The sequence below is a fragment of the Nostoc sp. DedQUE08 genome (genome assembly GCF_034530895.1).
Lineage (GTDB): Bacteria > Cyanobacteriota > Cyanobacteriia > Cyanobacteriales > Nostocaceae > Nostoc.
This window is the reverse complement of record NZ_JAVRCD010000016.1, coordinates 95,228-143,560: the sequence shown is the minus strand read 5'-3', so window position 1 is coordinate 143,560 and position 48,333 is coordinate 95,228. Positions and strand designations below refer to the sequence as shown.

The window sequence follows — 48,333 nt, the reverse complement described above, 5'->3', positions numbered from 1 at the left end:
CCAGATTCCAGAGGCGATCGCTAATTTAACCAATCTGACGCAGCTTGACCTCAGTTACAACCAAATAACCCAGATTCCAGAGGCGATTGCTAATTTAACCAATCTGAGGGAGCTTGATCTCAGTGACAACCAAATAACCCAGATTCTAGAGGCGATTGCTAATTTAACCAATCTGAGGGAGCTTGATCTCAGTGACAACCAAATAACCCAGATTCTAGAGGCGATTGCTAATTTAACCAATCTGAGGGAGCTTATCCTCCATAACAACCAAATAACCCAGATTCCAGAGGCGATCGCGAATTTAATCAATCTGACAAACCTTGACCTCCGTTCCAACCAAATAACCCGGATTCCAGAGGCGATCCCTAAATTAACCAATCTGACAAACCTTGACCTCGATGGCAACCAAATAACCCGGATTCCAGAGGCGATCGCGAATTTAACCAATCTGACAAACCTTGACCTCCGTTCCAACCAAATAACCCAGATTCCAGAGGCGATCGCGAATTTAACCAATCTGAGGAAGCTTATCCTACATAACAACCAAATAACCCAGATTCCAGAGGCGATCGCGAATTTAATCAATCTGACAAACCTTGACCTTGATGGCAACCAAATAACCCAGATTCCAGAGGCGATCGCGAATTTAATCAATCTGACAAACCTTGACCTCCGTTCCAACCAAATAACCCAGATTCCAGAAGCGATCGCTAAATTAACCAATCTGAGGGAGCTTATCCTCAATTCCAACCAAATAACCCAGATTCCAGAAGCGATCGCTAAATTAACCAATCTGACGCAGCTTGACCTCAGTTACAACCAAATAACCCAGATTCCAGAAGCGATCGCGAATTTAACCAATCTGACGCAGCTTGACCTCAGTTACAACCAAATAACCCAGATTCCAGAAGCGATCGCGAATTTAACCAATCTGACGCAGCTTATCCTCAATTCCAACCAAATAACCCAGATTCCAGAGGCGATCGAAAGTTTGTCGAAATTGGAAATACTAGATTTAGGAAGAAATCCGCTTCCTATTTCACCAGAGATTTTAGGATCTTATTATGGTGTTAATTCAATTAAAAACATTTTCAATTACTTGCGATTACTCCGTAGCGGTGAAGTGCGTCCACTCAACGAAGCCAAACTCTTACTCATCGGACAAGGCAGTGTTGGCAAAACATCCCTCATTAAGCGACTAATCCGCAATGAATATGATAAAAATCAACCCCGAACCGACGGACTCAATGTAGAAACTTGGAACGTGCAGGTCAATAGCAAAGACATCCGCCTCAATGTTTGGGACTTTGGCGGACAGGAAATTTATCATGCCACCCATCAGTTTTTTCTGACTAAGCGCAGCCTCTATCTCCTCGTTTGTAATTGTCGCACCAGCGAAGAAGAAAACCGCATCGAATATTGGCTGAAACTAATCGAAAGCTTCGGCGGAGAGTCCCCCGTGATTATCGTTGGCAACAAAAAAGACGAACAACCCCTCGACATCAACCGCAAAGCATTACGCGAAAAATATCCTAACATCCAAGCGATTATCGAAACCTCTTGCCAAGACAATATCGGCATTGATGAACTTCGCACCGCAATTTTGCAGCAAATCGCCAACCTCAAAGAAGTCTACGACCTTTTACCCCTGACATGGTTTGAGGTTAAACAACAACTCGAATCCATGACTGAAGACTTCATCAGCTACAACCGCTACATCGGCATCTGCCACCAAAAAGAGATTCCCGAAGAACAAAACCAAGAGCAACTCATCGACTTGCTGCATCGACTCGGCTTAGTTCTCAACTTCCGCGATCATCCCATCCTCAAAGATACCAACGTCCTCAAACCCAACTGGGTGACAGAAGGCATTTACACGCTCTTGAGCGATGAAAACCTCAAAACTAAAACCAAAGGCATTTTCACCCCCGCCGATCTCACCTGCATCCTCAATCCAGAGCGATATCCCACCAAGCGTCACGGCTATCTAATCGGGCTGATGAAGGAATTTGAGCTTTGCTTTGCACTAGAATGTCAGCCACCACAATTTCTGATTCCGGGACTTTTGCCTAAAGACCAACCAGACGAAACAGAACTCCACGGCGAAACCCTGGAATTTCAATACCATTACAAAGTTCTCCCCGAAAGCATCATTTCCCGCTTCATGGTCATCACCCACGAAAAAATCTATAAGCAAATCTATTGGCGCAGTGGTGTAATGCTGCAATATCAAGAAAACAACGAAATCTACAACATTGCTCGGATCAAAGCCGATCCCGAAGACAAAAAAATCTTCATCACCATTAGCGGACATAAAGAAACACGCCGCTTATTTCTTGGCATTCTCCGCGATGTCTTCCAAAAAATCCACAAAAGTCTTCCCAATCTCGAAATCACCGAATGGGTTCCCGTCCCCAACCATCCCAACCACCCGCCTCTCGACTACCAAGAACTCCTCGGACTTGAATCAATGGGTGTTCTTGAATATCCAATCGGTAAACTCAAAATAAACATCAATATCCGTCAACTACTAGATGGCTATGAATCACGAGAATCGCGTCAGAAAATACAAAAAGGCGATCCAGAAAGCGATCGCTCTCCAATTGTCAACATTTACAATAGCAATCACCAAGGAGATTTTAAACCCATGACAGAAAACACAAACAACCTTCAAGGCGCAAACATCGCCAACTTTGCCAACCAAGTTAAAGACAACGCCACTCAGCAAGCCTCTAACTTCAACCAAACAAGCGGCGCAAACATCAGCGAAATTCTGCAACTGATCGGCAACCTGCGCCAAACTGCCGCCCAATTCCCAGCAGATATCCGCGACGACATCATCATTGATATTGATGATGTAGAAGCAGAAATTCAAAAGCCAGAAAAAGAACGCAATGTACCCAAACTCAAAAAGCGTTTAGTCGCTTTACTAACTGCTGCTACTCTAGTCGCTGGCGCGATCGCAAGTATGACAGATTTTACAAACAATGTTATGGAAATAGGGAACAAATTAAATATCGAACTACCGCTTCCCTCTGGTAAATAGACTTTTCTAACTCCAGAGGCGATGCAACCTATTCTAGATTAATAATGATGGCATACAGCATTTTGCATTTAAATAAAGTACATCCTTTACCCCACCCTAACCCTCCCCTTGTAAAGGGGCTACGGTGTACACACAAGTCACCAGTTTTATCCCAATACGCTTGGGATAAGCCAGAAACCTCTCATGTAGAGACGCGATTTATCGCGTCTAAAAAACTGACACGTTAGAGAGACGCGATAAATCGCCGTCTCTACAAAGAATGGACTCGTCAATTATGCCAATACAGACTACTATTTCCGACTTGTGTGTACACCGGGAACCAGATTTTTCTTGTTTCCCCCCTTTACAAGGGGGGATTAAGGGGGGTAATAATGTAATTAAAATTACAGCCAACTATTTTTCAAACAACCTCTTAGCAATGGGTTGACTATGAGGCTTATATTAGTTGAGGATGAAGCAGATTTAGGTGCAGCAATCAAACAAGTCCTGAGCCATGAGGCATATATAGTTGACTGGTTTCTAGATGGTAATCAGGCATGGCAATATCTAGAAACTGGCTGGACTGAGTATACACTGGCGATTTTTGATTGGATGCTGCCTGGAGTATCGGGGATAGAGTTGTGTAAATGGTTGCGCGATCGCCAATTAACTCTACCGATATTAATGCTAACAGCTAAAGACCGGATGGAAGAAAAGATTATTGGTCTAGATAGCGGTGCGGATGATTATTTAGTTAAACCGTTTGATATGGCAGAACTGTTGGCAAGATTGCGAGCATTACAACGGCGAGCCTCTTACGTTGGAGCAACGCTGACACCTCAAGTCCAACCCCGACGCTTACAAGTAGGTTGTCTGACGCTCAATTACAGCACTCATCAAGTTATTCGTGAGTATGTTCACGGAGAAAAGCAAGTGTTTTCACTAACTACCAAGGAATTTCAATTATTGGAATATTTTATCAGGCATCCTAACCAAATTATCAGCCGCGACCAAATTATCAATCAACTTTGGGAAATTGGTGCAGAACCAGTTAGCAATGTCGTAGCAGCACAAATTCGCTTATTGAGACGCAAATTAGGAGAAGAAGACAGCGAATCTTTAATTGAAACTATTTATGGTGTGGGCTATCGCCTAAATATTAAACCTCTTGAGGGTTTTACCCCACCCTAACCCTCCCCTTGTAAAGGGGAGGGAACAAGATTTCTTATTTCCCCCCTTTATAAGGGGGGACTAAGGGGGGTAAATCCAGGGTTTGTGTGTACACCGTAGCCAATATATCGGGGGATCTATTCATGCTGCTGATTTTTGCTAACTTGACAGCAATACTTTCAGCAAGGGTTTAAAAATATGGAACGCAATCCCATTTTCCATCAAACTCGGTTGCGGCTTGCGGCTTGGTATACCCTTGTCATGGGAGGTATTTTAGGGCTATCTAGTTTGGGAGTTTATAGTGTGGTTGCCCATACCTACTATGAAACCATCGACCAGGGATTGCAATCAGTTGCAAACGCACTCCGAAAAAGTATTGAACCGGCTTGGCAACAACCCGGACAATTACAACGCCTTACTAAAGAATTTTCTTTAGAATTATGTGTGGCTCAGACTAATTGTTTGCCTAAAACAACATCCATTAAAAAATCAATCACAGAAGCAGCGAATCCAGTTAATTACTATATCCGTTTATTGGATCGCTCAGGAAAACTTTTTGCTAGTGGAGGCATGGAATTTGACAAGTTACCGATTGCCTCAACATTACATAATTGGCAGATATTAACAGATTACTCTGGCACTCGATACCGCGAAATCACTTTACCTTTGTATACTCAAAACCAGGTTTCGGGTTATCTACAAGTAGCGCGTAGTATCACTGATTTAGACCAACATCTTACTTATTTAAGATTAACTTTGGTATTGGGATTGCCAATTTCTATGATTTTCGTTGGTTTGTCTAGTTGGTGGTTGGCAGGAAGGGCAATGCAACCTGTATATCTTTCTTACCAACAAATGCAACAATTTACTGCTGATGCTGCGCATGAGTTTCGCACACCTTTAGCAGCAATGTATTCTACTATTGAAGCTGCTATCAAGTTACAGCAAGAACCAAAAGCCAATGGTGGAATTTTAGATGTACTCAAACGCCAAAATCGGCGCTTATCACAATTAGTTGGAGATTTGCTGTTACTAACGAGGATAGATCGAAAACAAGTAACAGGAGAATATCAGCCTTGCTGTTTGAATGATATCATTAACGATTTAATTGAGGAATTAGCATTTTTGGCCGTAGAGACTCAGGTCAATCTCTCTAAGCAGGTGCAAGTCTCAGAAAAATTATATGTGATGGGAAATGAAGATCAGCTTTATCGTTTAATTTCTAACTTAATTGTCAATGCAATTCAAGCAACATCTAGCGGTGGAAAAGTCACGGTTTTTTGGGAAAAAAGCGAGCTTTACGCCATTATTAAAGTTCAAGATACAGGAATTGGTATTGCCCCAGAACATCAACAGCGAATTTTCGATCGCTTCTACCGAGTAGATCGCGATGCTTACGGCGGACTGCGCCTACGCTCTCGCACCTCTGGCGGTTCGGGATTGGGATTAGCCATCGCGATCGCGATCGCCCAAGCACACAAAGGTAATATTCACGTTCAAAGTCAACCTGGGCTAGGTAGTACATTTACCGTTCGGCTTCCTCTTTCACCGTGATTTATGGAAATAAATGTTGCTATTTGCAAATCTGCGATCGGCAAGGTGCGATCGCCCAAGTTTTTCCGAACTAATCCTCGGTTGGCATATCTTTTAGGACTTATGCATTAATCTCAATTTCTCGCTACTTTGAGTTTTTGCACACATGGAGGAGAGCGCACATTTATCTGTTAAAAAATCCTAAAAGTGCTTTGATGGTTCTTCCACAGGATGATTAAGATATAGGTATTTGACCTGACGGGTATCGATACTCATGGTGCAAGACCAGATTTTGCTGAATGATTGGCATGTAATAGCGCGATCGCAAGACCTCCAACCTGGAACAGTTCTGCACAAGCGCTTATTAGGCGAAAATCTAGTGCTTTGGCATAATGGCGACAAAGTTTTAGCTTGGCAAGACCTTTGCCCTCATCGTGGCGCTCGTCTTTCTCTAGGATATGTCAACAAAGAGACTCTTGTTTGTCCTTACCACGGTTTAGCCTTTAATAGCGAGGGAAAATGTGTACTAGTTCCGGCTAATCCCGAACAATCGCCCCCCGCTCAAGCTTGTGTTAAAACTTACCAAATTCAAGAGCGTTACGATCTGCTCTGGGTTTGTTTAGGGACACCAAAACAAGACATAGCTCCGTTTTCTGAGTGGTACGATCCGGTCTATCAAAAGATTTTCTGTGGCCCTTACTACTATCACTCTAGCCCTTTGCGGGTACTGGAAAATTTCATCGATCCGGCACACTTCCCAATTTTGCATTCGGGATTATTTGCTCACGCCAGTCATCCTGAGTTGACGCACTATGAATTAGAGTCTCTTCCAGATGGGATTAGTTTCAAATGTGGTTTATGGGAACTAGATTTTAATTCCGGTAATCCTCTGTCAGCACCACTGATTTTCAACACTTACGATTACCGCATTTTCCGTCCGCTAGTGGCATACTTTAAACTTGGGCCTGGAGATCGTCGTTTAAATATCTTCTATACAATTACGCCAGTCGATGAAGATGAATGCGTGGCGCAATATTGGTTAATGGTAAATAGTGTCCGCGACTTAAAAGTGGAAGTGTATCTAGATATTCAAAATCAAGTTGCTAGTCAAGATATTGCCATTGTCGAGTCCCAGCAACCCCGACGCTTACCTTTGGATTTGCAAACAGAAGTACATTTACCGAGCGATCGCTATTCCATAGCATACCGAAAGTGGCTCAAACAACAGGGTGTTACTTTCGGCACTATTTAGAACTTGCGATGCTTGTCATTATCTATGATTAAGAAAAAATATTTAGATAATATTGGTTTAGAAGCTAACCCCCTGAAAAAGTTTAAAAAACGGTAGATTGTTAATTGCTCTACCGTTTTTTATGTATGTTGAATGCGGTACTCCAAAGTCAAGTTATATTTTTGCTAGCTTTCATTTCAAGGTTAATTTTAAATATTTATCGCTCCACAGATGTTAGTTTTAAAGGATACAATGGCTCAGATCCATTTAATTGCCAAATTCTAAATACCAAAACAGCAGCTACAGTTAACCACACACAAGAAAATGATAAAGTCACTCCTGCTATAGAATTAGTTTGCCAATAAATTGTCGTCACCACTACAGCAGATAACCAAGGGCCTAAAATAACTACAGGTACAGCAGCACCTAATCTCCGTTCGACAGTAAAAATCGTATTCCAAGTATCTCCTAAAGCCAGATGTACCACAAACAAAATTAAAGGCAATACTAAAAACTGGTGATTCATTTGCTGCCAAATCAATACAGAAGAAATTACCCGCAAAACAGCAATTATCATCCAAACTATGGGAAATGCTAAAGGTGGAGGCGACCATCTTGGTCTGATTACCTGATCATAGGTCTGACGAGAACGGGTATTATCTAAAAGAGAAAAAATTCGAGAACGGATACTTAATAGAGCAAAAAATAATCCAGCCAATAAAGTGCTAACCCAACTGGGAAAAGAAGAATTATCGATCAACATTACTAATTTTTCCATTCCCAACAACACGAGAATCATAACTAATATTTGTAGGATAGTCCCTAGTGTATAAACTAAAACTGCCTTGATATCTAGTTCTTGTGTAGTAGCTATTGATGTGTTTAGAGACTGTGGTTTATTCCCTGGTTTTACCCCCATCACTGTATTCACAAACTGTTCAACTATTCCACTATTCTTGGATTTATTCATAATGAAGAAATGGCGCGTAGTTGGTAATTAGTAGTAATAAGTCATTATATGATATTCTAATAGTTAAAAATAATTTGGTTAGGCTCTTTTAATATCAGAGTTTATAAGTTCCGAATCTAATGTACAGTTTTTCGTAAGTGGTGTTGAGGAAAAAACGTGGAATTTCAGAAGTTATTGTATATTTTTACTCTAGTAAATATTGCTACGTTTGCTCTGAGTGTACCTGTACTTGCTCAAATCACACAGGCTCCCTTTAATTCTTCACAGTCAAGTTGTCGTGCAACTAAAGTAAGTACTCCAGTTTTCAAAGAACCTTCAACATCATCCCATGCTATCAGAATATTGTCGCCAAAAACAAGGATTACTTTAGCATATATACCAGCTAGTGGAGATAGATTTGTCAGAATTAAAGCTCCGACTTCAGGGTTTATTCAAACTGCTGTGCTGAAATTTTGTCAGCCGAATAACAGCGCTCAAAATATATCGAGTAAACCTACTATTGGCAGTGTATGTCGGCAAATTGTACGACGGGAAACTATACGTCGCCAACCAAGTACAAGAGAACCTTTTATTACAACACTTTCGCCAAATACAGTTGTGTATGTGAACTTGGTTACAGGTAATATAGTTAAGTCATACAAATCTGAGAATTATATTTGGGTAGAAATCGACCTTTCTAGAAGTTTCCCTGGAGAATTATCTGGTAATGGTTGGATAGTCAATACTGACTTAGTGAATACTCCTGGATTAAGCAGTCTGGCTTATTGTAGTTAAGTATCTAGGCATAAATAAATTTAAAGTTTGCAGTCAGAACTTTAGTCCTGATAATCCTTGCTTTGAGCGATAAATCGCTCACTATAAACTAGGAGTTTATTTTATATTAGACTTCTTGGCATTTGTCGGGGAAAGGGTAAGGGGGAAAGGAATAACAAAAAACCTTTAATATGCAAACATGCACCTTTTACCCACGAAAGTGCAAAAGTTACTTTTGCCAAGAGACTCCATGAGTGAAACTCACAAGGAACAATAAAAATATCTCTTCCCCAGTTCCCAGTCCCCATTACCCCTTATCCCCAGAGGGGACCCCACCATCCTCAGTCCTACGGTGTACACACATCTGTAAAAATCCTACCCACCCAATATTTATGTTCAAGTGAAAGTCCCACACTGAGCAAATATCCCGCCCTGAACTAAAGTTCCGGGCTGATAGTTAAAGTCCTCTAAAAGAGGACTAAACTAAATTTCTTGTTTAGTCTTCTTTTAGAAGACTTTGGTTATGAGACTCGGAATTTATTCCGAGGCGAGATAGATACACTGCACCAACACTTATGTGTACACCGTAGCCATCCTCAGTCCCCAGTCCCTATTTCGGATCAGTTACAACACTAATTTTGATGGATCTAGAGCAAGGGATGCATTCATTGACTAAAAAGAGGGAAAGGGAACCCCACCTTCCCCTTTACCCCAAACCCTTGCGAAGCATCCTGACTTCAAGCCCATAACTAAAGTTATGGTGTTCCCTTTCCCCTTTAACCTTTAACCTTTAACCTTTTCCCTGCCCGAAGGGCATTGACTTCAAACGGGAGGATCTACAGTAAAACTCTAGACAATCAATTGTAAAGCAGAAATACATCGCGCATTTCGATGGATATCGATGTCATTCCCGAATTAATCTGTGTTGAAAAATTTTTTCGCAATTGTAATTATTTCCCCTAGTTCTCCCCTATTTATTTCTAAATTCAAATCAGAAAAGCAGAGAACACCGCCCCAAACAAGCGCGCAATCTCTGCCGTATAAATAAGTCAATAAAAATGGAGAACAAACCTATGCTACACCAAATTAAAGAATTGCTGCAAAACGTACAATTACAACAGCAAGTAAAAGCAGCAGCTAACCAAGCAGAAGCTATCAAAGTGATAGCGATCGCAAGTGCAGAAAAAGGTTATAACTTCACAGTTGAAACTATTTCTCAAATGTTGACAGAACTAACCTTTGTGGACTCCAACGAACTAAGTAAAGAAGAATTACTTAGTGTTAGTGGTGGAATGATGGCTGATAGTGCAGCCAAGCTATGTCATACAGCTAGCTGTGGTGGCGGACACGCAGGCTGCTGCTAAAAACGGTAGCTTCTGTTTCTCTTTGGCATTGTAACCACCACAGGTCAGGTTGTTTTTCTAAAAGAGCTTTTTAGATCCAACATCTCCAATATTTTAATTTGGATAACTTCCATACTTGATACTGAGGTTCAACGCAGAAAGAGATGCTGCATAACAGATTCCCTCTTTGCTTTTTTAATCAAGGGAAAGAGGGAATTTCATTAGATTTCTTGCAGAAATCAAAAAAAGAACCCTACCCCGTCTTTAACTTACGTCAAAGTCTTCCCTGCTTGCGTGCGAGGAGGGGCTGGGGGTGGAGTGTTAGGAAACTTTTGCAAGAGGTCTATTGTTTTCATATTTCTAATTAATAAATTTGAAACTAATTTTTTGTCTTTTTAACGATTAATACTTCCCACTATGAGAAATCCAGCTATGGTTCAACAAGTTGTTTGCTTATCCCCACAGAAAACATCAGACGAATTAAGGGCGATCGCTGCCAATGCTAGCTTTATCTGGGAACGTCTTGATGAAAGCAGATTTACAATTAATGGCGATCGAGTCAACGAACAAGAAATTAACCGTCGTAGAGATCGCTGGTGCGAAGTTGCAGCAGAAGGTAAATTGGATACGTTGCACAAACGCTTACAGTGGGAAGGGCTAGACTTCAATACTGTTAGTTCCAAATTGGGAACCATTGAGTTACTTGCCGATCGACCTTTACCTGAGTGGGTAGAAACCTTGCAGGAAATTATCCAAACCGCTACAGGATTCAATTCTGCAACCGAAGTATTTCTACCCATCGATTCACAAAATCCGATCGCCTTTGAAGATATTCTTTTGCCTGCTATCTTGGTAGCCAGACAGCAATTACTAACTCGCTGCGGCAGTCAATTCACCCACGAGTCTCTTCCCTTATCGATTCTTTCCCACGACGCTTACAGTTCTTTAGAACGTGGTCTACTGCTACGATTAGCAGGACTTTGCACTAAGACATTAGATTTTGAATTTTCTCAGGTGCGTCCCTTTGGTCAAAACTTGCTCGGTTTGCTGGGGTTGGAGACAGAAAGCAATAACACTCATTACATTAAGTTCGTCAATCAACTCCTAGAAGATGGAATGCTGACGTTCTTCCAAAAGTATCCCGTTCTCGGTCGGTTAGTGGCAACAGCCGTCAATTTTTGGGTTGAGTTTACTGCTGAATTTCTCGAACGTTTAGTTGCAGATAGGACAGATATTCAACGAACTTTTGATGAAGCGATCGCTCCATTTTCTCAAAACAAAGTTGCCGAAATTCAAACATCCATTTCCGATCCACACAAACGCGGACGAACAGTAATTTTGCTCACCTTTGAGTCTGGACTTAAACTTGTTTATAAACCCAAAGATTTAGGATTAGAGGTTGTCTTTAACCAATTTTTGGATTGGTGCAATCAACACAGCAATCTTTTAGATTTTAAAGTAATTCAGGTGCTTGAGCGCAACGGTTATGGTTGGGTGGAACATGTTGAACAGTTGCCTTGTGTGGATGAAGCAGCTGCGAAACGATTTTATCAGCGTTCTGGGATGTTGTTGTGTGTGCTTTACGCCCTCAGAGCCACAGATTGCCATTACGAAAACTTAATTGCCAATGGCGAACATCTGGTGCTGATTGACATGGAAACGCTGCTGCACCATGAACCGAATCTCATTGAAGACTCACCACTTACCCAAGATTTAGAAACAACCGCCACACAACAATTTTGGGATTCCGTACTCCGCACCGGACTTTTACCACGTTGGGACTTTAGTGGCGATCGCAGTGTCGCTTATGATATTAGCGGGCTAGGCAGCACAGATCCCCGACTATCTCGCCGGAAAGTGCCGCGCTGGCAGAATATTAATACAGATAATATGCATCTGTCCTCTGAGTCTGTAACCTTGCCGATGGGGAAAAATGTGCCGTTCTTGGGTGAAACTGCTCTGTCTCCAAACGATTATCAACTAGAAATCACCACTGGGTTTGAGCAGATGTATCGCTTTTTAATGGCGCACAAAGATTTCTTACTTTCAAGCCATTTGCTATCTGCGATGCAAAATCAGCAGGTGCGCTTTATTTTCCGCAACACCCGCATCTATGGGATCATCCTCCAAAAAGCTTGTGCACCCGATCACCTCAAACACGGCGTAGATTACAGTATTCAACTCGATGTTCTCAGTCGTGCCTTTCTAGTTGCTCAAAATAGACCAAACGCTTTTCCTGTTTTGAGCGCCGAACTCCGAGCAATGGAACAATTGGATATTCCCTTCTTCACGGCTAGCGCGGTGGTTGATGAACTGAGTTTAAACGGTTCTTCTTCCATTCCCAACTATTTCAAGCAATCCAGTTATCAAGACCTGCTCAACCAGTTACAATCTCTGGATGAAACCGACTTAGCTCGACAAGTAGCGATTATTCAAGGCTCCTTCGATGCCAAGATTGCAACCACTTCCAGCCGCCAAGGTGGGCAATGGCAAGGCGAATCGTTACCGTTGCTGAATTCGGAACAATTGATTGCTGAAGCCAAAGAAATCGCCACTCAACTGGAAACCAGAGCCATTTCTGACCCTGATGGCAGCGTTAACTGGATTGGTTTAGACTTTGTGCCTCGCGCCGAACGATATCAACTGCAAGTATTGAATAATTGTCTCTCTGACGGACGCTCTGGAGTTGCCTTGTTTTTAGCTGCACTCAGTCAAGTAACTGATGATTCCCGTTACCGCGATTTAGCATTGAGAACAGTGCAATCTCTGCGTCGCCAAATCCACACCATCGATCCCGAAACTTGGGAACGCATGGCTCGTTTCATGGGTGTTGGGGGTGCAACAGGTTTAGGATCGATGATCTATAGCCTGGTGAAAATTAGCCAATTCCTCAACGATGCAACGCTGTTGTCAGAGGCTCAAGTATTAGCCGATTTGATGACACCAGAACTAATTGCTGCCGATGAACACTTGGATATTATGAGTGGAGCAGCAGGGGCAATTTTAGGGCTATTGTCCTTGGATCAAGCCACAGGAGAAGCAACCGTTTTAGAAAAAGCGATCGCCTGTGGACAACATTTAATCAACCGTCAAGTTAGCCACAATGGTGCGCCCAAAGCTTGGCATACTTATTGGGACAAGCCCTTAACTGGCTTCTCTCATGGAGCCGCAGGTATCTCCTATGCCTTGCTCAGACTTTATGCCGCCACCTCAGAGGGCAAGTACTTAGAAGCAGGTTTAGCAGGAATTGAGTATGAGCGTAGCGTCTTTTGCCAGTCCACTGCCAACTGGCCCGACTTCCGCCGAATGGGACAACCGGGACAACCTGACTTTGCAAATAAGTGGTGTCATGGTGCAGCCGGCATTGGTTTGGGACGCTTAGGCAGTTTGAGAATCGTGGAAACGTCGGAAATTCAACAAGAAATTGAAATTGCTCTCCAAACTACTCAGAATTTTGGCTTACAAGCGATCGATCACTTGTGCTGTGGCAACTTCGGTCGGACGGAAGTGCTGTTAGTCGGTGCAAAAATCTGTTCCCGTCATGATTGGCATCAAATTGCTCACCAGAATGCAACAAATGTTGTGGCTAGAGCCAAGCGAACTGGAGCTTATCAACTGTTCCCAAACTTACCCAATTCTGTATTTAATCCTGGCTTTTTACCCGGTATATCTGGAATTGGTTATCAATTGCTGCGTCTGGCTAACAATAACTTGCCTTCAATATTGTTGTGGGATTGAGCTTGTTGCTCATACCCAAAAACAGCTTTTGACCACATCCTATTAGCGTAAACTAATAGGGTCATAACTAGCTCTCTCAAGGTGTTGGCTGCTGATAAAAGCCCAAAAGCTAGTCATCTCAAAATTTTAACGTTCTGCTGATTTCTGTGTGACTGAGGCAGTTGGATTTAGACTTGAAGTGATGGGACTGGAGGAAAGACTGGTGACGAAAGCAATTGGTCTAGAGCAAATTATTGCCCAAAAGGTTCTTACCTTATCAAAGGAACAACAGCAGCAAGTACTTGACTTTGTAGAATTTCTGCAATTGAAATCATCAACAGTGGAGTTTAAGCACCATGATGGCACGCCAATGTCTGCTTTAGAAGCCGCAGGAGACTTAGTTGGCTGCGTGGATTCTGGCCCTGGGGATCTCTCGACAAACAAGGAGTACCTTAAAAGACCATTAACAGAATGAAGCAAGCGGTACTGCTAGATACAGGCCCATTAGTAGCTTTAGTCAATCGGAGAGAGCAGTTTCATAAATGGGTGACAAATCACTTTGGACAGATTGAACCACCTTTGTTAACTTGTGAGGCAGTAGTTACAGAGGCTTGTTTTCTCTTACAAAATGTTTACGGAGGAGAAGCAGCAGTAATTTCTTTTGTACAAAAGGGAATCATCCATCTTCCGTTTCGGCTCTCTGAAGAAGCTGCTGCTGTTGACGAGTTGATGCAACGTTATCAGTCAGTTCCAATGTCGTTAGCGGATGCGTGTTTGGTGAGGATGGCAGAACTGGCAACTGAAAGTGAATTGCTCACATTTGATAGTGATTTTAGGATTTATCGGAAAAATCGTAATCAATTAATTTCTGTGATTATGCCAAAAGAACAATAGTTTGATCTTCATAGAAAATTCACCATTACCACTGAGGTAGTTCATGAGGTTCTCCCCTGAAACTAAAAAAGGAACAAATTTACTGCGAAGCTAATGCGAATTCTAGATTTTCTAGTTGCTGTTAACGGTGTTGCTCAGTTATGGGGTGGTAATGAACAATTTTTGGGAGTGCTATCCAGTAATCAATATGACGTAAACTCGATCAGCAATCTGCATGGGATATATGGGGGTCAATATGGCTTATACAGCATTAGTAATCTGCATGGTATGTATGGTGGAAAATCTGGCTTATACAGCCCTTACAATACTCATTGCCTCAATCCCCCTGTCATTTTCTATCAAGCACAACCAATGCTAATGGTTACAAGAAATAGCTACGTTCAAACTAATGGATTATCCGTAGTTGACCCAGACCTCGTAATAGAAGTGTACACCAAATTAACAAGTCCTATACCGACAGTTAACCCAGTGCAAGTACAATCTGATGCGTTGAAATATGCTAACCAAGCCTCTGCCCAAATAATAAGTAATGGAGAAAGATCAGTACAATTAACTGCTGTTAATCATCAGCCAGATGGACTTTTACAAGTTCAACTTTTAGAGTGTTGGGTAGAAGGAGCCTCTTCAAATATGTTGCAATATGATATACAAAACCTTAGCTGTGAGAATTTAACAGGAAAATTAGTAAGTTTTTATGGAAATGTAGGTATTGATGTAGTTACCCAATATCCAAATCAGGAAATGACATTTACTCAGGGGAATGTCTACGATCAACTAATTTGGAAAGTCTGTGGTAAATAATTAGAAGATCGCCTCCCCTATTTCTCCCCTAGTTCTCCCCGATCGCACTTTAATCTTAAAAGTCTAGAAGACTTGAAGCTCTAGGCGCTCTCAGCAAGAAGGCAGAACAATGCAACTAAAACACAGCCACATTTTCCGTCAAGAAGCTCTGGAGCGTTTATCTTCACCAGAACAACTGGATCGAGCAATACAAGTTGTCAAGCCTCAAGCTTGGTTGACTCTATCTACTTTGAGTTTTGTGGTTGCTGTAGCTGGCGTTTGGAGTGTGTTCGGTAGAATTCCCCTGACTGTCACAGGCCAAGGTATCTTGATTAAACCGCACCATGTTGTGGAATTTCAAGCACCCAGTTCTGGGCCGTTACTAACTCTGAAGGTAAAAGCGGGGGATATTATTAAACAAGGTGATGTGCTGGGTATTATCGACCAATCAGCGCTAAAGCAGCAATTACAGCAAGAGCAAGTAAAGTTGCAACAACTGCAAACCCAAAATCAAGAGACTGACAGGTTACAAAAGCTGCTGATTGACCAACAAATCATTACTCTTGGACAGCAGAGAATGGATTTGGAAAATAATCTGCGCCGAGAGCAAGATGCACCAAAGTTACGCGATCAAACATTGAGAGCGATCGCTCAAAAACGCCAAAGCATTAATTCCCGCAAACAACAAATTAATTACTTACTAAAAACTCTCAAAGGACGGGTTGATAACCGTCGTCACCTTTTTGGGCAGCATGTCATCAGCCAAGATATGTTGGTGCAAGCTGAACAGGAATATTTTAACACTCAAAGCGAATTATCAGATATTGATGTGCAACTAAAGGATCTGGAAATCCAAGAAACTACTACACAACGAGAATATCTGGAAAATCTTAATAGAATTGACGAAATTAAAACCAAAATTAAAGATATTAATACTCAAAATACTAAACTACGCGAACAAGACTTAAAGCAATCAATTGACAAAACAAATCAAATTCGGGAAGTAAAGCGGCGAATTGCCCAATTAGAACTGCAATTATCTCAAGAAAGTAGAATTATTAGCAAATATAATGGTCACATTCTCGAACTGAGTGCTGTCCCTGGACAAATGATGAATCCGGGTAGTCGCTTGGGGTCAATTGAGGCTGAACAGCCAAATTCAAAACTTATGAGTCTTGTTTACTTTGCTAATAAAGATGGTAAGCAAATCAAGCCGGGGATGGCTGTACAAGTGACTCCCAGCTTTGCTAAACGCGAACGCGAAGGTGGCATTGTCGGAACCGTTGCAGATATTTCTTCATTTCCGGTAACTACACAAGATATTACAGCGATCGTTGGTAACAAAGAAATTGCCGCCAGTCTTGCAGGTAAAGGTGAAGGCAAGGTGCAAGCTTTTGTCCAACTTCAAGAAAACCCTACATCAGTAAGTGGCTACAAATGGTCATCTTCTGATGGCCCAGCCTTAAAAATATCTTCTGGCACAACTACATCAGTTCAGGTAAAAGTTGGAGAAAAAGCACCGATTTCTTATATTATTCCGATGTTACGCTCTTGGACTGGGATTTATTAATTTACGCCGTGTGCAACTTTCTTTCAGACCTAACCCCCAACCCCTTCCCTACAAGGGAAGGGGAGCAAGAATCAAAGCCTCTCTCCCTGTGGGGGAGAGGTTTGGAGAGGGGTTCTAAGGATAAGTTGCACATCGCGTTTATTTGGGCATTGGGGTTAAAACTTGAAAGTTTACCCTCAGAGGCTCAACTTCCACCTTCAGAAGCTCAACGTTCACCCTCAGAGGCTCAACGTTCACCTTCAGAGGCTCAACGTTCACCTTCAGAAGCTCAACGTTCACCTTCAGAAGCTCAACGTTCACCTTCAGAAGCTCAACTTCCACCTTCAGAGGCTCAACGTTCACCTTCAGAAGCTCAACTTCCACCTTCAGAAGCTCAACTTCCAAGTTCTAATACTAATGCCCAATTCCCAATCCCCAATTCCCAAACTTAAACCAAATCGTGTCCGCACTTCTACACTTTTACAAATGGAAGCAGTCGAATGTGGTGCGGCTGCTTTGGGAATAATTCTGAGCTATTACGGGCGGATTGTACCACTGGCTAAACTGCGTGAAGAATGCGGTGTCTCGCGGGATGGCAGTAAAGCTTTTAATATTCTCAAAGCTGCCAAAAACTATGGACTCAATGCTAAAGGTTTAAAACTGTCTCTGGAAAAGGTGACAGCTACCCGTCTCCCCTACATTGCCTTTTGGAATTTTAACCATTTTCTCGTAGTAGAAGGATATAGCAAGAAACGCGTCTACCTCAACGATCCTGCCAATGGTCGCAGAACAGTGAGTTGGGAAGAGTTCGATCGCGCGTACACCGGTGTTGTGCTGACAATGGAACCAGGAGCGGACTTTCAGAAGGGAGGCAAAAAAAATCACATTGTCTCAGCCTTAAGTAGCCGCTTACAAAACTCACGAGTTACTATCTTATTTTGCTTGCTAGCTGGATTATTGCTAACACTGCCTCGGTTAGCTGTGCCAGCCTTTTCTCAGGTATTTATCGATGAGATTTTAATCCAAGATCGGCAAGATTGGTTACGACCTTTGCTGTTAGGAATGGTGTTAACTACTTTATTACGGGCATTCCTTGCCAGACTGCGGCTTACCTACCTGCGGCGATTAATGGTTAAGTTGTCAGTCAGCACATCAGGACTATTTCTCTGGCATATCCTGCGATTGCCTGTTGGGTTTTATGACCAACGGTTTGCTGGGGAAATCAGTAACCGGGTGCAACTGAATGACCGGGTGGCAGAGGTACTCTCAGGGCCTTTGGCAACCACAGTGATTGACGCGGTGATGATGGTCTTTTACTTGCTGATTATGATTCAGTATGACCAATTACTGAGTGCGATCGCAGTTGGTTTTGCTTTAATCAACATTCTCGCCCTCTTATTTTTATCGCAAACTCGTGTAGATACAAATATGCGCCTAGCTCAGGAATATGGCAAGGTGGGTGGAGTAACGATTAGCGGCATCCAAACCATAGAAACCATCAAAGCTTCAGGGCTGGAGTCAGATTTATTTGCTCGGTTTGCGGGTTATTACGCTAAAGCGCTCAACGCCCAGCAACAATTAGGCTTACAAACTCAAATTCTCACCACATTACCGACAATTTTGACAGCCCTAGCCACAGCTTCGATTTTGCTGGTTGGTGGTTTACAGGTAATGAATGGCAATCTCAGCATTGGAATGCTAGTTGCCTACCAAAGTTTAACATTGAGTTTCTTAGAGCCAGTCAATAGCCTCGTCAATTTTGGCAGTACACTCCAAACTTTAGAAGCTGATTTAAACCGCCTTGATGATGTATTGCAAAACCCCGTTGATTTGGAAGTCGAGTCAGGCAAGGGAGCAGCACTTCGGCTACGCTCAGTGACCGAGGAGCAAAGGAGCAGAGGGGAACTTATTGCAAGTCTTCCCCATACCCAATGCCCAATGCCCAATGCCCCATGCCCAATGTGGCAATTACAGGGTAATGTTGAGTTACGGAATGTCACTTTTGGGTACAGTCGTGTAGAACCTCCGTTGATTGAGAATTTGAGCTTGACTGTCAAGCCAGGGCAAAGAATAGCGCTTGTGGGGGGGAGTGGTTCTGGTAAATCGACAGTTGCTAAATTAATTTGCGGGCTTTATCAACCTTGGGATGGGGAAATCTGCTTTGATGGTGTAGAGCGATCGCAAATTAAACGCTCTGTCCTTGCTAACTGGTTGGCAATGGTTGAACAGGATATCTTTTTATTTGCGGGGACTGTGCGAGAAAATATCACTCTTTGGGATTCAACTATACCAGAAGCCGATTTGGTGCAGGCTTGCCAAGATGCAGCGATTCATGATGCGATCGCATCTATGCCTGGAAAATATGACTTTGAGTTGATTGAAGGCGGTATGAATATTAGTGGTGGACAACGCCAGCGTTTAGAAATTGCCCGTGCTTTGGTGAGAAATCCCACAATCTTAGTACTGGATGAAGCAACCAGCGCCTTAGATGCAGAAACCGAGTTGATTATTAACCGTAACTTGCAACAGCGTGGTTGTTCGTGTATTGTAGTAGCCCACCGCCTCAGCACAATTCGCGATTGCCATGAAATTATTGTGCTAGAGCAAGGTAAAATCGTCCAGCGTGGCACTCATGAGGAATTATGGCAGCAAGGCGGAACTTATGTTCGCCTACTTCACGCAGCAGAAGCATAATGGACTTCTTGGCATTGTAAGGAAAAGGGGAAGGTGGGGCCCCCTCTGGGGATAAGGGGCGGGGGTAAAGGGTAAAGGTATGGAATTTTCTCTTACCCTTTAACCTTTAACCTTTGCCCAACATCAAGGCAAAAGTTACTTTTGCAAGATGTCTAATAATCAGGTATTCAATCCACCATTGTTGAGTTGCTAATGATTGCCGAGGCAGTTAAACCTTGACTCATCGTCAAAATCAGCTTTACTCTCGATCAATTTTTTCGATATCATCAGGTGTACCAGTGGCAGAAATTTTTGATGTGCCAGATTTACCTGCACCTGAGTTGCCACCAGAAGCGCCAGCACCGCCTGAGTGTTTAGCATCGGTGTTGCCTTGTTCTTCTTGAAGCTGTTCAAGGCGGTTTTTTTCTTGAGCTTTATCTTTTTGGTCAGCCATATCTTATTTACATTTTTCGCTATGCGATCGCCTTTAACTCTATCATTTTCCTTATTCAAGCGACATTAAAGGCAAATCTTCTTCAGCAATTATAAATTTATGTGAGTCTCCCACGGAGGCACACGTTAAATTACTCAATTTTTCCATCCAAGACGATTATCAGATTTTTCTTGCCCTGCTTTCCCTGCTGATTGAGCAATTAATTATTTTTTATTTGGAAGTCCCTGAGGCTGATGTCCTCTAAAGTAATATCATCCTCACAAAAAATCTGTGTTACATTCAGCCGAGATACAATAGTTTTTCTTATATCTTTTTCCAATCGTCGAACTCACATCGATTTACCTTAAGTGAATCCTCTTTCCAAACCATACTCCTTTCAGGCAAACGAACCATTACTGTTGAACGATCCAGAAACATTCTGGATAGTGCAGTCTGGAACATTAGCAGTGTTTGCAACTATTCAGAACAGTTTACCAAAGGAGCATCGCCGCTATCTGTTTCATGTCAACGTTGGTGAAGCATTGTTACCGGAAGTAATCGCACAAAGCCAATGGAATTTTGTAGCGATCGCAATTGAATCCACCCAATTATGCCAGATGTCAATGGTTGATTTGGTTAAGGAAATCGCGGCGGCTGACTCTCAATCCATAGAATTTTTAGAAGGTTGGGTAAATCATTTAGGACAATCTCTTAGCGCCCAGCAGACAGTTTTAACAACGCCATTAAACCTTGTGCAGACATTAGGGCGGGATTTTTCATTATCGCCTGGTGAAACGCTACAGTGGAGGCAGCAAACACTTCTATGGGTGAAGTTGCAGCAAGGCAATACTCACTGGATGGGAGTCGAGGAATTAACGTTGAATTCTACCTCACCAGCGTTTCCACTCACGAGTGATATGTGGCTGGAGGCAGAAGATGCGGTTATCGGACAAATGTTACCAACGGCAGATTTAGAAAATTTCGAGGAACTTCTGGCAGGTTTAGCCAGTTTGCATACTTATTTCTTTCACTACTTCAGTTTGCTGGCAAATAAAGAAGCAGAAGCAGAATTTCGGCAGTTTCAGGAACGCGAACAATTTAATCAGCAAGTAATAGAGGGGGCACTCTCTGATTTAGCAACAGTATTGCAGCCACAGCAGGAGGCGGTTTTTTCTCAGGAAGGGCCGCCCTTATTGGTAGCATTTGGGGCAGTCGGACGGACGCTGGGGATAGAGATTCGTCCACCAGCAGAGGATTTGAATTCTATTAAAGACCCTGTAGCTGCGATCGCACAAGCATCGCAAATTCGGATTCGGCGTATAACTTTAACAGATGGCTGGTGGCATCAAGACCAAGGCGCGATGTTAGCTTATACTCAGCTGGAACGCCCAGTGGCGTTGTTACCTACAGATAATCGAGATTATGTCATCTTTGACCCCGTAGCGCGAACTCGGACACCTGTAAATGAATCAATAGCAAAAACACTGTCACCATTAGCCTACGTTCTGTATCGACCATTACCTCAAATTGCACTCAACGCCATTGATTTACTGCGGTTTGGGGTCAAGGGTTATGAAAAAGACATCGCCAGTATTTTAGTGGTAGGGTTACTGGGCACAATATTGGGCATGGTTGCACCGCAAGCAACAGCAATTTTAATCAATCATGCCATTCCCGATAGCGATCGCGCAATGCTTTGGCAGATCGGATTGGTCATGTTTGCAGTTGCCTTTGGACAGTTAGCTTTTCAAATTGCCCAAAGTATTATTACTCTACGAGTCGAAAGCGCCACTGATAGCATATTACAGCCAGCCATCTGGGATCGCCTGCTGAGATTAAGCCCTAGCTTTTTTCGCCAATACACTTCTGGAGATTTGGTCAATCGCGTTATGGCGGTGAGGGAAATTCATCAAAAACTTAGCGGTGCTACCCAAAGAACGTTGTTGAGTGGAGTTTTTGCTTTATTCAACTTGGTGCTGATGTTTATTTACAGTTGGCAACTAGCGTTTGTGGGCGTGGGTTTAGCAATATTTGCCACTGTGGTTACGACTGTTGCAAGTTTCCTCTTGGTGAAGAAATCGCAAAAAGAGCAAGAACTCAATGGTGCAATTCAGGGACTCACGGTACAACTAATCAACGGTGTTGCCAAACTGCGAGTGACAATGGCAGAAGAACGCGCATTTGCAGCTTGGGCGAAAAAATACAGCCAGCAGATCCGACTGAAGGCGAGTTGGCAAGAGATTAAAGATGGTATTTCTGTATTTAACGAAGCACTCCCTTTGGTGAGTTCTATACTGCTGTTTGGGTTTGCGATGCTGTTGATGCAGACACGCTTGACACTGGGTACATTTGTTGCTTTTAACTATGCTTTGACGATTTTTATCAAAGGAGTAATTGACCTGAGCAATACTGTATCGGAAATTTGGAGTATTGTACCAATTTGGGAACGAGCAAAACCGATTTGGCGATCGCAGCCTGAATATGACTCAACCAAGGTTAATCCTGGTCAATTAAGCGGTCGCATTGCCCTAAATCGTGTCAGCTTTCGTTACTCGGAGAATGGCAGCTTAATTCTCAATGATGTCAGCCTCCATGCCGAACCAGGAGAATTTGTTGCGATCGTTGGGTCTTCTGGAAGTGGAAAATCAACGATATTGCGGTTGTTATTGGGATTTGAAACTCCATTGACAGGTAGCATCTATTATGATGGCAAAGACTTAGCAGAGATGGAACTCCAGGCTGTGCGAAGACAGTTAGGAGTGGTACTACAAAATGGTAAAATCGGCACAGGATCGATTTTTGATAGCATCACCGGCGGTGCTTTAGTTTCTCTAGAAGAAGCTTGGTCAGCGGCACAAATGGCAGGCTTTGCTAATGATATCAAGCAAATGCCAATGGGGATGCATACGATCGTCGCTGAGGGTGGTAGTAATCTTTCTGGTGGACAACGGCAAAGATTATTGATTGCGCGATCGCTTGTTTCCAAGCCTAAAATTATCTTAATGGATGAGGCGACCAGCGCCCTAGACAACCGCACCCAGGCAATTGTAACTGAAAGTTTAGCTAAGTTAAATGCTACCAGAGTGGTAATTGCCCATCGCCTCAGCACAATTCGTAATGCCGATCGCATCTATGTTATCGACGCTGGTCATGTCGTGCAGGTAGGTAATTTTTCGGAATTGATCGCCCAAACAGGGTTATTTGCCAAACTGGTAGCCCAACAGTTAGAAGGGGAGCTTTAGTTTTGCTTTAGCATGAAATTAGTAACTGTGATGGTTAGGGTGGGGTAAAACTAAAGCTAAAACCTTAGTAAATCAGGTTTGGGGGGAGGTTTTGAGAATTTATGCAATAAATATATTGAATTCGGGCGATCGTTGATTGAATTCGGGCGATCGTTGATTGAATTCGGGCGAGCGTTTGTTGAATTCGGGCGATCGTTGATTGAATTCGGGCGATCGTTTGTTGAATTCGGGCGATCGTTTGTTGAATTCGGGCGGTCGTTGATTGAATTCGGGCGGTCGTTGATTGAATTCGGGCGAGCGTTTCTTGAATTCAAGCAGTGGTTAGGGTGGGGTAAAACCCAGATTATTGAACAACTTCAGACTTGTGTGTACACCGTAGCCTTTATAAGGGAGGATTAAGGAGGGTAATAATGTGATTAAAATCACAGCATACTAATTTTCAAACATCCTCTAATCTCGACTTTATCCAAAATTAAGAACTTGCTTATCTTGATACGGCAAAAACCCTAGCTTTTTGGCAAAAACTTTTTCCATGTCACTGATTATCGGTTAAATCTAAAAAGTAAAACTACCGTCCCACAAAGGTTTCAGTGTCAGGTTTTGGGTTTCGTAAAAATGGATAAAGTCGAGCTAATATCAAGTCCGGTTAATTAATACTTTACTCCCGTTCAAAGACAAAAATAATGGAAATCGGTTTATTTGTTTTGGGATCGGATGGCTCATATAAATTTAGCAATCGGTAATTCAAAGCATGGAATTCGTTAATCCATGATTCCAGGGTTCGGAAATACCAAGGAGTAGGGTAGAATGGTCGATCTGCATTTGGTTGCCATGAAGTTTCGCGCCACCCATTAGAGTATGGAGAGTCACCGCAAGCAATTATCGGATGAAGTGTTTGAATGATTATTTTGCCTTTGTCCTCTAACAGGCTATGACCTGCCTTAGCGATCTCATCAAGAGCGCATTCGCCTAGAATTGAAAAGTTGCAGATCAAGCAAGAGAAAGAGTTAATGGTGCTAAATCTTTGTGATGCAAGATCCGAGTACGAACAGACAACAAAGCGAGAATCACCACTATCCTTTGCTGTCTCAATGAGATCAGCGCAAAAATCAACACCCCAGCCATCAATTCCTAAAGAAAAAAGCTGTCGAGATAACCATCCCTCACCGCATCCAATATCTAAGAATGTTCTTGGATTAAGTTGGGTTATCGCTTTAACTATAGCGGCATCTGTGGCGATCGCACGGCTTTCAATTTGTTTATTACGAATTGCTTGTGTCCATAATTTAGCATTCATTTGCCATGAGTCAAGGATTCGTTTTTCATTCTCGTCCATAAACACCGCTCAAATAGCACGAACAATCTTCTCCTTTAAAACATAAGCGATAATGCAGCCAGATGCAGGATTTCCACTATTTCCGAGAATCGCAATTTTAACTCATATATACACCGGAGTACAGCAATTCTTTAGGTTCTATCGATTAGCGATACTCAGTTCGTGAAGCCCTAAAACTCTCAAGCAAGGTTCTGTTTGACAATGCCACTGCTACCCAAAATTTAGAAGCATTCATTAGATTTATTGCAAAAGTCGGGGTAAAGGGGAAGGTGGGGCCCCCTCTGGGGATAAGGGGCGGGGGAAAAGGGTAAAAAAACTCAAAATCCTTTCCCTTTAACCTTTTCCCTTTTCCCTAAGAGTGCAAAAATATATTTTTGCAAGAGACTCCATGAGCTGCGCTCACAAGGAACAATGAAAATGATCTTGGAACGATTTTGCGTTGTTTCAGCCTCTATTTTCAAGGCAGGTCTATTAAACAGGCGAGCGCTCTGAGAAAATGAAGCCACTTGATTATATTTTTGACTTTCCCTGAAAAATAAGTAAGTATTAACACTTATAATCCTGAAACAAAGCGATCAAAAATGAAACGTTTAAATCGCCTTGCTTGGATAGGAGCGATCGCTTGTGCAATTTGAGTGATGTTATGTGTGCTTAAATAGCCATAATATCCCCGTTCAACCCGCGTGCAAAGAAGGTTTAGGTAGCTTTTTATTATCGTTGTAGTTGCCATGTTCAGCATGAGAACTACAACGAGTTTAACCTTTTGTATTACCGAGAATGATAATTTCCTCTGCCCTTAGCAATGTGTCAGCGATCGCGAGGATTTTACTTAGTTCGCTTTCATTAGGCAATGACAGTAATATCTGCACTAGTAAGCGCTACCTGATTCGAGAACTGGGCTATCTGAACTTGTGCAGCACTACCAACCCCATCTTTATCAAAGAATAGGTTCCCCGTAGTTCGATCGTAGATAAAGCGATCGCCTGCAATTGTCGCACTAGTCCCAAGTCGGAATAAGCTCGAATCCAGTACCGTATCCTGAGATTGGCTCAGTCCAAATTCTGTCTTAGAAACGAAGATAGTATCATCTCCAACAGTAAAATCAGTAATAGTGTCATAGCCTCCAGTGCGAGTATCAGCCAGGTTGAAGCTATCTCGACCAATTCCACCAGTCAATATATCTCGACCAACTCCACCAGCGAGTACATCGTCACCTGCACCACCAAACAAGGTGTCATTGCCTGAGTTACCAAAAAGGCGATCGTTGCCATCAACTCCATTCAAGATATTAGCGGCACTATTTCCTGTGAGAATGTTATTAAGGTTGTTACCAGTACCATTGATTGCTGAAGTTCCACTCAGAATCAAGTTCTCTAGGTTATTTCCCAACACCCAACTCACCGAAGACTTAACTAAATCTGTGCCTGCATTTAAACCTTCAGTAACAGTATCGCTAAGGTTGTCTACAGTATAAATGTCATTGCCAACTCCACCGTCGAGACTATCAATTCCCGCACCTCCGTCTAAGCTATCGTCACCCGCACCACCCAACAAGGTGTCATTGCCAGAACCACCAATTAGGCTATCGTTGCCATCAACTCCATTCAAGATATTAGCGGCACTATTTCCTGTGAGAATGTTATTAAGGTTGTTACCAGTACCATTGATTGCTGAAGTTCCACTCAGAATCAAGTTCTCTAGGTTATTTCCCAACACCCAACTCACCGAAGACTTAACTAAATCTGTGCCTGCATCTAAGCTTTCAGTAACAGTATCGCTGAGGCTGTCTATGATGTAAATATCATTGCCGACTCCACCATCTAAGCTGTCATTGCCAACTCCACCATCCAAGGTGTCATTGCCTGCACCACCCAACAAGGTATCATTGCCGTCACTACCAATCAGGCTATCATTGCCATCAACTCCATTCAAAGTGTTAGCGGCAGTATTCCCAATTAAGATGTTATTAAGGCTGTTACCAGTACCATTGATTGCCAAGCTTCCAGTTAGGGTCAAATTTTCCAGGTTATCTACCAACACCCAACTCACCGAAGACTTAACTAAATCTGTGCCTGCATTTAAAGCTTCAGTAATCGCATCGTTGAGGTTGTCTACGATGTAAGTGTCATTGCCGATTCCACCATTGAGACTATCTGCTCCCAAACCACCATCTAAGGTGTCATTGCCTGCACCACCCAACAAGGTATCATTGCCGTCATCACCAATCAGGCTATCATTGCCATCAACTCCATTCAAAGTGTTAGCGGCAGTATTCCCAATTAAGATGTTATTAAGGCTGTTACCAGTACCATTGATTGCTGTGCTTCCAGTTAGGGTTAAGTTCTCCAGATTAGCTCCCAACACCCAACTCACTGAAGACTTGACTAAATCTGTGCCTGCACTGGCAGATTCAATAATAGCGTCGCCGATGCTGTCCACAGTATAAGTGTCATTGCCTTTACCACCAATGAGACTGTCATCTCCTGTACCACCATCTAAGAAATCATTTCCATCGCCGCCATCGAGGGTGTCGTTATCACCTAGTCCGTTGAGCGTGTCATTGCCCAGCAATCCTGAGATAATATCCTTGTTCACCGTACCAGTCAGGTTGTCTGCAACTGAAGTACCAGTAATTTCATTAGGAAATTGACTAATGGTATTAGCCACTGTTAATGCAAAAACATCGCTGACAGTTGCCGTTCCATCATTGGCTATAACATTGATGTTGAGGCTACCAACGTTGTTATTTGTGGGAGTACCACTAAAGGTAGTGCCGTTGAAAGTTAACCAAACAGGAAGTGGATTACCATTTTCTAAAGTGGCGGTGTAAACGAGGTTATCTCCCGCATCCACATCACTGAAGGTATTTGCTGGCACCACAAAGCTAAAGGCAATGTCTTCTGTAGCTGTTTGGTCAGCGATCGCATTACTCACAACTGGAGCATCATTGGTATTGGCGATCGCCAAATCAAACACACTACTGGCGCTAGCTCCATCCTTATCAGTTGCGGTAACTTTGAGGCTGAGGCTGCCCACATTTTGATTTAATGGCGTGCCGCTAAAAGTGCGCGTGGTTGGATTAAAGCTTAACCAAGCCGACAATGGATTGCCGTTACTGAGGCTAGCAGTATAGGTCAGGGTGTCGCCTGCATCGACATCGCTGAAGGTGGTTGTTGGTAGGGTAAAGTTGAAGATGGCGTCTTCTGTTGCTGTTTGGTCAGCAATAGTACTTAATGCTTTTGGGGCATCGTTAATATTGTTGACTCCGATCGCGATCGCTTTTTCGTAGAATAAACCACCCTCATCTGTGGTACGTACACGGATGTTGTAGCTATTCTTGGTTTCGTAGTCGGGGGAAGCGTTGATACGTAACTGGTTACCGACAATCGTGAAGGCGCTGTTATCGTTGGTGTCTGTACCCGAAACTAGGGTGTAGGTGTGGGTGTTGTCTCCATCGGCATCAACGGTACTAAAGTTGCCAATTACTGTGTTGCCAGGAACATTCTCGTTAACACTACTGGCACTTAGACTCATGTCAGTGGGGGTACTGTTGAGGTCAAGCTTAAAAAGTTCCAGCCCAGTGTTACCATTGTCAGCAACAAAGTAGAGTTTGCCATTAACGTAAGTTAGGTTGGTGGGATTAGAGCCAGGTAAGCCAGGGTAGATATCGTTGACACGGACAGTACCAGCCTCGGTGCCATCACTCTTCCACAGTTCATTGCCCCCACTGCTGTCGGTGGCAACAAAGTACAACGTGCCGTTGACATTCGTTAGATATGTTGGGTTAGAGCTACCCGTGCCAGTATAAATATCCTTAACGCGGACGGTACCAGCCTGAGTACCATCACTCTTCCACAGTTCATAACCTCCAGTGCTATCAGTGGCAACAAAATACAGCATACCGTTGACATTCGTCAGATTTTGTGGGTGAGAGCTACCTGTACCAGAGACAATATCCTTGACGCGGACAGTACCAGCTTCGGTGCCATCACTCTTCCACAATTCCCGACCCCCACTGCTGTCAAAGGCACTGAAGTACAGCGTACCGTTGACATTCATCAGATTTTGCGGGTCAGAGCCAACGACGCCAGAGATGATATCCTTAACGCGGACAGTACCAGCTTCGGTGCCATCACTTTTCCACAGTTCAGTCCCCCCAGTACTTTCGGTGGCATTAAAATACAGGATGCCGTTAACATTTGTTAGATTTTGGGGCTTAGAGTGACTCGTGCCAGTATAAATATCCTTGACGCGGACAGTACCAGCCTCGGTGCCATCACTCTTCCACAGTTCGCGATCGCCACTGCTGTCGGTAGCAGTGAAATACAGGGTACCGTTAACATTCGTCAAATTTGCCAGGTTAGAGCTAGCTGTGACATTAATATCCTTGATGCGGACAGTACCAGCATCGGTACCATCACTCTTCCACAGTTCAGTCCTCCCACTAGTGTCGGTGGCAACAAAGTACAGTGTACCGTTGACATTCGTCAGATATGCCAAGTTAGAGCTACCCGTACTATTAATATTCTTGACGCGGACAGTACCAGCCTGAGTGCCATCACTCTTCCACAGTTCTCGATCCCCAGTGTTATCAGTGGCATTGAAGTACAGCGTGCCGTTGATATTCGTTAGATTTGCTGGGTAAGAGCCACTCATCCCAGAGAAGATATCCTTGATGCGGACGGTACCAGCCTCGGTACCATCAGTCTTCCACAGTTCAGTCCCCCCACTACTGTCGGAGGCAACAAAGTACAGCGTGCCGTTGACATTCGTCAGATTTTGGGGGTAAGAACCAGTCGTACCAGAAAAAATATCTTTGACGCGGACGGTACCAGCCTCAGTACCATCACTCTTCCACAGTTCAACCCCTCCACTGCTGTCGGTGGCATTTAAGTACAGTGTACCGTTGACATCTGTCAGATTTTGCGGATCGGAAGTACCCGTGCCAGTATTAATATCCTTGACGCGGACGGTACCAGCCTCAGTACCATCACTTTTCCACAGTTCAACCCCTCCACTGCTGTCATAGGCTCTGAAGTACAGCGTGCCGTTAACATTGGTCAGATATGCCAGGTTCGAACTAACGATGCCAGTATAAACATCCTTGACACGGACTGTACCAGCCTCAGTACCATCACTCTTCCACAGTTCGCGATCGCCATTGCTGTCGGAGGCAACAAAGTACAGCGTGCCGTTGACATTCGTCAGATATTCTGGGTAAGAGCTACCCATGCCAGAGAAAATATCGTTGACACGGACTGTACCAGCCTCAGTACCATCACTCTTCCACAGTTGAAAGCCAGCACCGTCATAAGCTCTGAAGTAAAGTGTACCGTTGATATTCGTCAGATATGCTGGGTTAGAGCCACCCGCACCAGTATTAATATCCTTAACGCGGACAGTACCAGCCTGAGTGCCATCACTTTTCCACAGTTCATTGTCCCCACTGCTGTCGGAGGCAACAAAATACAGCGTGCCGTTGACATTCGTCAGAGATGCTGGGCTAGAGCTACCCGTACCAGAGACAATATCCTTGACGCGGACAGTACCAGCCTCGGTGCCATCACTCTTCCACAGTTCAGTGCCTCCACTGCTGTCAGTAGCACTGAAGTACAATGTGCCATTGACATTCGTCAGATTTTGCGGGTCAGAGCCACTGATACCAGAGACAATATCCTTGACGCGGACAGTACCAGCCTCAGTGCCATCACTCTTCCACAGTTCAAAGCCACCAGTGTTGTCAGAAGCTTTGAAGTACAGTGTACCGTTGACATTCATCAGATTTTGCGGCTTAGAGGTCTGCGTACCAGAGACGATATCCTTAACACGGACAGTACCAGCCTCAGTACCATCACTCTTCCACAGTTCAGTGCCTCCACTGCTGTCAGTGGCACTGAAGTACAGCGTCCCATTGACATTTGTCAGATATTCTGGGTAAGAGCTAGCCATACCAGTATAAATATCCTTGACACGGACTGTACCAGCCTCAGTACCATCACTCTTCCACAGTTCAGTGCCCCCACTGCTGTTAGTGGCACTGAAGTACAGCGTACCGTTGACATTCGTCAGATTTTGGGGAATTGAGGAAGCTCTATTGGTATTGATATCTTTGATGAGGATAATCGATGGTTCTTCTGCTGGCATAACCGTTTTTCCTTAAACTTCTAGATTCAGAATCACAAGGGAAATCAGGCGTTGGTAGACGCCCCAAGGACGATCGCTATTTTTCTTGCTATGTAAATATGCGATGCGATCGCTTAACTCCCAAGCTTCGCTTTTTTTTAAATTAAACAGCCTCGGCAAATATGTCTAATTTTATACTTGATTTATATAAAGCTCATTTGGTTTAGTTAATATAAGCACTCCATATCAACCAATATCGACACGGATATGAACATAACCCGTTGGAAGGAATGAAAGAGAAATCTTGGTGATTGTCTCGATTCAACTTAGCCGAACCTCGTAAATTGGTGTTTGCGTAGCGTGTCCTAAAGGACAAGGTATTGATAAAGTTAATTATATTTTTGACTTTAATTGAAAAATAAGTAAGTATTAACAGTGATATTCAAAGGCTATGAAAGTCGAAAATGAAACGTCCAAATCGCCTTGCTTGGATGGGAGCGATCGCACTGGCTGCGATCGTTTTACTTAGTTTGTTCGCGGCTCCCAATAATACTAAAATTAACGCTGGCTCTACCTATAACCGTAACTCTGATGGCTATGGTGCTTGGTATGCTTTTATGCAACAACAGGGAATTTCTATCAAGCGTTGGCAAAAGCCTTTTAGTGATATTCAGCCAGAGAACAGCCCAATTACTTTGCTACAGGTAGGCGGCTATCCCAGAGAAACGACACTGGATAGTCAAGAGCGGGAATGGGTAGAGAAAGGGAATACTTTGGTAATTTTGGGTGCAAAGGCGCGGGTTACAGAAGCGGAGTTTAGCACTATGCAAAAATCTCCTGAAGGTGATATTAAAATTGATACACGTAGACGATATAAAAAAGCTAACTCTAAGCAAGTTAATTTAGGCGATCGCTTTGGTGCTGTTGTCTGGAAAGAAAATTACAAAAAAGGAAAGGTGATTTTTTCTACCACTCCTTATTTAGCTGCCAACGCCTATCAAGATTATTTAAGTAATTTCAAGTATTTAGCTAGTTTGGTTACTGAAAAAAGTAACACAGTCTTTGTCGATGAATACATCCACGGCTATAAAGATGCCGATATCAGGAAGAAAGAAAGCGAAGGAGATTTATCTAGCTTTTTTGCCAAAACTCCTTTACTTCCAATCTTGATACAAGTAGGTATCCTGCTATTAGTGCTAGTTTGGGCGCAGAATCGCCGCTTTGGCAAGCCAGTAGCTTTAGATACACCAGTTGTAGATAATAGCGAAGCATACATCCAAGCTTTAGCCGGAGTGTTGCAGAAAGCTGATACCACCGACTTTGTTGTTGAGATGGTGGGTAAACAAGAACAACTAGAACTCCAAAAAGTCTTGGGATTAGGGCAAGTACTTTTAGAACGTCAAGCCTTGATCGATTTCTGGATAGAAAAAACAGGTGCAAGTGCAGCCGAACTAGATGCAGTTTTAAAGCTACAATCTCGCAAACAACCCATCAGCGAACGAGACCTGTTAAGCTGGTTGGGAAAATGGCGAAGCATTAGACTAATTCGTAATTCGTAATTCGTAATTCGTAATTATTTTTTTGGAATTGTACTCTGCGTTGGTTATTTATCAATAAAAAATATGAGTGAAACACATCCTATTTTAATTCGTCTTGGTCAAGGTCTTAATCAAGTAATTGTCGGACAATCTAGCTTAATACAGCAACTCTTAGTAGCGCTGCTAGCGGGTGGGCACGTAATTTTAGAAGGAGTACCGGGAACTGGGAAAACTCTACTAGTAAAAGTGTTGGCGCAGTTAATTCAAGGGGAATTTCGCCGGATTCAATTAACACCAGATGTTTTACCTTCAGATATTACTGGTACTAATATTTTTGACTTGAATAGCCGCAATTTCACATTGAAAAAAGGGCCAATATTTACTGAAGTATTACTAGCAGACGAAATCAACCGGACTCCGCCCAAGACACAAGCGGCGCTGCTAGAAGCAATGGAAGAGATGCAGGTAACACTAGATGGTGAAAGTTTGCCTTTACCAGATTTATTTTGGGTAATTGCAACCCAAAATCCCCTAGAATTTGAGGGTACTTATCCTTTACCAGAGGCCCAGTTAGACAGATTTTTATTTAAGCTGATGGTAGATTACCCCGATCAAGCTGCTGAAAAGCAAATGTTACTCAATCGTCAGGCGGGTTTTGCAGCACGACGTTTAGATATTAGCCGTTTGAAACCAATCGCAACAGTAGCCGATATTTTAGAAGCACGACAAGCAGTCAAAGAAGTTAAAGTATCAGAAGCGATCGTTGATTATTTGTTGGCGTTGGTGAGAACATCGCGTCAATATCCCGATTTAACTTTGGGTGCATCACCCCGCGCTACCGGTGCTTGGTTGCAGACATCTCAAGCTTTAGCGTGGTTAGCGGGAAGGGATTTTGTAACGCCAGATCATGTAAAAGCAGTTGCATCACCGTTGCTACGTCATCGTCTCATATTGAAACCAGAAGCGATGCTGGATGGTTTACAAATGGATGCGGTAATTGCGTCGGTAATTAATCAAGTACCAGTTCCAAGGTAAAAAAATTAAACCTCTGACGTAAATCCCCCTTCTCCCAAAATTGGGAGAAGCGAAGTTGTTTCACCAAGACATAGCGATCGCCATCACAACATTACTGATAAAATATCCAAGATGCGAGAACTTTACCCAGCGATCGAGCCTTACTTAGAAGGTAGTTTACAAGTTTCCGACCTTCATACTATCCATTTTGAAGAGTCAGGAAACCCCCAAGGTCAACCCATCGTTTTGCTGCATGGGGGCCCTGGTGGCGGATGTCCAGCTTTTTATCGGCAATATTTCCACCCAGAAAAATGGCGGTTAGTGATGTTTGATCAGCGCGGTTGTGGTCAAAGTACGCCCCATGCCGAATTACGAGAAAACACCACTTGGGATTTAGTTAGTGATATCGAAAAACTGCGCCAACATTTAGGTATAGATAAGTGGGCGGTTTTCGGTGGTAGTTGGGGTAGCACTTTATCACTAGCTTACAGTCAAACCCATCCCTCTCGATGCACAGGATTAATTCTGCGTGGCATCTTCATGCTGAGACAAAAAGAGTTGCGCTGGTTTTATCAAGAGGGTGCTAGTTATATTTTTCCTGATGCTTGGGAAGAATATCTCAAACCAATTCCCATAGATGAACGTGACGATTTAATCGCAGCATATTACAAACGCTTGACCAATCCAGATTTAGAAATTCAATTAACAGCAGCGCGTGCTTGGTCAATTTGGGAAGCTAGTACTAGTAGACTTTTCTTCGATCCAGAACTGATGCAAAAGTTTGGTGAGAGTGAATTTGCTTCAGCTTTTGCTCGGATTGAATGCCATTACTTTATGAATAAGGGATTTTTGGAAACAGAAGATCAATTACTCTTAAATGTAGACCGCATCCGCCATATTCCGGCTGTAATTGTTCAGGGACGCTATGATGTAGTCTGCCCAATGATATCAGCTTGGGAATTACATCGCGCTTGGCCGGAAGCCGAATTTATAGTGGTTCCTGATGCCGGACATTCGATGAGTGAACCAGGAATTGTTAGTGCTTTGATTGAAGCAACAGATAATATTTAATTTGTATCAGAGAATTCAAAAAAATGAAATTACCAAAAAATAGTAAAAATAATTATTATTTGGAGGGGAAGTACAGCCATTAACTGCTACTTCCTCTCCAAATTGTAGTAGATTCAATTTATATTTAAATTTTTGGGTATTTGGAATCAAAATGCTCAAATCGCCTGGGGTTTCTACTCAAGCTTTAGTAATTGCTGGATTTTTATGATCTGGCTTTCTGCTTACGGCTAAGTACCTTGCTTGTTCCTAGCACAGTACCAAGTGCCAACACAGCTAGCCCCATTCTAGATTCAGGAATAACAGTGCTGTCTTCAGTGAAAGCCAAAAAGCCAGCCCCATTTAACCCACCCCGACCGGCAGGGATAAAGGTGTCAATAAAAGCTCCTGTCTTACCGTCGTAACGCAATATATTGTTACTATTTAAACCACTAACGTAGAGGTTACCGTCGGTACCAAAGATTGGCTTTACAGGGCCGTTAAGTCCGCCACTGCCAGATGGGACAAAAGTGTCGATAAAAGCTCCTGTCTTACCGTTATAGCGCAAGATATTATTAGTCCGAAAATTAGCGATGTAGAGATTGCCGTCTGGCCCAAAGCTCAAGCCATCAGGTTCCGACCCTTTTTCCTCTGTAGCAAAAGTATCGATAAAAGCTCCTGTTTGCCCGTTGTACCTTAAAACACTATCAGTCAGACTACTACTGACGTAAAGGTTCCCGTCTGAACCAAAGCTCAAACCAAAAGGTGCAGTGAGTCCGCCGCTACCTGAGGGGACAAAGGCATTGATAAATGCTCCTGTTTGCCCATTGTAGCGTAGAACACTATTACTAGTGCGGCTGTTAATACTGTTAACGTAGAGGTTGCTGTCAGGTCCAAAAACCAAGTCTTCAGGTGAATCTAGTCCGCCACTACCTGAAGGAACGAAGGTACTAATGAAATTCCCTGTTTTTCCGTCGTAACGTTGGATGCTACCGCTCAAAATACTACTAACATAGAGATTTTTATCGGGTCCAATAGTTAAACCAGTTGATCCCTTTAGTCCGCCACTACCTGAAGGAACGAAGTCATCAATGAATTCTCCTGTTTTTTCGTCGTAGCGCAGAACGGAGTTATTATAATAACTCCCGACTAAAAGCGCTGCATTAGCTCTTGGCGCTATCCATCCGATCAAGGCAAAGCCGACCACTGGGAGACTGATCTGACAAAAATTGAAAAATCTCATAATTTTTTTAGCTCAAACAATCATACTTACTAAGTACAGTTAATCATATATTCGTAGAATTTCTGTTACTAACTCAAGTTGCTAGTTATGTAAATGGGCGATTTGAATGAATACTTAGCTTCGGGGACGGGGATGTAAAATCAAACTCACGACAAGGCAATCTTTAGCAGGATGCGAAGGTATTTTGCAGTACCTACTTTGTTTGATGGTAATCTTGCAAACAGTATCGCGACAATCGATATTAAATTGGTCTTTGCTCCAGGAAACTAAATAAAATAAAGTTCGACTCAAAAGCTGATAAAACTAGCTTATGCAAGACTCTAAACAAGAAATAAATGCCAGAGCTTCTATAGATTTAGAACAGCGAAGGAATTGGTATTCTCCCGTAGCTGATATTTATTACAACGCCAGACCACAATATCCAAAGCAACTGATTGAGCGGTCTGTCGTTTTAGCCCAACTTGACTCAGATGCATCGATTCTTGAAGTCGGTTGTGGTCCAGGAAATGCGACAGTAGCTTTTGCTCAATTTGGTTTTTCAATGACGTGTATTGAGCCAAACCAAGATTTTTGTCGTTTGGCACAACGCAACTGTGCAACCTATCCAAACGTTGCAATCCACAACACCTCATTTGAGGAGTGGGAACTAAAAGCAAAACAGTTCAATGCCGTTCTATCTGCTAATGCCTTTCACTGGATACCGTCAGAAATTCGCTATGCCAAGGCAGCAACGGCATTACGCGACAACGGCTTTCTCATCCTACTATGGAATCTCAGACCTGAACTGAAATATGAAGTTTACCAAGCGATCGAGCAAGTGTATCAAGTTTATGCTCCCTCACTTGTCCGCTATGAAGGTGCAGAAATTCAAGCGGAAATTTTGAGAGGGTTTGAACAAGACATTCTAGACTCTGGTTATTTTAAGAAATTAGTGACTGAGCAAATCGCGTGTGAGGTGACGTACAGCATCGATGACTTCTTTAAGCTATTAAGTACCATGAGCAGACTGGAGCCAAAGGCGAAGGAGTTGCTATTTGTACAATTGCGGGAAAAGCTGAGGAACTTTGGAGATAGTGTAAACCTCTCATTTCTTTCTGCTGTTCATGTTGCCCAAAAAGATGGATAAGCTGTTGAATTCGTTATGTAATGATGCAGCAGAACAAGTCATTGGAGCGGACGTGCATAACCCTTGTAAATTTGGAAACTTATACTGTATATGAAGCATCAGTGTAAGTAGTTCACTACAAAAAAAGAAGATATGCGAATTCTAATTGTGGAAAGCAGTATGTTGTTGCTCCTAACTGCAATGACAACTGGCTGTGTCGGTTCTTCCTCTGTTACAAAACAACCGCAAGCTTTGCCAGCAAGCACTGAACAGCCGACGAAAGAAGCTGTGTTGAGTTCAACACCTGCACCGATTGCAAAACCTATAGAGCATTCTACCCCTGAAGCCACTACTGCCACAAATCCGACGCGCTGTGAAACTAGCCAATTATCAGTGCGCCGAATTTCCGAAGATGCTGGCGTTGGGAATGTTGCACTTACTTACGCCTTCACCAATAACGGCTCATCTCCTTGCACCCTCTACGGTTATCCGGGATTGGGACTACTGGATGCAAAAGATCAACCTTTACAGGGGATTAAAGTTATTCGCTCCAAGGATACTTACTTTTCGAGTAAGCAACCTCGACAACAAGTAACTCTGGCTCCTGGAAAACAAGCCTCATTTCAAATAGCTTACAACCACATTAGTTCCCCAGATCAAAATTGCCCAATGTCTAGTAAAATTCAAATCACACCTCCAAATGCTTACGAGCACTTTACCCTTACAGAACAAATCAAGCCTTGTACAGGTAAAGTTAGAGTGACTCCAGTACGAGCCGTTAACACTCAACCCTAGTAAATTTCTGTAATTTACTCAAATACCCAGAAAAAGCATAAATTTAATCAAAGCCTCTGATAAGTTCAGGATTGTACTCATCAAAAAGGTTAAAAAATTTTATGGAAGGAATTGATGTTGCCGATCAAGATGGCAGAGTAGATTGGACGGCAGTAAAAAACTCTGGTAAAACTTTTGCATTTGCCAAAGCCACAGAAGGAGTAAGCATCAAAGATTCTGCTTTTGCTCATCACTGGCAAACCATGAAAGCTGTTGGTCTGATTCGCGGTGCTTATCATTTTTTTCACCCTCATACATCTGACCCGGTTCAGCAAGCAAAAGAATTCTTAAAAACGCTCGGCAAATTAGAACCAGGAGACTTACCACCAGTTCTGGATGTAGAAGTAACTGACAAAGGAAGTAGCCAAGCTGTAATTAATGGAGCGAAGTTATGGTTAGCAGAGGTGGAAAAAGCCCTTTTGCAACAAACAAAAAAACCAATCAAACCAATTATTTATACCTTCCCCAGTTTTTGGGAACAACTTGGGAATCCATCTGATTTTGCTAGTTATCCGTTATGGATTGCCCACTATGGAACTAGGAACCCAACTATTCCTGGTGCTTGGCAAGGACAATACTTAATCCATCAATATGAAGGTGATATATCTGGTGTAACTGGTGTTAGTGGTCGAGCCGATTTGAATAGATTTAATGGATTGCAGCTAGGAGATTCTGGGCTAAGAGTAAAACAATTACAACAGCAATTAAAAGATATTGGATTATATACTGATGCCATCGATGGGCGTTTTTCTGAGTCAGTTAAGAATGCAATTGTTAGTTTTCAAACATCTAAAAAATTGCAAGCTGATGGAATTGTCGGTATAAAAACTTGGATAGCTTTGCTATGGATTTAAGTAAGTAAGTGTGAATAAACAAAGGTTTGTGGTCAACGGCTCAAACCTTTAATTAATTTTATATTGTATAAGATAGTTTGATTTATTGTGGTTGTTATTTAACATCGTAATGAACAAAATTGAGATTCGACCTGGAAAAAACCTTTAAGGATTCGTTTGAGTGAATTAAACTTAACCCGCCTGATAGCTTTATTCACTTCTACCCACTGTCGTTTTCTTTTACTTGCTTCTGGATAATCTTCACTCAGCATATCAACTGATAATAAATACATCTTGACGCAATAAATTTTGCCTTGTTTGCGGTACTTGTAAGTTCCCAGTTCATTTGCATCTATTTGCCCAATTATCCCTGCTTCTTCCCACGCCTCTTTGGCTGCGGAATCAGGTGGACTCATACCATTAGGAATATCTCCTTTGGGAATCACCCAGTGTTGAAAGTCACGAGTTGTAATTAGCAAGATTTCAACTTTACCATTGTTCACTCTGTAAGGAATTACCCCAGACTGTATAAACACTTTACTGGCTTTTCGACTCATGTAATTTCCATCCTGTACGTCCTAGCTTTTTTGTACAATGTTTACTTCAGAAATTCTAGAGCTGATACCGGATAAATTTTGGTTAATCTTAAGTTATGAAAAGGTTAAAAACAGATTCTTACTTATAAGAGTTAATTATCGAAATGGAATTTAGGAGTCAGGAGCCAATATTCAGAATGAATTTTGTGCAACTAACGGATAGCGTAAGGGTAGCAAGCTATTTATTCAAAAAATTTCTAGCATCAGTGTTTGAGCGGGTGATGATGGTTTTAATGCCGCAGTTACACTATTATTAGACTAGTTTTATCTTGAGGAGTCTGACTTTTATTCGTCAGTTGTATCCATATATATAAAGTTATCGCGAATCTGGCAGCACTTTTGTTCAACTAACTGTAATAACTGTTCCCAAACTCTCGTTAGCTAATCTATCTACTGCACACACGGCATAAGTTCCGGCTTGTTGGACGGTAGCGAATGTTGTACCAGCAGATAAAATTCGTTGAATTGTCCAAGTATCGCCACTCAGCCGATAAAGTGTCCAGGAACGAACTGGCTGATTATCTCCAGGCTGCCAACTCAGTTTGCGGTTATTGACTTGTAGTCCAATGGGTGGAGATGGTGGTGTTGTATCCTGCCAAGGCAAAGTCGGTGGTAAGGCAGGTTTGTTATACAGCAGACTTTGAAATTTATCAGCAATGCCCTGACTATTTTCTGTCAAAACACTGAGATTAAAGAAGATATTCCCCAGTGACAATCGTCCAGCTTGGCTACGACTAATTTTTACCTGCTTTTCAATCTCATCACTCTCGCGACTCTTGTTGCTTGGTTCTGTCAAATTGTTACCAGCATAAACGTGTCTTTGCTTTGTGTTTACCTGTGTCCACCACTGTAGCAACGCTGGATAACTTTGTTGTGGTTGGTCTGTGCGCCAGTAAAGTTGAGGAGCGATATAATCAATCCAGCCTTCTTCTAACCATTTTTTGGAGTCAGCATACAGCACGTTGTAAGCATCCAATCCGGTAATACCAGCAGGTTGGCCGGGGCGATAAATCCCAAAAGGACTAATACCAAATTTTACGTCGGGTTTGGCTGTTTTAATTCCCTGCCAGAGGCGCTGTACCATTTTGTTAACATTGTCTCGTCGCCAATCGTTAAGGCTGAGTGTGCCACCAGCTGCTTTATATGCAGCGTAGGTTTTATCATCGGGGAAAGACTGTCCCTCAATGGGATATGGATAGAAATAATCATCTAAGTGAATGCCATCAACATCGTAGCGCTTGACTACATCGAGAATTACGTTATACGCTCTATCCTGAACTATTTTTAGTCCTGGGTCCATCCAGCGTTGTGTTTTCCACAAATAAACGCTTTCTGGATTAGTAGCTGCGATGTGGGGACGGACTGTTTTAGCTGGGTCGGTGGAAGTGCTAGCACGGTAGGGGTTAAACCAAGCATGGAGTTCAATATTGTGCTTGTGACATTCTGCGATCGCAAAGGCTAAAGGATCGTAAAATGGTTCTGGTGCTTTCCCCTGAGTTCCTGTAATCCAAGCACTCCAAGGCTCTAATCGAGATTCATACAAAGCGTCTCCCTCCGGTCGCACCTGGAAAATCAGAGCATTGAAGTTTAGCGCTTGTAATTTAGTAATAATCTCGGTAAGTTCTGCTTTTTGTTGAGCAACAGTAAGTCCCGGTTTGGAAGGCCAATCACCATTCCACACAGATACTACCCATGCTCCCCGGAATTCCCGGCTATGATTTACCCTAACGCTGCCGATAGGTGTGGGCGTTGGAGTTGGTGTTGGAGTTGGAATTGGAGTTGGAATTGGAGTTGGAGTTGGAGTTGGAGTTGGAGTTGGAATTGGCGTTGGAGTTGGAGTTGGTGTTGGTGTTGGTGTTGGCGTTAATATTGGCGGCTGTACTAAGTAACTAGAAGCAATTTTTTCTGCCTGACCTAAATACACTAAGGCTTGATAAATAATCACTGCCACATCTGCACGAGTAGCAGCGAGATTAGGATTGAGTAATTTAATATTTGGGAAACTAACCACCAATCCAGCGCTGGTGGCAATAGCTACATGATTTCTACCATATTCAGGAATTTGTACAGAATCCTGATAAATCTGTGAGAGTTTTGAGAGCAGGTCAGGTTTAACCTTGGTAGCAATTTCTAAGCCTGCTACCAAGGAAACTAAGACTTCTACCCTAGTAATTCGGTTAGCAGAACGGAAAGTTTTATCAGGGAATCCGCTAATAAATGCTTTTTCGTAAGCTGTTTTGATGGCTGCTGCTGCCCAATAATTCGTGGGTACATCAACAAAGGAAACATACTGCCGCTTCTTGGAAACTGTCCCAAATGCGTTAGCGATAATAGCGGCAAATTCAGCACGGGTAAGTGAATTATCGGGGCGATAAGTGCCATTAGGCAACCCACTGACAATACCGCGTTGGGCTAAGGCTGTAATAAATGAGCGTGCCCAATGGTTTTGAATATCCGAGAATGGAGTAGCAATAGATACCATTGTTAATTGCAGCTAGCTGGCCTTGATTTTGATTTCCTTTGTTAATTTAGCAATTTTGTTGGCGTAGGCATAGCCAGCCGTAGGCATCGCTGCTGCAATGTCGTCTTGTAAACTTTGACTACTTAAGTTTGGGAATGGGGCATTGGGCATTGGGTATGGAGAAGAGACAAGGTAGACAAGGAAGAGGGGGTAGATAAGGGAGAGACTTGTTCAATAATTCCGGGTTGTCCCCTTGTCTCCTTGTCTCCTTGTCCCCTTGTCCCCTTGTCTCCTCTGCTCCTCTGCTCCCCCACTCCCCACTCCCACTCCTATCTACTAAGTAGGATTTGCAGCTTCATTAGTAGGATTCGAGGTAGAACGCGCATTCAACGCCAGCATCACGCGTGAAATACCAGTGAAAATAATGCTGACACCAACTAGTGTACCCAGAAGCCAAGGTGCGTTGAAGGGCCACTGGAACCAAATCATTGCGCCTAAAACCAGCGTAATAATCCCATCACCGAGTACCCACGTCCAGTTTTCTTGCGGACGTAACCGGAATGCCAAAATTAACTCGAATGTACCTTCAGCCAGTAAAAAGCTACCAAGCAACAGAGTTAGTGTGAGTACACCTGTAAAAGGATAAACAAACAGCATAATGCCTGTTGCAATATAAAGCCCGCTCAATAGAAGTTTCCAAATAAAACCTCCTTGGTGGCGGGTTTGAGTGGCATAAACTAGTTTTGTAAATCCGGCAAAAATCAAAATCGCTGCAATCCAAGTTTCGGCGAATAAGGTGGTGAAATTAGGTGCTGCGATCGCAATAACCCCTAAAATACTCAACAGAACACCTGTTATCAGTGACCCATTCAGATTTTTGTTAGTATTTTTAGAAACATCGGTTGTCATAAAAATCCCTTTCCTATTTTTAGACTAAACTCTACATTTAGGTTAGGGAATTTTTAATTAACACAGTATGAACCCTAAGACAGACTCATCAGTATTAACTTCATTGCGATCGTGACGAAAATTTACGACTATTGAGATACTAAATCAATCGACTTCTTGCAGAAGTTGGGGAAAGGGATAGAATTAACATTCCCCTTTAACCTTTCCCCCTTTCCCCACAAGAGTACAAAAGGTACAAATGCCAAGAGGTCTAATTATTAGATCGCAACTGCATTGTCTCTAAGTTACCCTATAAGAGTTCTGCAAGACTGCTAAGGCGTTCATAAACAGAAATAAGACGATCTCCTTCAAGTTCAACAGAAGTATTTGGATAATTCTGAATGGCTCCAAGTAATGTCACTTCACCATTTTGTTGAATAGATGTACTTAAAGCGCTTCGCAATGCTTGCTGGTCTAATTGTCCTGCGGGAGGATGAACTACCTCACCAATTTGGTTAACTAAAATTGGCCCTGCCCAACTAGCTAGTAAGCTATTTAAAAAAGCAGCATCAGCTTTTATTGGGGCTTTCAATGCCTTACGAGCTACTGCGGGGTCTTGTTGCGCCGCTTCTAAATAAGCTCTTAATGTTGGGGTAGTCTTGCCAGTTTCTGTAAACTGACTTAATTCTTCAACAGATACTTGCCCCTGAAAAGTACCATACTTTAAAACAACTTGCTCGGCAGCATTAGCATTAGTAGTTGAGAATAGAACAATAGCACCTACACCTAGAGCTACTGTCTGAGTAAGTAACTGAGTAAATTTCTTATTATTTAATTGATTGAAAAGTTGCGAAATCTGCATTTTGTTAAACTTGATAATGGTTTGGAGCAGACATAAGCAAAAAATGCCTATGTCTTAAGATTAAACTTTGTCATTAGGCAAAGCTGTATGAGGTAGTATTGATTGATCTTCGTCTAAAGTTGGTGCAGGTACGCCCAAATGCTTCCTTGCAGTTTCTTCAGCAAGCTTTCGGTCTTGTTCGTTCTCGAACTGGCTCTCATCTAACAAATGAGGATTTTTTGCTGCTTCGTCTCGGCTTGGCCGATAACCATTTTTCCACCTGTACTTCCAGTCCATAATTTAAAAGGCAAATATACTGCAATTTTATTTCCTAGTTGTTTATAGTAGACGCTCAATAGAAAGTGATACTCCTACTATGGGTTGAAGAGGCTCATTCAGAAGGTATAAATTTAACCTACTAGAGTAAGAATACTTGTCTGCGTAAATTTTAATACTTTAATAAGTAAATAACAAGTCATCAGTAGCGATCGCAAATGTAATAATAACGATTGTCACGAGATGCGATCGCTATTGCTGTGTCATCCGATCAAATTTTACAGTTGCAGAATATCTAAGCGTCGGTGTACTCTTCTCTATGGGACGCGAAGGGCGAACCGGAAACAAGCTATGTACAGCCGTGATTTTTAATCTTTAAGTATATTTACTGGTTGCTTTATCAAAAAGCCTAATTGCTTTCTCAAAATACTAAAATACTTTCTCAAAATACTGAAATGCTTTCTCAAAAGGCTTAAATGCTTTCTCAAAACACTTGAATGCTTTCTCGTTTCGGTATTTTCAGCAAGCAAAAAGCTTAAATGCTTTCTCAAAAGGCTTAAATGCTTTCTCATTTTGGTATTTTCCGCAAGCAAAAGGCTTAAATGCTTTCTCAAACACCAGTTTAGTTACTCATTTCAGTGTTTTCCACAAGCCAAAGGCCATTTGACTTTTTCAAACGGATCTATGCCTTGTTTCCTATTCCTTACCCATGCAAGTAAATTCTCCGAATCAAACCGGATTCCTATATGTCTGCTAATTTATGACTCGATCGCCTAAAGTTACAGAGGCACTTTGAATTTAGTGCAAAATTTATCAAATTTATGTCTAAAGAAATAAGTACAAAACTAACCTGACTATACCTAAAAATTGTCTATGCATAGAATAGTCACTCTCAACAAATATCTCTATAGATATAACTAAAAAAGCTACTTTTATTATAATTACACCTTTAGGCTCACGTAATTTAAACTAAAAAGGTTAATACTAAAAAATAACATTATCAAAATTAAATCTGGTTGCAATTAAAAATTGCAGCCTAGACAACTAATAGATAAATAAAGAAAAAAGTACAAACAATGGCAACTTCTACTGACCGCAAGCAACAGATTCAAAAACTGCGTGAACTCATCAAAGATATTGATTATGGTATGTTTACTACAGTCGATGATGATGGCAGCTTGCATAGTTACCCCATGTCAAAGAGTGGTGAGATTAACTCTGATAGCATACTCTGGTTCTTTACTTATTCTGATTCCCATAAGGTGACTGAAATTGAACACCACGAGCAAGTCAATATTAGTTTCTCTTCACCCGAACAGCAGCGATACGTTTCGATCTCAGGTACAGCACAACTTGTAAAAGAGCGCAACAAAATGCGAGAGCTATGGAAGCCGGAACTTCAAACCTGGTTTCCTAAAGGACTAGACGAACCTGGTATTGCTTTGCTGAAGGTAAATATTAACCAGGTTAATTATTGGGATAGTGTATCGAGTTTCAAGCCCCAAACAATTAGTTTTTTGACAACATCACGTCTTTAATTAATAATTCGTAATTCGTAATTCGTAGTTAAGAATTCAATGACGAATTATTTAAGACTTGTAATTATTGGACGAAATTGTGGCAATTGTTGGGGGTATTGAGTGACTGAAAGCACTGCCTAAAAATTCAGCGATCGCCTGCCTGCGGCTGGCTTTTAACTAATGCAAGCAGTGTGCGTGCGATCGCTGTCACCAATATGCTGCTGATGAAGGTTTTAAACTCTTCAAAACTTCTAAAGTTTGATACTAATGAAGGCAGAAACAAACATGGTTTTCCACCCTAAAGCAAAGGACAACTATGAGACTGGGGAAATAAAATTTATGCCTTACAAACAAATTACAGACTTACCAAATGCAGTCAAAGAAAACTTACCCAAACACGCCCAAGAAATTTTCCGGGCTACATTTAACAGCGCTCAAGAACAATATGGTGGAGAAGAACGTGCCTTTCGAGTCGCTTGGAGTGCGGTAAAACGCGATTACGAAAAAGGCGATGATGGGCATTGGCACAAAAAACCAGAATAGAATTCAATACGGTTCGATAAGGTTTTCTTACAGCCAGTGCTTGGGATAAGTCCTCTCTTGTGCCAGATTATTAAAAACCACAGCACAAAGCACCAAAATAATAGAACCTTGTAAAGCAGGTGTTAATAGAAATTGCCAAGGAGCTTTTGTCATCATCACAACTAAGGCAACTGCTCCTGAAGGTGGGTGTAGAGTTCCAGTCAGCTGCATCATCCCAATGGCAGTAGCAACAGCCATTCCCATTGTCCAAGGTGATGAACCGAAAAGATGTAAAATAATTAGGCTGACTAAGGCAGCTACGAGATTACCACCAATCACATTACGGGGTTGAGCCAAAGGACTGTCTGGTACGCCAAATATCAATACACTGGTAGCACCAAACGGAGCCATAAGCAGAGGAGAATGTGTTTTCGCAGACAGGTAAGCCGTTGCTGCGATTGCTAAGAAACTACCAAGCCAACTCCAAAAAATATGTTTGTGATGAGGTTTATCTATAGGACAGGTTAGAGGACATGACCGCCAGGTTCCACTTATCTTAAACCAGTAATTATTCAATTTCAAGTGAAGATTTTTGTAATTAAATAATCTTAAATAAGCATAATTAGTTCGCTTTTTTGGGAAATTTTCTTTCATAAACTCCACAATAATAAATAAGCATCAACTTAGAAAATATCAGTGGTGAAATTATACTGTAGCTAGTTATCAATACCGAAATAAACAAACACATCTATCTCAAGTTTGTTAGCAAAAATAGTATCTTCAATCGGTTTATACATTAAAGATAACAATGCACACAGTAGTACTTTCCAGATTGTAAATAAGGCATCGACTAGATTATCTATTCAAGACATTAAGAGCAACATTTACATAGACCTATTAACGCTAAATTAACAAGTCCAATAGAATATTGCTTAATGTCATGATTTTATAACATTCTACCATTAAAGGATCTTGGAAATTTTTTAATAAAGCGTATATTACGTAGAAAAAAAACTATTCCACCTATAATAATTACTTATGATTTGCCTGAATTTGTTCCATCTAAACCTCCAAGGTACTCCAATTGGCGGTGATAGGGGATAGGAGGGCTGCCAATCGTGAGGTTCAATGCCCCCGATTGGCAGATCCCGCTAAGAGTGCTTGCAATTAGCGGTGAGAGTTGTCACATTAAAGAAGATATTGTTACTAACTTCAAGGTGCTAGCAGATTTGCTAATAATAGTTTTAGAGCTAATTATTTAACGTGAGTTCGACAAGCCCTTTTTTGACCTCTCCCCCAACCCCTACGGTGTACACACAACTCAAATTACCCCCCTTAATCCCCCCTTCTAAAGGGGGGAAACCGGAAATTTTGTTCCCTCCCCAATACATACGGGGAGGGTTAGGGTGGGGTAAAACCGAGATTTATCAACTACTTGAGACTTGTGTATACATCGTAGCCCTGTGGGAGAGGGAGGTTGTCCGGGAGAGATTCATCGAACTCACGTTTATTTAAAAGGTTGATTGCAGTCTTTGCTCAAACCAGTCCCTCAGATGTAATAACAACTCGCCTGACGTTAGATGCAATACGGTTCGGTTAAAGGGGAAAGGGTAAAGGGGAAAGGGGAATAAAAAACCGTTTAAACGCAGAGTGTTTTGGAAGCAATGTTGTATTTAGGAAGTATCAGATGTCACACAAACAATTGATTTATTGCTGGCAAAAATGGTTACTTCCCATCTTGATGCCTGCCATTGTGCAAATAGTGGTTCTAACATTAGGGGTGTTGAGCATTTTGGGAAGCACTGCTCCGATGAGTTATGCTCAAGCTGTTTTTAGCAGTAGTCACATCCAGGAGCAACAGACACCATCAAAATCAACGGTGCTAAATGCTACTGTATATCGCAGTCCCGATTGTAACTGTTGTGGCGGGTGGATTGAACACTTAAAGACACAGGGTTTTAAAATCACAGATTTTTCTACGCCTGACATCGAAACAGTCAAACAAAAGTACAACGTGCCGGATAACTTGTCATCTTGCCACACGGCAATTGTTAATGGATATGTTATTGAAGGACACGTCCCAGCAGACGACATCAAACGTCTGCTTCAAGAAAAGCCAAATGTTATTGGTTTATCTGTTCCGCAAATGCCTGTAGGCACTCCTGGGATGGAAATGGGGAATCGAAAAGACCCGTTTTCTGTGCTTTCTTTCGATCGCAATAACTCAGTTGCAGTATTCAATAAGTATCCTGGTGAGTCCTGAGTGAATAAAAAGGGTCTTTTAACTCGGAACTCAGCACTCTTTATTTAGAACCAGTTTTGATCGACTGCGACAAATGATTTAACCATCTCCTCAACCAGAAAGTAGATGGTGCGCTTGCAACATTTTGAGAAAGAAACTCAATGGCATGGTTACAATCTTGCAGGCTGGCATCAAGTCCCATTGCGCGATAAATTTCACGAGCATTACAAAAGGCATCCATCGCTTCTGATTCTCGATTGATTTTTTCTAACACCAAACCCAAATTAAACCAGGCATTTGCTTCTTCATTTGGGTCATTAAGATCGCTTCCGATCTTTAATGAATGCTGATAAAACTCCAACGCCCTTTGGTACTTTCCTAAAGCCTTATAAGCACTGCCCAATCCACTCAAAGCCATGCCTTCAGCATTGCGATCGCTGATGAATTTCGCCAGCCCTAACCATTGTTGGTAAAATTCAATTGCTAGTTGGTAAGATCCCAACGATTCATAAATGTTGCCCAAACTTCCCAGGCAAATACATTCCCCAGTCCAATCGCCTATTTTCTTGGTTATACTCAACCATTGTTGGTAAAAATCTAT

Annotated in this window: 39 protein-coding genes (1 of these 39 running past the window's edge); 24 read left to right on the top strand and 15 right to left on the bottom strand. The window is 42.3% G+C overall.

The window, feature by feature from the left end; translation table 11 throughout:
- The 4 genes from RMY64_RS13615 to RMY64_RS13600 all read left to right on the top strand — a co-directional run.
- A partial coding sequence (locus RMY64_RS13615) for a leucine-rich repeat domain-containing protein (protein WP_322700285.1) occupies window positions 1–3,046 on the top strand: 3,046 nt, incomplete at its 5' end.
- Between the two features lie 429 nt (window positions 3,047–3,475).
- Window positions 3,476–4,216 carry a two-component system response regulator RppA gene (gene rppA / locus RMY64_RS13610; protein WP_322700284.1) on the top strand — a complete coding sequence of 247 codons (741 nt, stop codon included), beginning with the start codon at window positions 3,476–3,478 and terminating at the stop codon, window positions 4,214–4,216.
- Between the two features lie 177 nt (window positions 4,217–4,393).
- On the top strand, window positions 4,394–5,749 hold the full coding sequence (gene rppB, locus RMY64_RS13605) for a two-component system sensor histidine kinase RppB (protein ID WP_322700283.1): 1,356 nt from the start codon (window positions 4,394–4,396) through the stop codon (window positions 5,747–5,749).
- Between the two features lie 253 nt (window positions 5,750–6,002).
- Entirely contained in the window at window positions 6,003–6,980 is a 978-nt protein-coding gene (locus RMY64_RS13600; RefSeq protein WP_322700282.1) for an aromatic ring-hydroxylating dioxygenase subunit alpha, read from the top strand.
- A gap of 196 nt (window positions 6,981–7,176) precedes the next feature.
- Here RMY64_RS13600 and RMY64_RS13595 read toward each other — a convergent pair whose 3' ends face one another.
- Window positions 7,177–7,929 carry a TspO/MBR family protein gene (locus tag RMY64_RS13595; RefSeq protein ID WP_322700281.1) on the bottom strand — a complete coding sequence of 251 codons (753 nt, stop codon included), beginning with the start codon at window positions 7,927–7,929 and terminating at the stop codon, window positions 7,177–7,179.
- 156 nt (window positions 7,930–8,085) lie between these two features.
- On the opposite strand from RMY64_RS13595, the gene RMY64_RS13590 reads away from it, so the two are divergent.
- The 9 genes from RMY64_RS13590 (at window position 8,086) to RMY64_RS13550 (ending at window position 19,659) form a co-directional block, all read left to right on the top strand.
- The gene (locus RMY64_RS13590) at window positions 8,086–8,703 is read left to right on the top strand and encodes a hypothetical protein (RefSeq protein ID WP_322700280.1); all 618 of its coding nucleotides are present in this window, start codon (window positions 8,086–8,088) and stop codon (window positions 8,701–8,703) included.
- A 1,052-nt stretch (window positions 8,704–9,755) separates the two neighbouring features.
- Window positions 9,756–10,046 (top strand): Nif11-like leader peptide family natural product precursor, encoded by a 291-nt coding sequence (locus tag RMY64_RS13585; protein WP_322700279.1) that lies wholly within the window; start codon window positions 9,756–9,758, stop codon window positions 10,044–10,046.
- A gap of 411 nt (window positions 10,047–10,457) precedes the next feature.
- Window positions 10,458–13,763: a type 2 lanthipeptide synthetase LanM family protein gene (locus RMY64_RS13580; RefSeq protein ID WP_322700278.1), complete on the top strand. Its 3,306-nt coding sequence runs from the start codon at window positions 10,458–10,460 to the stop codon at window positions 13,761–13,763.
- 148 nt (window positions 13,764–13,911) lie between these two features.
- Window positions 13,912–14,217, top strand: coding sequence for a hypothetical protein (locus RMY64_RS13575; protein ID WP_322691639.1), 306 nt, complete (start codon window positions 13,912–13,914; stop codon window positions 14,215–14,217).
- On the top strand, window positions 14,214–14,636 hold the full coding sequence (locus RMY64_RS13570) for a type II toxin-antitoxin system VapC family toxin (protein WP_322691640.1): 423 nt from the start codon (window positions 14,214–14,216) through the stop codon (window positions 14,634–14,636). Before RMY64_RS13575 ends, RMY64_RS13570 begins: the two co-directional genes overlap by 4 nt.
- 93 nt (window positions 14,637–14,729) lie before the next feature.
- Window positions 14,730–15,437, top strand: coding sequence for a hypothetical protein (locus RMY64_RS13565; RefSeq protein WP_322691641.1), 708 nt, complete (start codon window positions 14,730–14,732; stop codon window positions 15,435–15,437).
- 109 nt (window positions 15,438–15,546) lie between these two features.
- Complete coding sequence (locus RMY64_RS13560) at window positions 15,547–16,986, top strand: NHLP bacteriocin system secretion protein (RefSeq protein ID WP_322691642.1); 1,440 nt, start codon at window positions 15,547–15,549, stop codon at window positions 16,984–16,986.
- A gap of 125 nt (window positions 16,987–17,111) precedes the next feature.
- Window positions 17,112–17,417: a hypothetical protein gene (locus RMY64_RS13555; RefSeq protein WP_322700277.1), complete on the top strand. Its 306-nt coding sequence runs from the start codon at window positions 17,112–17,114 to the stop codon at window positions 17,415–17,417.
- Window positions 17,383–19,659, top strand: a complete 2,277-nt coding sequence (locus RMY64_RS13550; protein WP_322700276.1) for an NHLP family bacteriocin export ABC transporter peptidase/permease/ATPase subunit — start codon at window positions 17,383–17,385, stop codon at window positions 19,657–19,659. The genes RMY64_RS13555 and RMY64_RS13550 overlap by 35 nt, the downstream gene beginning before the upstream one ends.
- A gap of 238 nt (window positions 19,660–19,897) precedes the next feature.
- Here RMY64_RS13550 and RMY64_RS13545 read toward each other — a convergent pair whose 3' ends face one another.
- Window positions 19,898–20,092: a hypothetical protein gene (locus RMY64_RS13545; RefSeq protein ID WP_322671424.1), complete on the bottom strand. Its 195-nt coding sequence runs from the start codon at window positions 20,090–20,092 to the stop codon at window positions 19,898–19,900.
- A gap of 347 nt (window positions 20,093–20,439) precedes the next feature.
- On the opposite strand from RMY64_RS13545, the gene RMY64_RS13540 reads away from it, so the two are divergent.
- Window positions 20,440–23,313 (top strand): NHLP bacteriocin export ABC transporter permease/ATPase subunit, encoded by a 2,874-nt coding sequence (locus tag RMY64_RS13540; protein ID WP_322700275.1) that lies wholly within the window; start codon window positions 20,440–20,442, stop codon window positions 23,311–23,313.
- A gap of 78 nt (window positions 23,314–23,391) precedes the next feature.
- Window positions 23,392–23,712, top strand: coding sequence for a hypothetical protein (locus RMY64_RS13535; RefSeq protein ID WP_322700274.1), 321 nt, complete (start codon window positions 23,392–23,394; stop codon window positions 23,710–23,712).
- 259 nt (window positions 23,713–23,971) lie between these two features.
- On the opposite strand, the gene RMY64_RS13530 is transcribed toward RMY64_RS13535, so the two are convergent.
- The 3 genes from RMY64_RS13530 to RMY64_RS13520 all read right to left on the bottom strand — a co-directional run bounded on the left by RMY64_RS13530 (window position 23,972) and on the right by RMY64_RS13520 (window position 30,952).
- The gene (locus RMY64_RS13530) at window positions 23,972–24,649 is read right to left on the bottom strand and encodes a class I SAM-dependent methyltransferase (RefSeq protein ID WP_322671427.1); all 678 of its coding nucleotides are present in this window, start codon (window positions 24,647–24,649) and stop codon (window positions 23,972–23,974) included.
- Between the two features lie 843 nt (window positions 24,650–25,492).
- Window positions 25,493–30,793 carry an ELWxxDGT repeat protein gene (locus RMY64_RS13525; RefSeq protein ID WP_322700273.1) on the bottom strand — a complete coding sequence of 1,767 codons (5,301 nt, stop codon included), beginning with the start codon at window positions 30,791–30,793 and terminating at the stop codon, window positions 25,493–25,495.
- Window positions 30,794–30,805: 12 nt separating this feature from the next.
- Window positions 30,806–30,952 carry a hypothetical protein gene (locus tag RMY64_RS13520; RefSeq protein WP_322691460.1) on the bottom strand — a complete coding sequence of 49 codons (147 nt, stop codon included), beginning with the start codon at window positions 30,950–30,952 and terminating at the stop codon, window positions 30,806–30,808.
- A 284-nt stretch (window positions 30,953–31,236) separates the two neighbouring features.
- On the opposite strand from RMY64_RS13520, the gene RMY64_RS13515 reads away from it, so the two are divergent.
- The 3 genes from RMY64_RS13515 to pip all read left to right on the top strand — a co-directional run bounded on the left by RMY64_RS13515 (window position 31,237) and on the right by pip (window position 34,395).
- Window positions 31,237–32,331: a DUF4350 domain-containing protein gene (locus RMY64_RS13515; RefSeq protein ID WP_322700272.1), complete on the top strand. Its 1,095-nt coding sequence runs from the start codon at window positions 31,237–31,239 to the stop codon at window positions 32,329–32,331.
- Window positions 32,332–32,394: 63 nt separating this feature from the next.
- Entirely contained in the window at window positions 32,395–33,345 is a 951-nt protein-coding gene (locus RMY64_RS13510) for a MoxR family ATPase (protein ID WP_322671430.1), read from the top strand.
- Between the two features lie 111 nt (window positions 33,346–33,456).
- Complete coding sequence (gene pip / locus RMY64_RS13505; RefSeq protein WP_322671431.1) at window positions 33,457–34,395, top strand: prolyl aminopeptidase; 939 nt, start codon at window positions 33,457–33,459, stop codon at window positions 34,393–34,395.
- A 202-nt stretch (window positions 34,396–34,597) separates the two neighbouring features.
- Here the strand turns inward: pip and RMY64_RS13500 are convergent, their stop codons facing one another.
- Window positions 34,598–35,614, bottom strand: a complete 1,017-nt coding sequence (locus RMY64_RS13500; protein ID WP_322700271.1) for an NHL repeat-containing protein — start codon at window positions 35,612–35,614, stop codon at window positions 34,598–34,600.
- A 310-nt stretch (window positions 35,615–35,924) separates the two neighbouring features.
- On the opposite strand from RMY64_RS13500, the gene RMY64_RS13495 reads away from it, so the two are divergent.
- The 3 genes from RMY64_RS13495 (at window position 35,925) to RMY64_RS13485 (ending at window position 38,407) form a co-directional block, all read left to right on the top strand.
- The gene (locus RMY64_RS13495) at window positions 35,925–36,740 is read left to right on the top strand and encodes a class I SAM-dependent methyltransferase (RefSeq protein ID WP_322671432.1); all 816 of its coding nucleotides are present in this window, start codon (window positions 35,925–35,927) and stop codon (window positions 36,738–36,740) included.
- A 132-nt stretch (window positions 36,741–36,872) separates the two neighbouring features.
- Window positions 36,873–37,514 carry a DUF4232 domain-containing protein gene (locus RMY64_RS13490; RefSeq protein ID WP_322671433.1) on the top strand — a complete coding sequence of 214 codons (642 nt, stop codon included), beginning with the start codon at window positions 36,873–36,875 and terminating at the stop codon, window positions 37,512–37,514.
- Window positions 37,515–37,615: 101 nt separating this feature from the next.
- Complete coding sequence (locus RMY64_RS13485; RefSeq protein ID WP_322671434.1) at window positions 37,616–38,407, top strand: GH25 family lysozyme; 792 nt, start codon at window positions 37,616–37,618, stop codon at window positions 38,405–38,407.
- 98 nt (window positions 38,408–38,505) lie between these two features.
- Here the strand turns inward: RMY64_RS13485 and RMY64_RS13480 are convergent, their stop codons facing one another.
- From RMY64_RS13480 to RMY64_RS13455, 6 genes are all read right to left on the bottom strand, one after another.
- Window positions 38,506–38,943: an NUDIX hydrolase gene (locus RMY64_RS13480; protein ID WP_322671435.1), complete on the bottom strand. Its 438-nt coding sequence runs from the start codon at window positions 38,941–38,943 to the stop codon at window positions 38,506–38,508.
- A gap of 382 nt (window positions 38,944–39,325) precedes the next feature.
- Window positions 39,326–41,464 carry a glycoside hydrolase family 10 protein gene (locus tag RMY64_RS13475; protein WP_322671436.1) on the bottom strand — a complete coding sequence of 713 codons (2,139 nt, stop codon included), beginning with the start codon at window positions 41,462–41,464 and terminating at the stop codon, window positions 39,326–39,328.
- Window positions 41,465–41,476: 12 nt separating this feature from the next.
- Window positions 41,477–41,614 (bottom strand): hypothetical protein, encoded by a 138-nt coding sequence (locus RMY64_RS13470; protein WP_322671437.1) that lies wholly within the window; start codon window positions 41,612–41,614, stop codon window positions 41,477–41,479.
- A gap of 165 nt (window positions 41,615–41,779) precedes the next feature.
- Window positions 41,780–42,352, bottom strand: coding sequence for an HdeD family acid-resistance protein (locus RMY64_RS13465; RefSeq protein ID WP_322671438.1), 573 nt, complete (start codon window positions 42,350–42,352; stop codon window positions 41,780–41,782).
- 289 nt (window positions 42,353–42,641) lie between these two features.
- Window positions 42,642–43,193, bottom strand: coding sequence for an alpha/beta hydrolase (locus tag RMY64_RS13460; protein WP_322700270.1), 552 nt, complete (start codon window positions 43,191–43,193; stop codon window positions 42,642–42,644).
- Between the two features lie 60 nt (window positions 43,194–43,253).
- Window positions 43,254–43,469, bottom strand: a complete 216-nt coding sequence (locus RMY64_RS13455; protein WP_322700269.1) for a bromodomain-containing protein — start codon at window positions 43,467–43,469, stop codon at window positions 43,254–43,256.
- A 1,055-nt stretch (window positions 43,470–44,524) separates the two neighbouring features.
- On the opposite strand from RMY64_RS13455, the gene RMY64_RS13450 reads away from it, so the two are divergent.
- A complete protein-coding gene (locus RMY64_RS13450; protein ID WP_322691479.1) occupies window positions 44,525–44,986 on the top strand; it encodes a pyridoxamine 5'-phosphate oxidase family protein in 462 nt (153 codons plus the stop codon).
- Between the two features lie 127 nt (window positions 44,987–45,113).
- Here the strand turns inward: RMY64_RS13450 and RMY64_RS13445 are convergent, their stop codons facing one another.
- Window positions 45,114–45,251: a hypothetical protein gene (locus tag RMY64_RS13445; RefSeq protein ID WP_322700268.1), complete on the bottom strand. Its 138-nt coding sequence runs from the start codon at window positions 45,249–45,251 to the stop codon at window positions 45,114–45,116.
- A gap of 56 nt (window positions 45,252–45,307) precedes the next feature.
- Here RMY64_RS13445 and RMY64_RS13440 point away from each other — a divergent pair, with 56 nt between their 5' ends.
- Window positions 45,308–45,511 carry a ChaB family protein gene (locus RMY64_RS13440; RefSeq protein WP_322700267.1) on the top strand — a complete coding sequence of 68 codons (204 nt, stop codon included), beginning with the start codon at window positions 45,308–45,310 and terminating at the stop codon, window positions 45,509–45,511.
- 27 nt (window positions 45,512–45,538) lie between these two features.
- Here RMY64_RS13440 and RMY64_RS13435 read toward each other — a convergent pair whose 3' ends face one another.
- On the bottom strand, window positions 45,539–46,144 hold the full coding sequence (locus tag RMY64_RS13435; RefSeq protein ID WP_322684341.1) for an HPP family protein: 606 nt from the start codon (window positions 46,142–46,144) through the stop codon (window positions 45,539–45,541).
- 1,033 nt (window positions 46,145–47,177) lie between these two features.
- Here RMY64_RS13435 and RMY64_RS13430 point away from each other — a divergent pair.
- Complete coding sequence (locus RMY64_RS13430) at window positions 47,178–47,753, top strand: DUF411 domain-containing protein (RefSeq protein WP_322671446.1); 576 nt, start codon at window positions 47,178–47,180, stop codon at window positions 47,751–47,753.
- Window positions 47,754–47,793: 40 nt separating this feature from the next.
- On the opposite strand, the gene RMY64_RS13425 is transcribed toward RMY64_RS13430, so the two are convergent.
- Window positions 47,794–48,333 carry the 3' portion of a tetratricopeptide repeat protein gene (locus tag RMY64_RS13425; protein WP_322671447.1) on the bottom strand. The gene runs 405 nt beyond the window's last position, so only the last 540 of its 945 coding nucleotides appear in the window; its start codon lies off the right edge, out of view — the gene reads right to left on this strand; it ends in the stop codon at window positions 47,794–47,796.

What these genes read in the sequence shown, in the direction of transcription:
- RMY64_RS13580 (WP_322700278.1), top strand. Translation starts at nt 10,458, where the DNA reads ATGGTTCAACAAGTTGTTTGCTTATCCCCACAGAAAACATCAGACGAA.
- RMY64_RS13460 (WP_322700270.1), bottom strand. Translation starts at nt 43,193, where the DNA reads ATGCAGATTTCGCAACTTTTCAATCAATTAAATAATAAGAAATTTACT.
- RMY64_RS13455 (WP_322700269.1), bottom strand. Translation starts at nt 43,469, where the DNA reads ATGGACTGGAAGTACAGGTGGAAAAATGGTTATCGGCCAAGCCGAGAC.
- rppB (WP_322700283.1), top strand. Translation starts at nt 4,394, where the DNA reads ATGGAACGCAATCCCATTTTCCATCAAACTCGGTTGCGGCTTGCGGCT.
- RMY64_RS13450 (WP_322691479.1), top strand. Translation starts at nt 44,525, where the DNA reads ATGGCAACTTCTACTGACCGCAAGCAACAGATTCAAAAACTGCGTGAA.
- RMY64_RS13485 (WP_322671434.1), top strand. Translation starts at nt 37,616, where the DNA reads ATGGAAGGAATTGATGTTGCCGATCAAGATGGCAGAGTAGATTGGACG.
- RMY64_RS13565 (WP_322691641.1), top strand. Translation starts at nt 14,730, where the DNA reads ATGCGAATTCTAGATTTTCTAGTTGCTGTTAACGGTGTTGCTCAGTTA.
- RMY64_RS13585 (WP_322700279.1), top strand. Translation starts at nt 9,756, where the DNA reads ATGCTACACCAAATTAAAGAATTGCTGCAAAACGTACAATTACAACAG.
- RMY64_RS13595 (WP_322700281.1), bottom strand. Translation starts at nt 7,929, where the DNA reads ATGAATAAATCCAAGAATAGTGGAATAGTTGAACAGTTTGTGAATACA.
- RMY64_RS13500 (WP_322700271.1), bottom strand. Translation starts at nt 35,614, where the DNA reads ATGAGATTTTTCAATTTTTGTCAGATCAGTCTCCCAGTGGTCGGCTTT.
- RMY64_RS13600 (WP_322700282.1), top strand. Translation starts at nt 6,003, where the DNA reads ATGGTGCAAGACCAGATTTTGCTGAATGATTGGCATGTAATAGCGCGA.
- RMY64_RS13545 (WP_322671424.1), bottom strand. Translation starts at nt 20,092, where the DNA reads ATGGCTGACCAAAAAGATAAAGCTCAAGAAAAAAACCGCCTTGAACAG.
- RMY64_RS13430 (WP_322671446.1), top strand. Translation starts at nt 47,178, where the DNA reads ATGTCACACAAACAATTGATTTATTGCTGGCAAAAATGGTTACTTCCC.
- RMY64_RS13570 (WP_322691640.1), top strand. Translation starts at nt 14,214, where the DNA reads ATGAAGCAAGCGGTACTGCTAGATACAGGCCCATTAGTAGCTTTAGTC.
- RMY64_RS13465 (WP_322671438.1), bottom strand. Translation starts at nt 42,352, where the DNA reads ATGACAACCGATGTTTCTAAAAATACTAACAAAAATCTGAATGGGTCA.
- RMY64_RS13560 (WP_322691642.1), top strand. Translation starts at nt 15,547, where the DNA reads ATGCAACTAAAACACAGCCACATTTTCCGTCAAGAAGCTCTGGAGCGT.
- rppA (WP_322700284.1), top strand. Translation starts at nt 3,476, where the DNA reads ATGAGGCTTATATTAGTTGAGGATGAAGCAGATTTAGGTGCAGCAATC.
- RMY64_RS13530 (WP_322671427.1), bottom strand. Translation starts at nt 24,649, where the DNA reads ATGGACGAGAATGAAAAACGAATCCTTGACTCATGGCAAATGAATGCT.
- RMY64_RS13525 (WP_322700273.1), bottom strand. Translation starts at nt 30,793, where the DNA reads ATGCCAGCAGAAGAACCATCGATTATCCTCATCAAAGATATCAATACC.
- RMY64_RS13515 (WP_322700272.1), top strand. Translation starts at nt 31,237, where the DNA reads ATGAAACGTCCAAATCGCCTTGCTTGGATGGGAGCGATCGCACTGGCT.
- RMY64_RS13480 (WP_322671435.1), bottom strand. Translation starts at nt 38,943, where the DNA reads ATGAGTCGAAAAGCCAGTAAAGTGTTTATACAGTCTGGGGTAATTCCT.
- pip (WP_322671431.1), top strand. Translation starts at nt 33,457, where the DNA reads ATGCGAGAACTTTACCCAGCGATCGAGCCTTACTTAGAAGGTAGTTTA.
- RMY64_RS13490 (WP_322671433.1), top strand. Translation starts at nt 36,873, where the DNA reads ATGCGAATTCTAATTGTGGAAAGCAGTATGTTGTTGCTCCTAACTGCA.
- RMY64_RS13440 (WP_322700267.1), top strand. Translation starts at nt 45,308, where the DNA reads ATGCCTTACAAACAAATTACAGACTTACCAAATGCAGTCAAAGAAAAC.
- RMY64_RS13470 (WP_322671437.1), bottom strand. Translation starts at nt 41,614, where the DNA reads ATGCCCAATGCCCCATTCCCAAACTTAAGTAGTCAAAGTTTACAAGAC.
- RMY64_RS13435 (WP_322684341.1), bottom strand. Translation starts at nt 46,144, where the DNA reads ATGAAAGAAAATTTCCCAAAAAAGCGAACTAATTATGCTTATTTAAGA.
- RMY64_RS13495 (WP_322671432.1), top strand. Translation starts at nt 35,925, where the DNA reads ATGCAAGACTCTAAACAAGAAATAAATGCCAGAGCTTCTATAGATTTA.
- RMY64_RS13475 (WP_322671436.1), bottom strand. Translation starts at nt 41,464, where the DNA reads ATGGTATCTATTGCTACTCCATTCTCGGATATTCAAAACCATTGGGCA.
- RMY64_RS13550 (WP_322700276.1), top strand. Translation starts at nt 17,383, where the DNA reads ATGCCCAATTCCCAATCCCCAATTCCCAAACTTAAACCAAATCGTGTC.
- RMY64_RS13510 (WP_322671430.1), top strand. Translation starts at nt 32,395, where the DNA reads ATGAGTGAAACACATCCTATTTTAATTCGTCTTGGTCAAGGTCTTAAT.